The organism is Flagellimonas onchidii, assembly GCF_004804315.1.
GTDB classification, from domain to species: domain Bacteria; phylum Bacteroidota; class Bacteroidia; order Flavobacteriales; family Flavobacteriaceae; genus Flagellimonas; species Flagellimonas onchidii.
In genome coordinates this window covers 57,672-107,097 of record NZ_SRXX01000014.1, presented here as the reverse complement: position 1 = coordinate 107,097, position 49,426 = coordinate 57,672, and the positions used below count along the sequence as shown (strand labels likewise).

At 37.2% G+C, this 49,426-nt stretch carries 44 protein-coding genes; 11 read left to right on the top strand and 33 right to left on the bottom strand.

Going from position 1 to position 49,426, the window contains the following annotated elements; translation table 11 throughout:
- Positions 1–107: 107 nt before the first annotated feature.
- From E4661_RS14795 to E4661_RS14780, 4 genes are all read right to left on the bottom strand, one after another.
- Positions 108–1,010 (bottom strand): SIR2 family protein, encoded by a 903-nt coding sequence (locus E4661_RS14795; protein ID WP_136468234.1) that lies wholly within the window; start codon positions 1,008–1,010, stop codon positions 108–110.
- A 75-nt stretch (positions 1,011–1,085) separates the two neighbouring features.
- Complete coding sequence (locus tag E4661_RS14790; protein WP_205728965.1) at positions 1,086–1,988, bottom strand: HEPN domain-containing protein; 903 nt, start codon at positions 1,986–1,988, stop codon at positions 1,086–1,088.
- A gap of 90 nt (positions 1,989–2,078) precedes the next feature.
- The gene (locus tag E4661_RS14785; protein ID WP_136468233.1) at positions 2,079–2,468 is read right to left on the bottom strand and encodes a VOC family protein; all 390 of its coding nucleotides are present in this window, start codon (positions 2,466–2,468) and stop codon (positions 2,079–2,081) included.
- A 114-nt stretch (positions 2,469–2,582) separates the two neighbouring features.
- Positions 2,583–3,677 carry a glycoside hydrolase family protein gene (locus tag E4661_RS14780; protein ID WP_136468232.1) on the bottom strand — a complete coding sequence of 365 codons (1,095 nt, stop codon included), beginning with the start codon at positions 3,675–3,677 and terminating at the stop codon, positions 2,583–2,585.
- A 365-nt stretch (positions 3,678–4,042) separates the two neighbouring features.
- Between E4661_RS14780 and E4661_RS14775 the strand changes: the two genes are divergently transcribed.
- Positions 4,043–4,660, top strand: coding sequence for a TetR/AcrR family transcriptional regulator (locus tag E4661_RS14775; RefSeq protein WP_136468231.1), 618 nt, complete (start codon positions 4,043–4,045; stop codon positions 4,658–4,660).
- Between the two features lie 295 nt (positions 4,661–4,955).
- Here the strand turns inward: E4661_RS14775 and E4661_RS14770 are convergent, their stop codons facing one another.
- The 3 genes from E4661_RS14770 to E4661_RS14760 are packed head-to-tail and all read right to left on the bottom strand — an operon-like array spanning position 4,956 to position 7,563.
- Positions 4,956–6,005 (bottom strand): glycosyltransferase family 9 protein, encoded by a 1,050-nt coding sequence (locus E4661_RS14770; RefSeq protein ID WP_240751492.1) that lies wholly within the window; start codon positions 6,003–6,005, stop codon positions 4,956–4,958.
- Entirely contained in the window at positions 5,989–6,594 is a 606-nt protein-coding gene (locus E4661_RS14765; protein ID WP_136468230.1) for a DUF4254 domain-containing protein, read from the bottom strand. The genes E4661_RS14770 and E4661_RS14765 overlap by 17 nt, the downstream gene beginning before the upstream one ends.
- A 36-nt stretch (positions 6,595–6,630) precedes the next feature.
- Positions 6,631–7,563 (bottom strand): DUF6427 family protein, encoded by a 933-nt coding sequence (locus E4661_RS14760; RefSeq protein ID WP_136468229.1) that lies wholly within the window; start codon positions 7,561–7,563, stop codon positions 6,631–6,633.
- A gap of 38 nt (positions 7,564–7,601) precedes the next feature.
- On the opposite strand from E4661_RS14760, the gene E4661_RS14755 reads away from it, so the two are divergent.
- Positions 7,602–7,823, top strand: a complete 222-nt coding sequence (locus tag E4661_RS14755; RefSeq protein WP_136468228.1) for a DUF6341 family protein — start codon at positions 7,602–7,604, stop codon at positions 7,821–7,823.
- On the opposite strand, the gene purD is transcribed toward E4661_RS14755, so the two are convergent.
- From purD to E4661_RS14630, 25 genes are all read right to left on the bottom strand, one after another.
- A complete protein-coding gene (gene purD / locus E4661_RS14750; RefSeq protein WP_136468227.1) occupies positions 7,818–9,089 on the bottom strand; it encodes a phosphoribosylamine--glycine ligase in 1,272 nt (423 codons plus the stop codon). The genes E4661_RS14755 and purD overlap by 6 nt on opposite strands.
- 58 nt (positions 9,090–9,147) lie before the next feature.
- Positions 9,148–10,134: a UDP-glucuronic acid decarboxylase family protein gene (locus tag E4661_RS14745; protein ID WP_136468226.1), complete on the bottom strand. Its 987-nt coding sequence runs from the start codon at positions 10,132–10,134 to the stop codon at positions 9,148–9,150.
- Between the two features lies 1 nt (position 10,135).
- Positions 10,136–11,506, bottom strand: a complete 1,371-nt coding sequence (locus E4661_RS14740) for a sugar transferase (protein ID WP_136468225.1) — start codon at positions 11,504–11,506, stop codon at positions 10,136–10,138.
- Between the two features lie 104 nt (positions 11,507–11,610).
- Positions 11,611–12,840 (bottom strand): glycosyltransferase family 4 protein, encoded by a 1,230-nt coding sequence (locus E4661_RS14735; RefSeq protein ID WP_136468224.1) that lies wholly within the window; start codon positions 12,838–12,840, stop codon positions 11,611–11,613.
- 29 nt (positions 12,841–12,869) lie between these two features.
- Positions 12,870–14,471, bottom strand: coding sequence for an alginate lyase family protein (locus tag E4661_RS14730; RefSeq protein WP_136468223.1), 1,602 nt, complete (start codon positions 14,469–14,471; stop codon positions 12,870–12,872).
- A complete protein-coding gene (locus E4661_RS14725) occupies positions 14,453–16,573 on the bottom strand; it encodes a bi-domain-containing oxidoreductase (protein WP_136468222.1) in 2,121 nt (706 codons plus the stop codon). Before E4661_RS14725 ends, E4661_RS14730 begins: the two co-directional genes overlap by 19 nt.
- 19 nt (positions 16,574–16,592) lie before the next feature.
- Positions 16,593–17,201 carry an inorganic diphosphatase gene (locus E4661_RS14720; protein ID WP_136468221.1) on the bottom strand — a complete coding sequence of 203 codons (609 nt, stop codon included), beginning with the start codon at positions 17,199–17,201 and terminating at the stop codon, positions 16,593–16,595.
- A 157-nt stretch (positions 17,202–17,358) separates the two neighbouring features.
- A complete protein-coding gene (locus tag E4661_RS14715; RefSeq protein WP_136468220.1) occupies positions 17,359–18,222 on the bottom strand; it encodes a metallophosphoesterase family protein in 864 nt (287 codons plus the stop codon).
- Between the two features lie 12 nt (positions 18,223–18,234).
- On the bottom strand, positions 18,235–19,386 hold the full coding sequence (locus E4661_RS14710; protein WP_136468219.1) for a CotH family protein: 1,152 nt from the start codon (positions 19,384–19,386) through the stop codon (positions 18,235–18,237).
- Between the two features lie 153 nt (positions 19,387–19,539).
- Positions 19,540–20,205, bottom strand: coding sequence for a DUF4956 domain-containing protein (locus tag E4661_RS14705; protein WP_136468218.1), 666 nt, complete (start codon positions 20,203–20,205; stop codon positions 19,540–19,542).
- A 14-nt stretch (positions 20,206–20,219) separates the two neighbouring features.
- Positions 20,220–20,939 (bottom strand): VTC domain-containing protein, encoded by a 720-nt coding sequence (locus E4661_RS14700; RefSeq protein ID WP_136468217.1) that lies wholly within the window; start codon positions 20,937–20,939, stop codon positions 20,220–20,222.
- A gap of 7 nt (positions 20,940–20,946) precedes the next feature.
- A complete protein-coding gene (locus tag E4661_RS14695) occupies positions 20,947–23,547 on the bottom strand; it encodes a hypothetical protein (RefSeq protein WP_136468216.1) in 2,601 nt (866 codons plus the stop codon).
- Positions 23,548–23,693: 146 nt separating this feature from the next.
- Positions 23,694–24,377, bottom strand: a complete 684-nt coding sequence (locus tag E4661_RS14690; RefSeq protein WP_136468215.1) for a hypothetical protein — start codon at positions 24,375–24,377, stop codon at positions 23,694–23,696.
- Positions 24,378–25,052: 675 nt separating this feature from the next.
- Complete coding sequence (locus E4661_RS19100; protein WP_335341084.1) at positions 25,053–25,748, bottom strand: O-antigen ligase family protein; 696 nt, start codon at positions 25,746–25,748, stop codon at positions 25,053–25,055.
- A gap of 527 nt (positions 25,749–26,275) precedes the next feature.
- Positions 26,276–27,394: a glycosyltransferase gene (locus E4661_RS14680; RefSeq protein WP_136468213.1), complete on the bottom strand. Its 1,119-nt coding sequence runs from the start codon at positions 27,392–27,394 to the stop codon at positions 26,276–26,278.
- A gap of 16 nt (positions 27,395–27,410) precedes the next feature.
- Complete coding sequence (locus E4661_RS14675; protein WP_136468212.1) at positions 27,411–28,871, bottom strand: polysaccharide biosynthesis protein; 1,461 nt, start codon at positions 28,869–28,871, stop codon at positions 27,411–27,413.
- Positions 28,864–30,816 carry an alginate lyase family protein gene (locus E4661_RS14670; RefSeq protein ID WP_136468211.1) on the bottom strand — a complete coding sequence of 651 codons (1,953 nt, stop codon included), beginning with the start codon at positions 30,814–30,816 and terminating at the stop codon, positions 28,864–28,866. The genes E4661_RS14675 and E4661_RS14670 overlap by 8 nt, the downstream gene beginning before the upstream one ends.
- A gap of 15 nt (positions 30,817–30,831) precedes the next feature.
- A complete protein-coding gene (locus tag E4661_RS14665; protein WP_136468210.1) occupies positions 30,832–32,952 on the bottom strand; it encodes a bi-domain-containing oxidoreductase in 2,121 nt (706 codons plus the stop codon).
- Positions 32,953–32,996: 44 nt separating this feature from the next.
- Positions 32,997–33,512 carry a hypothetical protein gene (locus tag E4661_RS14660; protein ID WP_136468209.1) on the bottom strand — a complete coding sequence of 172 codons (516 nt, stop codon included), beginning with the start codon at positions 33,510–33,512 and terminating at the stop codon, positions 32,997–32,999.
- A 23-nt stretch (positions 33,513–33,535) separates the two neighbouring features.
- Positions 33,536–34,747, bottom strand: coding sequence for a UDP-N-acetyl-D-mannosamine dehydrogenase (wecC, locus tag E4661_RS14655; RefSeq protein WP_136468208.1), 1,212 nt, complete (start codon positions 34,745–34,747; stop codon positions 33,536–33,538).
- 2 nt (positions 34,748–34,749) lie between these two features.
- On the bottom strand, positions 34,750–35,880 hold the full coding sequence (gene wecB / locus E4661_RS14650) for a non-hydrolyzing UDP-N-acetylglucosamine 2-epimerase (RefSeq protein WP_136468207.1): 1,131 nt from the start codon (positions 35,878–35,880) through the stop codon (positions 34,750–34,752).
- A 38-nt stretch (positions 35,881–35,918) separates the two neighbouring features.
- Positions 35,919–36,965: a hypothetical protein gene (locus E4661_RS14645; protein ID WP_136468206.1), complete on the bottom strand. Its 1,047-nt coding sequence runs from the start codon at positions 36,963–36,965 to the stop codon at positions 35,919–35,921.
- Positions 36,958–38,652 carry a DUF6909 family protein gene (locus E4661_RS14640; protein WP_136468205.1) on the bottom strand — a complete coding sequence of 565 codons (1,695 nt, stop codon included), beginning with the start codon at positions 38,650–38,652 and terminating at the stop codon, positions 36,958–36,960. The genes E4661_RS14645 and E4661_RS14640 overlap by 8 nt, the downstream gene beginning before the upstream one ends.
- Before the next feature lie 57 nt (positions 38,653–38,709).
- Positions 38,710–40,206 (bottom strand): GH3 auxin-responsive promoter family protein, encoded by a 1,497-nt coding sequence (locus tag E4661_RS14635; protein WP_136468204.1) that lies wholly within the window; start codon positions 40,204–40,206, stop codon positions 38,710–38,712.
- Positions 40,207–41,079, bottom strand: coding sequence for a M23 family metallopeptidase (locus E4661_RS14630; RefSeq protein ID WP_136468237.1), 873 nt, complete (start codon positions 41,077–41,079; stop codon positions 40,207–40,209).
- Between the two features lie 166 nt (positions 41,080–41,245).
- Here E4661_RS14630 and E4661_RS14625 point away from each other — a divergent pair, with 166 nt between their 5' ends.
- From E4661_RS14625 to E4661_RS14600, 6 genes are all read left to right on the top strand, one after another.
- Positions 41,246–41,440, top strand: a complete 195-nt coding sequence (locus E4661_RS14625; RefSeq protein WP_136468203.1) for a Sec-independent protein translocase subunit TatA/TatB — start codon at positions 41,246–41,248, stop codon at positions 41,438–41,440.
- Between the two features lie 193 nt (positions 41,441–41,633).
- The gene (locus E4661_RS14620; RefSeq protein WP_240751491.1) at positions 41,634–43,739 is read left to right on the top strand and encodes an OmpA family protein; all 2,106 of its coding nucleotides are present in this window, start codon (positions 41,634–41,636) and stop codon (positions 43,737–43,739) included.
- 262 nt (positions 43,740–44,001) lie between these two features.
- Positions 44,002–44,310 carry a hypothetical protein gene (locus tag E4661_RS14615; protein ID WP_136468202.1) on the top strand — a complete coding sequence of 103 codons (309 nt, stop codon included), beginning with the start codon at positions 44,002–44,004 and terminating at the stop codon, positions 44,308–44,310.
- Positions 44,311–44,354: 44 nt separating this feature from the next.
- Entirely contained in the window at positions 44,355–44,729 is a 375-nt protein-coding gene (locus E4661_RS14610; RefSeq protein ID WP_136468201.1) for a cadherin repeat domain-containing protein, read from the top strand.
- On the top strand, positions 44,726–45,031 hold the full coding sequence (locus E4661_RS14605) for a cadherin repeat domain-containing protein (RefSeq protein WP_136468200.1): 306 nt from the start codon (positions 44,726–44,728) through the stop codon (positions 45,029–45,031). Before E4661_RS14610 ends, E4661_RS14605 begins: the two co-directional genes overlap by 4 nt.
- Positions 45,032–45,287: 256 nt before the next feature.
- Positions 45,288–46,277, top strand: a complete 990-nt coding sequence (locus tag E4661_RS14600; protein WP_136468199.1) for a BspA family leucine-rich repeat surface protein — start codon at positions 45,288–45,290, stop codon at positions 46,275–46,277.
- 221 nt (positions 46,278–46,498) lie between these two features.
- On the opposite strand, the gene E4661_RS14595 is transcribed toward E4661_RS14600, so the two are convergent.
- The gene (locus E4661_RS14595) at positions 46,499–47,548 is read right to left on the bottom strand and encodes a ferredoxin--NADP reductase (RefSeq protein WP_136468198.1); all 1,050 of its coding nucleotides are present in this window, start codon (positions 47,546–47,548) and stop codon (positions 46,499–46,501) included.
- A 92-nt stretch (positions 47,549–47,640) separates the two neighbouring features.
- Here E4661_RS14595 and E4661_RS14590 point away from each other — a divergent pair, with 92 nt between their 5' ends.
- The 3 genes from E4661_RS14590 to E4661_RS14580 are packed head-to-tail and all read left to right on the top strand — an operon-like array spanning position 47,641 to position 49,363.
- Positions 47,641–47,979 carry a PadR family transcriptional regulator gene (locus tag E4661_RS14590; RefSeq protein WP_136468197.1) on the top strand — a complete coding sequence of 113 codons (339 nt, stop codon included), beginning with the start codon at positions 47,641–47,643 and terminating at the stop codon, positions 47,977–47,979.
- A complete protein-coding gene (locus tag E4661_RS14585; protein WP_136468196.1) occupies positions 47,976–48,641 on the top strand; it encodes a hypothetical protein in 666 nt (221 codons plus the stop codon). The genes E4661_RS14590 and E4661_RS14585 overlap by 4 nt, the downstream gene beginning before the upstream one ends.
- On the top strand, positions 48,638–49,363 hold the full coding sequence (locus E4661_RS14580) for a hypothetical protein (protein WP_136468195.1): 726 nt from the start codon (positions 48,638–48,640) through the stop codon (positions 49,361–49,363). The genes E4661_RS14585 and E4661_RS14580 overlap by 4 nt, the downstream gene beginning before the upstream one ends.
- The last annotated feature ends 63 nt before the right edge of the window (positions 49,364–49,426 follow it).

Below are 49,426 nucleotides of genomic sequence, written 5' to 3'. Positions count from 1 at the left end.
TGTTTGGCAAGTTCTAATAATCCTAACTTTGGTTTGATGATCTTTTCTTCTGTACTCATCTGACAAATCTAATTTAAGGGTTAAACTAATTTATTAAGATTGTCAGATTAAGTCTTAACTATTACACTTAATTTAGTATGTGCGGTTCTTAGTACATGTTTTACTTTATAGATTCTATCAATTTGTTCTTCCTTCATTATGAGATTTTTATTTTCCAAATGCTCTCGAATCTTCTCAAAGAAATACGTTCCGCTTGTATTGATTAATGTAAAGCTAAATCCTTCTAATGATTTTGGGACTTCCGTATCAAGGGTTACAATATATAGATGAGGAAATACATCACCCATTTCCAATTTCAATAATTCGATTACCTTATTAAAATCAAAATCTCTAAATGAATACCCGACAAACAAAATTGTTTTTGTTGCCAACAAAGTTTTTAAACTAGCACCTATTAAACCTGTAGATAAACTCTTATAACATTCATTATAGTCCTCTTTTGTAGCAACAATACTCCCATAATTACTTATCGAACCGTGAATTTTAAATACTTTTCTCTGACGAATATTATGAAAAACAAAATCTTTAGGAGTTACAATTGGAATTGCTCCGGATTCTCTTTCAAAATAATCATCCCAGTTTGTAGTAATTATATTTTCAAGCATCCAAAACCTTGAAATTTCAGTATGAAATCTAGACGCCTCTGAATATAATTCGTTGTATTGATGGACATAGTCAAACCGCTTTTTTATTTTTTCAAGCAATTTTTGTCTTCCATTAACTGTGTTATTACAGTATTTAGACATTAAGGAAATATTCTCGTTACTTTCTTTTAAGTCGAGAAATACTTCTTCATAAAGAGTCTCTTTAAAAACTTGTTTTGTTTCTGTGCTTATTCCAGCTCCCGCAAACAAAACAAGGTTGTAATTTGTTAATGCTTCAATTATACCTTTTGGCATTGCAAAGGGCAACTTGTTTTTGCAAATTTCACACTCGCAAGTTTCACTCATTAATTCTCACTTATTTAGAACTGTTTCCAGCTTTTTGGATGTGGCAAAGTTTTATTGTACTAGAGAACAATGAAATTAAAGATTTTTCTGTCCTTTTTTTAATGTATTATACCTCTTTTTTCCAATCCCAGCTATCTTTTCCGTACAAATCTCCTCGGTAAGCTTCTTTAGCTCCCCAACCTTATCGGCCAGATATTCGAGTTCACCTTTGGTGATTTCATATTCATCCATTTTGTAGCGGGCATCGATATAGGCTCGTTTTAGTAGCTCAAAAAGATGCTTTTCCTCGTCCGTGATCTTGGGGAAAACGGCAAAGCGCTGGTCACACATTTCCACTTTTATACCGAGCGTTTCTAAATTATGATCCTTAGGGCGGTAATCGGTAAAGACCAGCAAAATGGTGGTGTAGTAGCGCTCCGTGGCTTGGTGGAGTTGGAAGGCTGCGGTGTGAAAGTTTCCTTTGTCAAACCCAGTTTTGAAATAATCCATGAATTCATTCGCACTTTCAAACCATTGGTCAAAATACTCTTGTGCCTTTTGTTGATACTGCTCAGGGGTCAGTTTTTTAGGGTGGGCCAGTTTACACTTTTCAGAATCGTACAGTACAACACCTTCTTCTTTAATGTCCTTAAAAAAGTAGTTGCCCATGGCCAAAGAGGCGTTCAGTTGTTTTATGCCATGAAAGATCAAACTTACCGGTGTGGTGACTTTTCCGGTAGCAATTAGTTCGGCCTTGATCTTGTCCTCTATGCGGAATTTTTGTTTGAAATCTTCATGGGTAATCACAACCAAAATGTCAAAATCGCTGCGGTACTCGTAGGTGATGCCTTTTTCCACATATTGGTCCTCTACCCAATTGCCCCGCGCGTAGCTGCCAAAAAGGATGACCATTTCCACCAATTTATGGGCAGAAAGCTCTTGGGCAAGCAGCTCAAGTTCTTCTTGTTTGGATTTGGGTAGGTGGTTCAATACTTTCACAAATGCAAGGTAAGGGATTATTGGGATTTGGCGCAGGCCAAAAAGCGCATTCGAATCATAGTTTTATGTGGTTTTTTATTTGTCGAATCACTAAAACTCAAAATCCTTTAAGGGAGAAGAAATATCTACTAGAGTTCCATCAGGGTCTTTTAGCAATACACGTCTTTGTCCGTAAAAAGTGTCTGCAGGTTTATTTACAATTTCAAATTTTTCCTGTTCTGCAATCTTAAATACTTCGTCTGCGCTTTCAACCACAAACGTAATATAAAAGCCTTTTGGATTATTTTGAAAATCTTTTGGAACAATTTCGTGTGTTCGGTCTATTATTCCAAGCTCAAGCTTTTTGTCTTTCGAAACCAGGTGGATAAACCAATCACTGTCAAAATCAACGTTAAAATCAAATAACCTTATATAAAAATCCCGACTTTCCGATAAATTATCCGAACAGATATTCGTCATCATTCTATTGATCGTCTTCATTTTTGTGTTTATCTAATTTTTAAATTTTTTGTTTAGCCCGATGAGTGAAGTTACAGGTTTTCGGATTAAAAATCCAACCCGAAATGATGGCCGACTCTTTTGGGTTGATGTTATTTATTCCAAATCGGCATACACTTTTTTCATCACTTCGGTTTTACCCTCATCTTCGGCCACAGCTGAAGTTGTGAACATCATAACGCCACTCGACTTCCCAGATAACCCTCCTTTTAGCACCAATTCAAACTCCTCCTTCGACACTGTACCGGGGCTATTATGGGCCTGAACAATGGGCCACACTTTTGGGTAGGCATCTTTTTTAATATTTAATCGATTGCTAAACCACTCTATATTTTCTTTTACCCAATTGGGGTCTCGTTCCATTCTTTCGTGGTACACCATGGGAGAAAACACGTCGATAGTCTCCTTTAACAGGTCATAATCAAGTCCAAGTATGCGATATCGTGCTCCATCAAACTCATTATCGTTCCATGGACAATGATAAAGTCCCAAAAGTGCCTCTGGTTTGATTTCTTTGATGATGTTTTTCATTTCATAGCTCCAATCATAGATCACTTTGCATCGCCATTTACGCCATTCCTCATCTTGATTGGTCAATATCCAATCTGCTTTTTGGGGTGTAGTACCATCAGGGATTTCAATTCCAGAATCTTTTGAGAATGAGTTCAAGCAATGGTCACAAAAGCAAGTTTCGGGCAAAATGGGTTCGGGGTCCTCAAACTGTGCGTGCCAATGCACATAATCCATCCAAATCCCATCAAGGTCATAGGTTGAAAGCAAATCCCGTAGCTGATCAAAACGGTATTGTCTAAATCCGGGTTCTGTTGGACAAACTCCCATAAACCAAGAGGCCGCTTCTACCCTTTCACCATTTTCATCTATTGCCCAAGCTTCGGGATGTGTTTCTACATAGTTTTTACCATTTAAGGTGGCGAACTCTGCATATACTGATAGTCCTTCGGCCCTGGCTCCCTTAATCATGTTATTGTTAATGGCACCACTATGAACAAAAATGGCATTTACCCCGAGGTCTTGAAGCTTGATCTCTTTATCCCAGAAAGGTTTGGGGTTTCCATAAACACCTTTGATTATGGCTGTTTTAGAAATTTGCCCACAGGAGATAAATACTGTTAAACATAAAATGATACACCCTAAAGTGTATGGAAAACGGGATTTTATACTTGAACTCATGCTACTAATTATTTTCCTATAACGAATCAGAGGTGGTCATATAGTGACCGAATAGGTTAAGTTCGTAAAATTTAGGACAACAGTAAAAATCATTTTGTTACGCCTGAGCGGAAATCTATGATAGGACAACTTTATTTCCTTTATAAGTACTTACCCGTAAAGGCTGTATGTGTTTTGTCCACAAAAAGAAACGCTTAAACCGACTCCTTGGTCGGTCACAATTTTTTAAACATTCATTTTTGGGCACATTTTTCACACTTCAACGATTTTTCCTACAAATACATCCTTGATTCTTGAGCTTGACTCCAATCCGTAGAAACTTTGTAACAGACTTAACGGTCTAATTGAACCCAAAACCAAATCTTATGGAACGAAACCTAAAACGACGCGAAACCATGCACCGGCTGCATACTATGGGCCTCGAAATTTTTCATGCAAAAGGCTATTACAATACTAGCTTGGATGATATCTTGACCGAGTTGGACCTCTCCAAAGGTGCTTTTTACCATCATTTTAAATCAAAGGAAGACTATTTCATCAGCATCATTCAAAACTTGATTGTGCAAAAAGTATATGCACTTTTGGTACAACCATTGAATGAACAGGAAAATCCCTTGCATGCCATTTTGGATAGTTTGGAAAAGGCCCTAGAGCCCGGAAAGACCAACGAAATGGCCTACGGTTTTATGCTGAACGATTTTATTACCGAATTCAACAAAAGAAATGCTGAAATCAGTTCTTACTTGAAAGATATTCTTAAAGTATGGGAGGTGAATCTGGTTTCTGTATTGAAAAACGGAAAAATTGACGGTCATATCGCTCGGCACATTGATTGCGAAGGAGTTGCCACCTATATTATTGCATCTTATTTGGGAATCCGCTCTTTACTTTCGGAAACCAATGGAAGACAATTGAAATACCAATACTTGCAGCAATTAAAACACTATTTCAATTCCATTTCGGAAAAACGGGCCGTGGCATAAATTGGTAAAGAATACGTCGCTTCGAGTTAAATTTCATAGAAATTTAGTATCGAGAAGTTTTCTTTAATACTGCTATTCAGAAGTTTATCTTTTTATTCATTTTGTCTTGATACAAAACGAACCAAAAAATCAATACGATTTTAAGGAAATTTTTGTGATTGTATCACAAAACCTCTGCTAAATCATACCGCTACATGCTCTTTTTTGCTTTGCAAAACGCAATTTCGCTTGATTTACAGTTATTTCTGTAAAATCGCCAAACCGTGCTCAAATTTTACATCGAACCTAGGCTATCTTAATCCTCTAATATATTGATAATCGTATCCACCACCTGTTGGGGCGTTATGGTTTCCATGACGTTTTCGTATCCTTTAGGCAACTTATTTCCATAAACAGAAGTCGGAATCAAAGGATAATGCTCTCTGTCAGCCATTAAGGCATTTTCTTGAGGTTGCCCAAAAGGATAAAACCCGGCATAAGGATGCGTAACTCCCCAAAGCGTCACCACCGGAATGTCATAATTTGCAGCCAAATGTGAATTGCCACTATCCATGGAAAGCATAACATCCAAGTTCGAGATTAAGGCCAGTTCTTCTTGTAAATTGAGTTTTCCGGCCATGTTCAAAACACTTTCTCCTTCTTTTGAAATCGCTTCCAATTGTTGGACTTCCTGCGTTCCGCCACCAAAAAGCAGTATTTTATACTTTTCGGTATTATTTAGTTCTTGGATTACTTCTCTCATTAGGGTCAACGGGTACATTTTGCCCTCATGGGCTGCAAAAGGAGCTATTCCGACCCACTTTTTAGTGTCCAGTTGTACCAATTCAAGTAATTTATCCGAAAGTGGAATACGTTGTAAAAGCTTTGCTTTTTCCAAATCGATTGGAAAACCTAACTCTCCAAATACATCTGCATAACGTTGGTGGGTGCTTTTAAGCTGTTTGAACACCTTGTTCTTGGGCCTGGTTAGGGCTTTTTTTTCAGCTCTTCCCTTATCCAATTGTACAAATGGGGTGTTCGTAAGTCCGAAATATTTTTGAAGGACTCTACTCCGAAGTACATTGTGCAAATCAGCCACGGCATCTAATTGAAGAGTTTTAAGCTCTTTGTACAATCGCCAAAGGCCCATTAATCCTTTGTGGCGTTTTTTGACATCGGCCTCAAACACCTCTACATTTTCCAAGCTTGAAAAAATTGGGAGAAATGGTTTTTTGGTAAGGACAGTAACTTTTAGGTTCGGATGTTGGTCAATCAATGCCCTCAAAACAGGAACCGTCATGGCCACATCGCCCATAGCCGATAGGCGAATGACTAAAATATGGGTCTGTTTACCCTTTTTGTCCACGGAGTACCGGGTTTAGCTCGTCATCGTTGTACATTTTCATCTGTTTGTAGACTTTCATGTACTTGTTTCCGGCTTCAATATCTGCCAGTAATTGGTCAATTGCAATCGAAAGATCTTCCCTTTGCTCTAAAAGAATTGCCAACTTTTTGCTACACTTTTCAACATGTGCCGCAGAAGCATCAGTACGATCTACTTCCTCTTGCATGTGATAAATCTTTAAGGCCAAGATGGAAAGTCGGTCAATGGCCCAAGCGGGACTTTCAGTGTTGATGGAAGCTTCAGGATTCACCTCTACTTCTTTATACTTATCAAGAAAATAGCTGTCAATATATTCTACCAAGTCCGTCCTATCCTGATTGCTGGCATCGATTTTTCTTTTTAGGTCCAACGCATCAACAGGATTGATTTCGGGATCTCGAATAATATCTTCATAGTGCCATTGTACGGTATCTATCCAGTTTTTTCTATAAAGCAAATGTTCAACTTTATCCTTTGGATAAGGATTTACAAATTCTTGGTAGACATCGTCCTTAATATGATAGGTGTCTATACTTTCCTGAAAAATCTTAAAGGCTAAAGAACTGAACATACATGTGAATTTGAAGCAAAGATATTGCTTTATCAGTTATAGGTTGAGGTCAAGAACAAAAAGCAGCAGGGAGACACAAATACAGCCTCCCACGACCAATTCGCGCAATCTGAAGTTTTTAATGGTTTCTAAATAATTGGTTAGAAAAACTGCTGCTGGAAAAAAAGTAACAACCACAAGAGACGCCTTTCCAAATTCAAGAAAACTTATGATGGCTCCCATAGCAAACGCCAAAAACACCATTCTCAACAACACCAATTTTCCACCACCTTTCTGTCTTACCTTTAAAAAAACAAGAAACATCAAAATCAACACTATTAAGACATAAATCAATAGTTTAATACTTCCAGTTTGCGAGAAAAAGCTGTTGTTCAAAAACCCTATTCTAAATTGATAATGTTTCTCAAAAAAATCTAGGGAGCCGTTCAATCTTAATATGGTAAACAACAGAATGAAGACGGTAATTATGGCCGTTAAGGGTACTATCCAATTTTTAACCGGCTTTCTGTCGTAAACATTGATAGCTATAAAGACAAGAATCAAAAAAATCAGTGCCCAATCATAAAAAAGGCTTGCCACACATATTAAAAAGGAAGCATCAAAGATTTTGTGCTTCACATCCCTAACGGATTTTATGGCCAAAAGCCTCCAAATGGCAAGAAGTAAAAAAAAGTTTGTAAAAATGGCATCATTATCACGCAAGAGGTCTGAAAACACCATTAACAACAAAGTGAAAAACAAAATGGCGAACGAGCTTAACTCGGTAACCTTCTCGACTTTGACTATTCTGCTGATTATGTAAACGGAAAGTAATAATACCCCGAGAATCAAACTTTTAATGGGGAGGACTTCCAAGGATATTTCCCCATTTGAGTCAAAAATCGAGAAAATACCATATATCAGAAAAATAAAAACGGATAGAACAATATAATTTATAGGTTTTGTTTTTCCGAAAAAACTTGAAATCATCTTGGGTTTTACTACTTTTGCAAAGTAAATATAGTAAGATGAGCACCTTTTTTTACGGCATAGAAGACTTATTTGTAAACTACTTGTTCTCCCCTTATGATTTCTTCAGGTTTATGGGAAACTGGTGGGGTTCCAATACGGTAAATTGGATTTTCACCATCATCGGTTTTATAGCCATGGTTTACTGGATGAAGCAACTGCAAATCTTCAACGATAACAACGAAGAAGATAAGAGCATCAGCTCGCACTCTTACCTATAGGTCAAACCCAAGGTCTTTTCGGTAATATATTCCTTCAAAATGTAGTTTTTCTATATTTTGATAGGACTTTTGCAATGCTTCCTTGAAGTTGTCTCCGAAGGAGGTGACCGTAATTACACGTCCTCCATTGGTTACCACTTTTCCATTATTTTCTTTGGTCCCTGCATGAAAAACAAGTGAATCTTCAATGGTGTCAACTCCCGTTATCTCCTTTCCTTTCTCATAGGCTTCTGGATAACCGCCCGATACCGCCATTACCGTGGTCGCAGCTCTTTCATCAATTTCTAAATCGATTTCATTCAACTTCCCTTTAGACATGGCCACAAGAACATTCACCAAATCGGATTGCAAACGAGGTATGACCACTTCTGTTTCAGGGTCACCCATTCGGACATTGTACTCAATGACCTTTGGATTGTCTCCTACTTTTATCAATCCAATGAAAATGAAGCCGACATAAGGCAAATTATCTTTTTTAAGCCCTTCCACCGTAGGTTTGACGATTCGCTCTTCTATCTTGCCCATAAAAGCGCTATCTGCGAAAGGAACTGGGGAAATCGCCCCCATTCCTCCCGTGTTGAGTCCTGTGTCTCCTTCTCCAATACGTTTATAGTCCTTTGCAGTTGGCAAGATCTTGTAGTTGGAACCATCTGTAAGCACAAAACAACTCAATTCAATTCCATCTAAAAACTCCTCTATAACAACGGTAGCACTTGCCTGTCCAAATTTAGAGTCCAAAAGCATAGCCTTGAGTTCTGCCTTGGCTACATCCAAATCTTGAAGAATCAACACCCCTTTGCCAGCCGCAAGGCCATCGGCTTTTAAAACGTAAGGAGGCTTTAGTGTTTCCAAAAAGGCATAGCCTTCTTCCAAATTGTCCGAGGTAAAACTTTGGTAAGCCGCTGTCGGGATATTGTGACGCATCATGAACTCCTTGGCAAACTCCTTACTCCCCTCTAATTCAGCAGCAGCTTTTTGTGGTCCGATAACGGGAACATTCTTAAGCTGACCATCGTTCAAGAAAAAATCATGAATCCCATTTACCAATGGATCTTCTGGACCAACAACGACCAAGTTGATTTGCTCCTTCAGCACCAACGCTTTTATACCATCAAAATCATTTACCCCAACCTCAACATTGGTAGCCACTTCTGCTGTACCTGCATTGCCAGGGGCCACCACTAATTTATTGACGTTTGGACTTTGCGAAACTTTATGGGCAATAGCATGTTCACGACCGCCAGAACCAACTACAAGAATGTTCATGAATCAAAATTTTGGCAAAAATAATTCAATTCGGATATCAAAAGCCAGATATCCGTACTTATTTGCCATTTAAATGTGAGAAATCACGATGTTCCTTTTGATGCAATTCCTCTGGAGATAATAATTTGAAGTATTCGTACACCTTTTTCAAACCTTCGAAGCGATGTACTTTCGGTTCCCAATCCAGAATCTCCTTTGCTCTTGAAATATCCGGTTGTCGCTGCAAGGGATCATCCACTGGAAGCGGTTTGAATACAATTTTCTGATTCGTTCCTGTAAGTTTGATGATTTCCTCTGCAAATTCCAGTATGGTGGTCTCGTCTGGATTCCCAATGTTGATGGGTTCTACGTAATCACTCATCAACAGGCGATAAATTCCCTCTACTTGATCATCTATATAGGTAAATGAACGTGTTTGGGAACCGTCTCCAAAAACCGTTAAATCCTCTCCGCGGAGTGCCTGTCCCATGAAAGCCGGAACCACTCGTCCATCATTTAAGCGCATTCGAGAACCATATGTGTTAAAAATCCGAACAATCCGAGTATCGAGTCCATGGTGCCTATGATAAGCCATGGTGATGGATTCCATAAAGCGTTTGGCTTCATCATACACTCCTCTAGGACCTATCGGACTCACGTTCCCATAATAGTCTTCGTTTTGGGGGTGAACCAGTGGATCTCCATATACTTCTGAAGTGGAAGCTACCAAAATGCGTGCATTTTTATCCTTGGCCAGCCCTAATAGATTAAGGGTCCCTAAAGAACCTACCTTTAAGGTCTCAATAGGAATCTTCAAATAGTCGATTGGACTTGCTGGGGAAGCAAAATGAAGGATATAGTCCAAATCCCCTCCCAAGTGAACAAAAGTAGACACATCGTGGTGATGAAATTCAAAACGTTCCAATGGGAATAGATGCTCAATGTTCTTAAGGTCGCCTGTTATGAGGTTGTCCATTCCGATAACATAATGGCCTTCTGCAATAAACCTATCACAAAGGTGCGATCCAAGAAAACCTGCTGCTCCTGTTATTAGTGTTTTTTTCAAATTACACTCCTCTAGAAAAAAGTACTGTTGTTATTGTTTTAAAAATAATCCGCAAATCCAATGTTATAGATTTGTTCTTTATATAGTAAAGGTCATATTCAAGTTTTTTAATTGAATCCTGCAAATCTTCACCATATTTATATTTGACCTGAGCCCATCCGGTAATCCCTGGTTTATACAAATGACGAATACTATAAAATGGTAGCATATCATCCAATTGCTCGACAAAAACCTTACGTTCCGGCCTAGGCCCAATAAATGTCATGTTTCCTTGAATTACGGATAGGATTTGAGGAAGTTCATCGATTCTAAAAGTTCTTAACACCTTCCCAAATGGTGTTACCCGGGTATCATTTTTAGAGGCCATTTTAGCTCCGGCTTTTTCAGCATCCACCACCATTGACCTAAACTTATAAATCTTAAATTCTTTTCCATATTGTCCGACTCTAAGTTGTGTATAAAAGAGCGGCCCCCTGTTTAAAAACAAGTTAAAAAACCAAACTATAGGACATACAAGAAAGAAGATAATTCCAATAAAAAAAGAAAGAACAAAGTTCACCATAAAGCTAAATACAACTTGCAGGTATCTTATTTTTTTGTTTTTGAGTTGTAGAAGCTCATAAAAGCTATGATAATGAGACCGAATAGGCATCGCTTCATAAATGTTTTCGTAAAAGGATGTATAAGATAACACTTCTTTACCTTTCAAAATTGACTCCAAAAGTAAATTTTCGAGTCTTCTGGGGATTTGATTATAGTCTTTAACATTCAATATCCATGTGTCTATTTTTTCTAACGCATCATAAACTGTTTTTTTTCCAACAGACATGCTTTCACTATCCATAGCGTGAGTAAGCTTCACTTTATAAAAAGTATTTGTGTTTTCTCCGTTTATGTATTCGACATTTTCCCGAAGACTATGTTCGCTATTTGAATCATACACATAAAACACTTTTCTAACGGTAGGAATTATTCTAAAAACATTGCTAAACAATAATCTCCATAATGCTATTTGTATTGGAGATAGTGCCAAAAAAATAAGCAATGGTATCCTCCAAAAACTTGCATCAAAAAAAATTACAGCAGAAATAAAAACAACAAAAACAAATAGTGACGATATGTATAAGGATTGCCCAATTGCATAACCCCTTTTCGCGATTTTCTCAAGGTTGTAAAAGTCCAAAATGTAAGCAAGCATAAGGTAAGTGCATACTCCAATTACAAACATCCATGTTTTCAAATCGAGAGATACAAATTCCTTGTCTATACCATGATTTACAAAAACATTAATGGCTGCTAAGACGACAACCAAATCGCCAACCACCAATATGAACTTTCTCTCGATTGAATTTAAAACAGACCGCTTCGCCACAATTTCAGGGTTTCAATTTCAAAAATAGGTTTTCAAATCGAAAATGTGCTTTTCTCAATGCATTCATTCCTAGAAAAGCGTAAATTAAATCAATTGAGGATTTCCTATTTGTCCGATAAGATTCTACTGAGATATGATATTATTTTAGCATTATTCTTTTCTCTAGTAAAGCCTTGGTTTAATATTTCTTTGTTTTCCTTACCAAATACAATTCTTTTGGGAAAATTTTCTTCCATTTTTACAAGGCCATGAAAAATTGCAGTACTCGTACACTCATCAACTACAATATTAGAGCGGTTCAAAGCCAAAATCTCCTTTCCTTCCCCTGACAACGCCGCTAATATAGGCTTACCAAAAGACAAATAATCGAAAAGCTTTGATGGAATAGTATTTTCGAGTGCTTCTGATTTAATCAATCCCAAAAATAAAACATCCATTTCTTCCAATTTTTCATTGAGCACTTGTTTTGGAAATGCCCCCCTGAATACAATATGTTCATCAATCTTATGCACGGTCACTTGATTTCTCAGTTTATTTTCAAGAACTCCTGTTCCAAAAAAATGCAGTTCCCATTTATACCGAGTATCAACCTGTATTAATTCTGCAAAAGCCTCTATTAAGCATTCCAATCCTTGAACTAAACCAAAATTTCCTGCATATGCCAATCTTATTTTCTTAGAAACTTGTTGATTTTCACGTTCGGCACCCCCCGCACTCTCTATTATTCTTTTTGTTGAAGGGATCTCTTTATAGCCATTATATGCTATACATATTTCCTTGTCAGTATATTTTGCAATATAGTTTTTCATATATTTTCCAACACATACAATGCCATTACTTTTTCTATAAAGGGTTTTCTCAAAAAATCTGGCTATTTTATATGGCCGGCCTTTAGGATTCAGCTGACCTGCCGCTACCGCACTTTCTGGCCAGATATCCCTAACTTCCAAAACTAGCTTGCATCGAAATATCCACTTTAACATAAGGCCTAGCAGACCAATAAAAATAGGCGGTGAAGATATAAACACAATTGACGGCCTCCATCCCCTCAACCTCCATTTTAAAGCTATTTGAAATGCTTTTGGAATAAAAGAAAGATAATGAAGCACATAGGAAAGAAACTTATTGTTATTCATCTCTTTCAATCTTATCCTTTTTAATGGATAAGTAGGCTTATCATCCGTTCCAATCGATTCATCTGATTTATGGGGAAAGGTCGTTATGACCCTATGTTCAATTTTTTGGTGCTCCAAAAACTCAACAAAGTCAGAGCTTCTAAAAGCCGCGGCGGTAATATCGGGATGAAAATAATAGCTTAGATAAAGTATTTTCATTTATTCCTTTGCATTTAACTATTAAAAAATCATTTTTCACTTAAGATGTTGATTTGAGTCCTCAACTCTTTACTGAAATTTACCATAATTTTCTCTGCTCTTAACGTCTTATTGAAGCCAATCGCATATTGATAATAAGTCTTTTCAATTGTCAGAATTGTTCCTGAAAACAAAAATTCAATTCTTTTGCTTGGTAAAACAACCTTATTTCCGGAAATAACTAATTCGTCTATGTCAGGGTGAAAATGAAAAAAAGCATGTTGCCTAGGCAAATCACTACGAGTACTGTTTATCCAGTCATGGACCACAATATTTTCATGTTGAGCTTCAAATTTTCTTAAATGTGTTAATCCTAATTTTTTGTACCCCGTATGACCTGCCGTTACCTGGCTTTCCGTTTCCTCTGTTATACGAACTTTTGCTCTTCTTGCCACTCTAAATCCTCCCCATATTTCTGATTGTTCATATTCATCAATCTTAACAGTATTGTGTGCAGCGGTTCCTCGTTCAGCTTGGCGAATAGCATTTTTTTCATAAGTAGACGTTCCCGTGTCTACAAGTACCGGTTTCCTGTTAACATACAACTCAAAACTTAAAGTGTCAGAATGTGCATGTCCCAGCTGGTAGTCCGGCCCAACATTTCCAACATCAACGAACAATTCGTAATCTTTTGTTATGTGCTTTCTGTATCCTGATGCCCTTAAATCTACCTTATTGAAAGAAATCTTCAAATAATCAGCATAGTCAAACAATTGTTTTGAACTGGGAGCAATATCATAGGCACAATCATTTACCATGGGGATATTTCCATTATCGTAGGTAACCGCTTCCAACCAGCCGAGCATTTTATTTGCTTTCCTATTCATAAACGAATTTAAGTCATCGTTTTTCCATGGGTTTTGATTAATTAAATTGATACAATCCAATAGTCGATGAAGCAATATTTGATGATACATGGGTGAAAGTTCATAATGGGCACCATCATCTAATACCTGCTCATGCAATTCTTCTTTCAATATTTTATAGGCAATATCATAAAATTCTTCATTTTTAAAATAATATGCTCCAAACAACATGGAATACCCATTTTCCAATAAATGATTCCCAAGTAGGTGATATTCCAAGTTATCCTTTAACCTAAGGTAATGATGATATAATTTTGTATTTACTTTTGTGTTTACAATTCCATTCTTAGACAAAAACTTAATCCAATTAATTCCTCTAAGTGAAATAGGATAAGGTTCGAGTCCGTCCTTTAAGGTGTCGTCCTGTGCAACATAATTTTTGATTAATGCCAACCCCTCTTCTACACTTATTTGGTATTGATGTAAGAAATCAAAATAGTTAAGGTTATAAGTCCAAAGCTTTCCATAATTGCCAAAATTCCAATCAACGGTCTCTTCGAAGTGTTTGGACAGGTTTAAAAACTGAAAATTATCTTTTCTATGATAAGATAAAGGGTTGATAATCCCACCTTCCCAAGCCAATATTGAAAGCTCTTTTGGGATAACGGCATCATATTTTCTTTTGAAAAATTTATTCCTAAAGAAATATATCAGCCGATAGTAAACCTGTTTAAACCGTAAAAACTTGAGCGTATGGAATAGCAATATTAATTTACTCCCACCCATTTGCCTTGTTTCAAAGATTCAATAGCAGCGAATGAGGCTCTAGTTGTATTAACTATTTCGTCAAAAGGAATAATTGCCTTTTCCCCTTTTTGCTGCTGCTTTATTAGCTCTTGAAACTGATTGAAGTGTCCTTTATCCTGCTTCGAGGAAGAATTTTTCCCATTTTTAAACCCGTAAGACTTAAGTTTTCTCCAATTGTCCATAATCAAGGTGCGTTCTTGCGAATAGACCTCAACGCGTTCTTTCGAATAGGCTTTGCTTCCGTTCGCAAAGTAATTGATTACTGCATTTGAGCCGTTTTCATATCGAAGTAATATACTAGCATTATCTGAATTCTCCTTTGGATACTTCCCCATAGCATTCATACAAACTGCTTTGACTCGACTGCCAGTTAAATAGGTACATAAATCAATATAGTGACATGCTTCACCGATAATTCGGCCTCCTCCTACCTCCATATCATGTACCCAGACGTCAGCAGGAATAAAACCTGCGTTCATGGTAGCCACAATATTTATCGGAGTATTATCATTCCCCAAAAACTTCTTCATGTTTTTTGCCAAAGGAGCGAACCGTCTGTTAAAACCTACACTTATGTTGACATTATGGTTTTTATATTCAGCAATAATAGCTTCCAGTTCGTCTTCGGACAAGGCCAATGGTTTTTCGACAAAAACGCTTTTTTGTGCCCGAATGGCTTCCAAGACCATGGATGCATGCGTGTTATGCTTTGTTGTAATAAAAATCAAATCAACCTCTTCATCTTTTAAAATATCCTTGTAGTTTGAGGTTGAGTTCGCAATAGAATGGCGTTTTGCCATAATAGTTGAGGATAACCCTCCAGAACTTGCGATATACTTTACTTGGGCATCTATTTTTTTAAGATTGGGCAATACTGTTGAACTTGTAAAGTTTCCAGCTCCAATAATACCAATAACGCCTTTTTTCCCTTCGAAAGATTTATTTGTAATCGCTACAGTACAGGTGGGTTCTTTGGTTTTGTCATATTCCAAAATTGAAGCTATGGATCTGGAGTTACTCATATCTCCATAAATCTTTTGAAATTCCTTAAGAGACACCCGCTCGGTAATCAAAGGTTTTACTTTCAAAGTGCCCTTGGAAATTGCATTTAAGATAGCTTCAAAATTTCGCTTTTCTGTCCAACGAACATATCCTATTGGATAGTCGTTTCCTTTTTGCTCGTATTCTTCATCATATCTTCCAGGGCCATATGAACAAGATACTTGAAACGAAATTTCTTTTTCATAAAAATCTGCTCTACTTATATCTAACCCAATTACTCCAACCAAAACCACTCTTCCTCGCTTTCGGCACATTCTCGCAGATTGCGAAATAATCTCATTGCTTTTGTTGGAAGCGGTAATAATCACGCCATCTGCGCCGACATCATTTGTATAGCTCTCAATAAATTTTACCTGATCCGTTCCTTCAGAAGGGTTTATAGCGATAACCCCTTTTTCATTAGCTATACGAACTTTTTCAGGATCAAAATCAAACCCTATTACGTTACATCCATTGGCCAACAATAGTTCTGCTGTGACCAAGCCAATCAGCCCAAGACCTACTACTACAATGGTCTCTCCAAAAGTAGGGTCCAAAAGACGTATACCCTGTAGTCCTATAGAACCAATTACAGTAAACGCCGCCTCTTCATCAGTTACATTATCTGGAATTTTGGCCACCAAATTTTTTGGGACATTTACGTATTCGGCGTGATTTCCATTTGAAGCCACACGATCTCCCACTTTGAACTCAGTAACTCCTTTACCAATTGCAGTCACTTCGCCTACATTGCAATAACCAAGGGGCAGAGGTTGATTGAGTTTGTTGAAAACAGCCTCCATTGTTGGCTTCAATCCATCAGTCTTGACCTTGTCCAGGACCATTTTCACCTTATCTGGTTGTTGGCGTGCCTTAGATATAAAATTGGCCTTTCCAAATTCGACCAACATTCTTTCAGTGCCAAGTGAAACCAATGATTTTGTGGTTTTTATTAGCACACTTCCCGATTTTGGAGTTGGCACAGGGACTTCTTCTAAAATGGTCTCACCGTTCTTAAGGTCTTGTATTATTTGTTTCATGTCAAGTTAATATGTCCAGCTATTCTTTTAGAGATTTCTTTATCTCTCTGATTGCATCATACTCATTTCCCCATCCTTCGATTCTTGCATTATCTTTTTTGTTATAATTCAAAAACCAAAGCTCTATTATTTGTATTGCCGATGGGTAGTCGTTTAATAATTCGATGTATGATGCGGCGTTTATTGTCCTATATTCTTTTTGGTATGGTATGGCAACAATTTTGTGGTCAATTTCACCTTCATCAATAAGTTTTAACATTGCTATAGGTATTACCTCAACAACGGTTCCTTTTTTAAGCTGTTTGGAAATAATGAGTATATCTAAAGCATCTCCATCTCCACCTATTTCCTTGCCTGAAACTGTTGATGGCACAAATCCGTAGTTGGCGGGGTACGGCAAAAATTCAATTATTCTATCAACACCGTTTTCTTGATCTATCACAAACTTTTTTGAGAAGTGGTCATATTCAAATTTGGTGCTTGTCCCTGAAGAAATCTCTACTATGGCGTTAACGGTTTTTTGGCTGCGAAATGCTGGTATTTTATAATAGTCTACTTTACCCTTGCAACTCCAAAAAAGACATACAAAAAAATTGAAAAGAAGCAGAGTTTTAGAGCTATTTCTCATATTATATTATCAAATATGGGCATTTGTATAATGTCGGACCAAATCATTTTTCAACCGCATTCATTACTTTGAAATCTTCTCGCCAAAACAGGTTATGGTATTATTGACGATTATGATTTGAATAAAAGATTGTGCGCGCGTTCCCAGAATTAGTAAGTTATGGCAAAACATAGTCTTCCAGCCTGCCTAGACCATTCAAATCACTTCCGTTCAATGCAATTAAATCAAAATCAACAGACTTGTCTTTATTAACATTTACAATTATAAAATTATCTTCTTTTCCACCCCCCATTCCACTTGCTATCAACACTATATTACCTTCCTTATGGTACATATAGCCTACATCACTGTCACCGGTATCTCCTGCAAACATAAAAGTGGGTTTGTTGGTGTTTTCAAAAAGACTGTAAATATCGTCCCAAAAATTAATTTCTTCATCTCTTCCTGACACGGAGTTTAATTCAAAGTTTTTAAATATATTGTCATTTTTCCACCATAAAACTTGATGAAAAAAAACAAAAATATTATCCACTTCCCCACTTTTTGAGGCCACTAATTCTCTTAGCCACTTTAATTGATTTCCCGAGATGTTCCACTTGTCCATGTTCGGGTCAAGTGTTATAAATAAATCGCTTTTATGTATAAAACTATAATATGTCTTCCCATATCTTCTTTGGTAGATTGCTTTTTTTGTGGAGTTCCCTACGTCATGATTTCCAGGGGCAAAATAGATTTTTTTACCAATATAAGAGATGTCCATATCTAACTCATCCCATTCGTTTTCATCTTTCCCATCTTCTACCAAATCTCCAGTAAAAACCCCAAACTGAATTGATTCATTGTCTCTAATCAAATCCAACTTGTCTTTGAAGGGAGGATGTACTCCTATATTATTTTTTCCTTCACCGTGAGCCCCATAAATATGGCCCGCAACAAAAAAAGAATATTGAGCGTCCTCAATTTGCGTTTCAAAACAACCATAAATAAAAAGGACGAAAAGCAAAAAATAATTCTGACTCATAGCTCTAAAGATTTAGTTTAAAAGCTCTTTTTCCATGTGCGTTCGCTCTTGTTTTAGAGCCAATAAAGTATTTTTCAGTATTTCCTGATTCTGCTTTAGTATATCTAAAGAAAGAATTGGCTTATTCTTGAATTCTTTTTTTAGTTCTATCGACATGCTATCCATTTCATTCTTATATTTTTTTGACAATTCTTCCAAGTAATCTTGTTGGCTAACTTTTTCCAAAACGGCAATCAATGCGTCTCTGTATTGAGTATCTCCTTTTGATTTCCAATAATTCCTAAAGTTTTTGAGTGGCTTCCCAGAATTGCCATCAAAAGAAACCGGTTCGATTAATGAAGTAATTGGGTTGTAGTAAAAGCGGAGGTTATGAGCTATAAGCCCATGGACACTACCAAACAAATTGGCCAGTGCGGTATATTTGGCAACCTTTTCCACATCAAACGCCATAGACGTTGACAATTGTCCTGTTTTGTATTTGTTTAATAGGTTTTTAGCCAAAGTAAACTGCTTTTTTAAGGCATCATCCTTGAATATCGTCTGCAATGAATATGCAGTGACGGTCATATCATCGCTTTTGCCGTATTTAGGGTTGTACTTTCCGACTGCCGTGGTCCCTGTAAGATTTGCCAATTCGTGTATTTTGGCATTTTCTCTCCACATATCCTCCTCAGTAAGCTTCAATATTATTCCTACTTTGTGCTTGTTACTTTCAATCAAACGTTTGTCAAAGGTTTCCTCAATTGCATAAATCCCGATTTCTTTGTTTAGGATGGTATCCAGGTCTTTCATGCTCACCTGAAGAACTCCTTCAACAAAACCATAACGTAGACCCATAATTCCTTCATCCTTCATGGCCTTATGGTACAACCATTCATTAAGATATCCTCTTGTTTCCGGGTGATGTATAGAAAATTTACGCATCCCCATGATGGTCTGGTCATCTTTTAATTTAATCCTAAAACTCCATTTGTCACCTTCTAAGTGATCCGTCCAATCTCCTTTCAATCGTGCTTCCGCTTTATAATCCTTATTGTTATAATTTAAGTTTATAGGAACAAAATCTGTGTCTTCCGTTTGCAACACTCCCACGGTTAAAGCTCTGTCGCGCTTTTCTTTTATTTTTTTAAAATGCTTTTCCTTTAGCATCAGCCGAAAAGACATTAGGGTTGTTTTGGGGACGAAAACGGGAGCTTTTACATCAATTTTTTTCGGACTTGATTTAATGGATAACAATAAACCAACAGCTATTATTCCTACAGCAGTAATCCGAAAAAATGAATTTTTATTGTTTTTGACCCTCACAACCTTAATACATTAATGTCTTTCAATGAAACTGAAATCTATATTGCCCAATTTTGACAATGCATCTTTCGATTTCACTAAATCTTCGATACTGTTATATTGAACATTTAATGCAAGCTCAGATATCTCACCAGATTCGTCTATCCTCTTAAGGTTAATTTCAGAACAATACTCCTTAAGTGTATTTAAGATAATCGTTTCGTCAATTTTAGCTTTGGCATTTGTCAAAGTAAGTATTAAGTTTTGTTGAGAGCTATTGTCCCTGTTCATTTTTCTTGTAAGTATTATAAAAAGAAAAACAAATACAATTCCGATTAGTGTGACCTCTTTTTGATCCGCTCCAAAACCAAGACCAATGGATATAGCTATAAAGAAATAAGCCAGTTCTTCAGGTTCTTTGACCGCCGTTCTAAAACGAACAATGGACAAAGCACCAACCAGCCCCAGAGAAAGCGCCAAGGAAGACTTTACAATTGTTATGATAATCATAGTCGTCAGACTCAATAAGATAATGGTTTGTGCAAGCTTATTTCTGTTAGACAACGATGCCCCAAATCTAGCATAGATGAGACTTAACAAATACGCTGAAAGTAGTGTCAGCATAAGATTTATTAGGAAGTCAAGAATTGATATATTATCTGTTCCAAACTGTGATAAAAGATTATTTAGTTCATTCATAAGTACTAGGATTATTATTCTGGGAATGATTTAAAATTGTTTACCCCATTAACATATTTAGAATTTTTACTTAAACGAAAAGGGAATTGTGAAGAAATAGAATATGCTTTTTTTTCATCTTTTAAGCTATATTTTAGCTCAACCACATTGTTGGTATCCTTTTGCAAAGATTTGGTAAAATTATTGATATTATTGGCTACATCACGATATTTAATAGAATAATCCAATGTTATCCTATAGTTCATATCTGCTGACAAAAAATATCTTCTGGAATAAGAATTAACCAATGTTGGCTTTAGACCTTTTGTAAGCTCCAAAATAGAACTCGGCAATTTGGAATCTGAAAGAATTTTCCTTAATGTCCGTAAATCAAAATTGTTGTCCAAACGGAATGGCGTAAGATTAAATGTCCATTTATCGCCTACCAAACCCGTTTTTAATTTTATTTCCAATTTAGGTTTTTCTATCTTGCCTAGCGAATCCCCGTACCACCTGATCCTGACCTTTTGACGATTTGCAACACCATCTACATTATCGAAATAAAACTTATAGTCCTCCGTATCCAAATAAATGTTGTTGACCTGTCTTTCATAAAAGACCTCTTTGAAAAAGGCAGAATTATTTTTGGTCACCACAACTAACTCTTTTAAAGGAACATTGGTGGGGACAATAAACTTTCTTTCATATCTCAGATTGTTCTTAACTTCCAATCTGCTATCTAGGTAATCTTGCATTATATTCTTACTGTTCTATAACTCTTGTATCCTTGCTATCTACTCCGAACTCCACTCCATACATTTTGTCTTTCACATGATTTATGGTGGAGCTTACTGTGCCATTGAGTACAAGGGAGGACTTATTTTCTATAAGGTGTTCGGTTTGAACACCTTCCAACAAAACTTGATTTGCTATAATATTTGAAGGTCCAAATTCAGGTTTCTTTTTAAACGCTGTAAATGCAAGTTTACAATTTTTTATGACTAAATCCTCAGCATGAATTATGGACAAATCCTTTCCTGCAATTGCAATTTCACTATCATAAATGCTTGTTTGCTTCACTTCCACCTTACTGTCCTCTCCCGCACTGATAGCTTTATCACCTGCATGCACTATTTTTAAATTTGCAAGATTCAAGGTAGAGCCCGAAACATCAACCGCATCGTTGCCTAAATTCCGAAAAGTACAGTTGGATAGTTTTCCGGTAACAAAGTCTCCATCAAAGGCATCAGATTGCGTATTCAGAAAGGTTGTGTTTGTCATATTAAACTTTGACCGTACAATATTGATCCCATCCTCACATCTATTGCCAGACATGGTTACATAATCCATGTTCACACGGCTTTCATAAAACGTCAAAGCTCCAGAAACCTGCCATAGGCCATGAGAAACATTTGTCAAATCTTGGAATAGCACATATTTTAGCTCAGATACTTTCTTGGCATTTAAAATAAGTAGCCCTTGTCCCTTTTTATCAGAAGAATAGATTTTGATTGGTGCTTTTTTTGATCCAATCAAGTTCAATGCCGATTTCGAAATTATTTTCCCCCCATCTACAATATCAATATGTAGCCCTTCATTTGCTTCGAGGACATATCCTTCCGGGATAAGCAACGGTTTATCGATTACAACCGAATCCTGGGCAAAAGATATAACTTTGGAATCTTTATTAAAAAACAAGTAAGGTATGTCACTATCCCATTCGTTGCGGAATAAATCCTGATTCTCGAAGGCTAAATCATCAAAATCCTTAAAGGGAACTATTTTACCGTATTGAGCATCTTCATCTCCCAACAATTTGTATCCCACTCTCAAGTCAAAAATATCCTTTTCAAAAATAAATCCTACACTCTTCTTTTTTTTGTGCACAAACAGATTATTAAAGCTATCAGGTAAATCAAAAACAACAATTTCCTTCGTATTTGGTTGAATTAGCTCTTTCTCTTGAGGTGCTGTTATATGCCTATTTTCTTTATGGGACAGCTCTATGATTTCTATGGGAAAATTAGAGAGATTTTTAATTTCCACCTCAATTTTAGTATCACTTTTTTGAATAAGCGAAATCTTTGCTGTTGTGGAGGGTTTTAAAGATTTTTCAATGATCAACTTGTTGTGGTAAAACAAATCCCTTTCAAAAATCTCACCTAGCGAAAAAGAATGGTTAATTACCAATATATTCCTAATCTCATCTTTATAGGTTTCTATAAGCTCCTCTAAAGAATCTAGCGTTGACAGTTTGGTGGATGTCTTGAAATATTCCTCTAAAAAACTTCTTTCAGTGAGTTTTAAATCTTTCACATAACGATTAAGGGTTCCCAGTTTTTTGTTAATAAAAAAGGGTTCTATAAGTTTAGAATCCCTATTATATGATAAAAAGAGTTCATTATCTTCGCCATCAGAGTATAAATTAATTAAGGAGTAGTAAAAAGCGAGTTTTTCAACATCAAACAAGTCAGAAAACTTCAAATCCCCGGCAAAATAAGATGCCATTTTCTTATTCACCTCAGCCGAGTCCAAGTTAAAAAGAGTAGTCTTTCCCAATTCTTTTTTGTTGGCAATCTTTTCCCAAAACGAAACTTCGTCGGACACCTTGATCAATTGCAATTTCTGATCTTGCAGTGTTTGATTCAATTTAGATTGAGGATTTAAGAAGTCCTGTCTTCGAATTTCTTTACTTTGAGATAAAAACCCTATCCCATTAGCTTCTAATTGTTTGCTCAACAAAAAACCGTAAACTGAGGTTTCAACGTTCAATCCCAACAATAAAGAATCTTGTTGAAACATTTTGAATCCAGTGTTGGGCTGGATAGGACTAAAGGTACTGTTGTCAATCGAATCTACCGTTGTTTTCCAATATCTTGAATATGGCTCGATTTTAGATATAACAATATTCGGTAACACTTGTTTCGCAATACGATAGCTGACACCTTCATGACTATAATTAACAGGTCTTTTTGCTAGCCTAAAAAAGTCTTTTCCATCCTTAATAAGCCCCTTGTTCTCGGGATATACATTAAAACTTATGGTTCTTAATTGGGTAGTGTCATTTTTTGATATTTCCTTGATCGCCACCAATTCACGCGCATATTCCTTGTCTAAAAGGTAGATATCATATTTCAGCACCCTATTTTTTTGGGCCCTGATTTCATTCTCATCCAAAACGCTGTCTATGGGAGCTTGGGAAATCAATTCTAAGTACTCCTCTGGCATTTCTTTGAAAAAAGTGTTATAACTCCCATTGTACAGGAGCAGAGATTCTTCTTTATTGTCCAAGGAGAGCTTAAATGAAAAAAAAAGAATGATTACTACCGCAAAAAAAAGAAGCTTCCACAGGAGCTCCTTCATTTTATTTTTTCTCTCAATATTCATTCTTTTTATGGAGCTGTATTATTTAGCAAATTTATCAAATTTATCGTACCGTTAACCATGCAGTTTCTATTTTATCAAGAATAAATTTTCGACACAAAACCGAAAGCTTTACAGGCTAAGAGTCAAGCAAACCTCCTTAATTTAATTTTAAATCCCCTTTGCAGGATAAGCCACATAAAAATGAAGAAAACAAAACCATATCCCATTAAGGCCCTAGGAAGGCTTGCCTGAGATAAGTAGTAGGCAAACACAAAGCAAAATACCGTGAAAACTATATTAATGTTGTTCTTTTCCAATTTGTTAAGGATTCTATCCAATACCGCCAGAAGAAAACCTAACATGACATTTCCAACAAACAGACCTGCATAACCAAAACCGCCATAAAAATCTACTATACTATTAATTGCAAGCGAACCGTCTTTGTCGCTCTTGGAAAAGTATGTGTAAAGCGTTTTGGTATCCTCAAAGTGTTCAAATCCAAAAACATTACTCAACATACCAATATTTGTGAGGCCGTAATGCTCTCCAACTTCTGGAAAATAATGAACATACATGAAAGCGGGTATGGAAAGTCTTCCGAAAACCCGTGTCAAAACAATTTCAGACAATTTCAATATGGCTTCAAAAAGGTTTTGAAATTGATAAGTGGTTGCAGAATAATAAAGAATCAAAAGAAGTGAGAAAAGAAACCCGAAGTAAATAATGTATTTTCTCTTTTTTTGCCTTTTTGAAAGAACTTTTCTTTTTCTTTTTTTTGCAACCAATTTTCCCCTAAAAACATGCCCCGCTAGAAGTAATGATAACATAAAAATTATCAAAGGTCTTTTTTGAAACAACATTAAAATCAAAAAGAACGATATTGAAAATAGGATTAAAAACGATACTCGTGAATACAAAGTATTTTTTCTTATAGATTTATATAAAGAAACTATTGTCACAAAAGGCAGCATATTATATACGATAATTGTATATAGATAATTGGAAGTAATCCCCCTTCGGGATGCTAACAGGGCTTCAGGTTCTCTTCCTAGCATTCCTTGGGCAATTCCAGTTATCACCACATCCCGATTAATAAATAAGTATGTAAAAACAAATAGAACAATGAGTATGCTAATAAAGTAATAATTGATATTACTAAGGTTGTCAGAAATATTTTCCTTAAAATTAAGATGATTGATGCATTTCACTTTTCCATATAGCAGATTCAAGCTAAACATATATGCGTATAGCACCAATAATAATCCGCAAACAAGAATAATTTGCGTTTGAATTATATCTGAATCGGATATCAGCTCTAGCTTGAACGAAATAAATGCCCTAAAAAAATAAGGTTTAAAAAAAGGAAATGCCAGTACCCCAATTACAGCGAAAATAATCGTTGCAATAAAAAAAACGCCAAAGATGTTCCACTTGAAAATTATTTTTTTAAATAGAGCTATATGGGTAAGCAGAACAACCAATAGAATGTATGTTGCTATCATCTAATGTTCCTTTGCAAATACAAATAAAAGATAATTAAAAAAGGCATAAAAAATAATTCCCCATTGCCTGCTAAAAATATTCTCAGTCAAAGCACAGCCCATTATTATGATGGTAAAACAAAAATATAAATAACTACCTGTTTTAACAGCATGGACCAAAGCGCCCCCCAAAATAGACAGAAAAAATAGGAGACCTACCACCCCAAATCTTAAGGAATAATCCAAATATTGATTATGTATGTTGCTTGTTGAAGAAATATTACTTCGTTGGTAGGCATCATGTAATAGGTCTTCAACATCACCTGTCCCTACACCAAGAATGTAGTTGTCCTTCACAATTGGCATAGCAGAGTTCCATAGCTTTATCCTAGTTTCCCTTTTCGCCATTTCTCCCTCGCTTAATTCAACAAACCTATCGCTAATTCTTCTTATCGGATAGTCCAAATAGGCATAGGTGAACGAAAGCATTATGATTGCCGAAAAACTTGTGATCAGCAACATCTTATGTCCTTTATGCTTAGTTAAAACATATATGATGGAAATGGCAACGATCAATGCGTTCAAGACAATTGCAGTTTTGGCTACCATCTGAAGAATAAAAAATGACTGCAGCCAAATCAACAAAAACAACCCTATTGCTGTAAAAGAGTTTTTTGTTTTAGTTATAAAATGAAAAATTATTACGTTCGAAAACATAATATACATTGCAAAATAACTATTGTGGATAGGCAATAATTCTGTGAGTTTTACCCCGGTAAATCTATATGACAAAAATAAATCCAAGGTCAATGGGAAGGTATTACTGTTAAAGAAAAAGCGATAGATTATATCAACTTCAAACAGGATGATCAACGCAAAGATTGCAGCACAATAGATTTTTAACAATAAGGAAATGTTCCTTACTTTGTATGTTATGTAAAAAAGGGGGAAAAGTAAAAAACTAATCTGCCTTCCTATTATATCGAACCCTCTCGACAGGTTTTCAGTATAAATCAACCCGAAAACGTTAAGTGAAAAAAACAAGATTAGACCCCAAAAATATGGGGTTGTCTCAAACTTTATCTTCTCTCCTTTAAGCACCAAAAAAAAATGCAAAAAGAAAAGAAAAAACACCAGGATTGCGTTTAGTCTATCAAAAATAAAACTTGAAGCAATTCCCAAAAGAAGCAAAAAAACTACATCAATACCCCATGTTTTGAGCTTAATCCAATCCTTAAAACTACTCATGCCTTTAAAAAAGATTCAAGTGCAATATAATCTTCATCTCCTAGATAAAGGTTTTTGTCCAAAGTTTTAAAATGTGCTTTTATTGAATCTAGATTATTCATTAAAAAAGCAATTCCCGCTTCTATTTCACCCTCAACTTTATAATCTATGGCTGTTCCCACTCCATATTCTTTTACTTTTTCTTCTAAATAGGTATCCTTGCTACATAGCAAAGGAACCTTATAGTACATACATTCATAAAGTTTGTTTGGCAGTGCCAAACGATTGTTCAAAGAAACCTGATGAGTGTCGTAAATAAGATATATAATATCAATTGACGCATAAATTCTTTGGGTATCTGTAAATGCATTATACGGCCCAAAATACTTGATGTTTTCATATTTGTCGGCATAATCCTCAACTACTTTTTGATATTGACCTTTGCCGTATATGTGAATTTCAATGTCCGTGTGGGCTTTATAAGTCTCAAAAAGCTTAATATATTCGTCTTTACGAAGTAAAAGCCCTACAATTCCAATTATAGTTTTAGAAGACTTTTCTTTTCTCCAAGAATCAGTTTTTTTTATCTCTTTGGAAAGCAACTTGTTCTCTAGAACGAAAACATCTTTTTTAAAAAAATTCTCGAAATGAAAGGTATAATATCTTTCAGAGGTTACTATCAATTTATCAATATACCTACCATAAAGCCATCTTTCCACAGCACGCAATCGCTTCGCCATAAAACCATTTCCAAAAACATACTCCCTCAAATCGGAAATCTCGATTGCGACTTTTGAGGCGTTTTTCTTTCCAAAAAGTTTAAAACTTGAAAAAAAATATAAAAGCAGTACATCAAGGTTGTTCAACAAAACCACCTCATACTGATTGGAGCTCACACTTTTTTTGATTTTTTTAATTGTCCTCAAATAGGTTAAAACACGTTTCACCGGACTAGATGCATTGGGAATGTCACCAAAATTAGTCCGTATCACACCAGAGTTAATCGAGCTGTCTAAATCAGCCAAAGTTCTTCGTTGAAAGTAAGCCAATGAAACCTGATTGTTTTTGGCCAAAAAATTAATTTGTTTTACAAACCTTGGGTTGGGTTGATGGGAAATAAAAAATAAAATTTTCATAGCTCTACTGTTAGGCTCAATTTTTCTTTTTAGAAAAAATTTGCATTGTATCTTTTATGAAATCTATATTGAACCAATACAGCGCCACTATATAGATTGCTACCGTCATGACACAACTCAAAATACCAACAAATATACCGCTGTAGGCTAACTCCATATAATAATTTGCCATGAACAATGATCCTCCCATGAGCAATAGCACATCAAATCTAAAATATTTGGGTCTTACAAAGTATTTTCTGCACCAAACCATCGTCAACCCACCCATTATGATAAAAGAAAACACTAGGGAGAAGGACAATGAATGTAATATTGATAGGTTAAATTCTTTAAAAATGTAGAAAAAGAGAACATGAATAAGAATAGCTATCACAAGAGTATACAGATTATAAGGCTTGAAAAACTTAACCTCAACAATACCTTTTAGCCCCTGGAAGACCGAATAGGGAATTAATCCAACGGCTAAAACCTTGAACACACTTTTCACATCCCTTATTATTTCCTTATTGGAAAGCCAATACTCCAATACAATGTCTATCCAATTATACAGTATGATGACTAATAAGGTAGTGGAATAAAGTATGGCACCTGTCATTATATTAATGGCTCTTTTTTCTTTTTCTTTAGTGTTATTATTACCTATGACCACCGAAGATAACTTAGAAACTGGCTGTAGAACAATCATAACTACTCTAGCTAAAGTCAAAGCAATTAGAAATGAGGCTATTTTATCCTGGCCACTTACAACCATTAATGACCCAATTGTCAATAATAGCATGTCAGAGAATGTTATTATTGACCTTGGAATACCGTAGTGGTAAAATTCTTTTCCATAACCCTTTACCATCTTGAAAGAAGGTACTCGGTATATTCTAAGTTTTACTATAATAAATAGCATCAAGCCAATTTGCAATAAGCTCATCGAAAACAATGAATAATGAAAAAAGGCCATCAAATCTGGGGATACTCCCAGAAAAAAGAACACAATAATCATTATTAAGCTGGCATTGAGCATATTGATTAAGTTGTATACGATTACTTTACGCTGGGTAAGAAAATAAGGTTGTACAAGGTAACTCAAGTGCAAAATGGATATGTACCAAAGAGTATAAAAGATATAATCCTCTTTGTCTCCTTGGCTGTCATATATCATTAACTCCAACTCCCTTCCAAATAACACATAAATGAACGTCAACAACAAGGTACTTGAAAACCACCCAACAAAGGAAACAAAGAAATATGTTTTGATTCTTGCTTTATCATTTAAGTAGATACTGGCATACCGAATAAGTGCTTGCGAGGTGCCCAGTTGACTCAAGTTGGTAAATGTAGGACCAACTCTCCTGAAGAGCATGAAAACGCTCAATGATGCAGCTGTTAGAAGATACTCCGCTTCTTTTATGAGCCAGAAATTAAGCAGAACATTCAAAACGGAAAAGCCTGTGCTGAAAAATAGATCCCGGCTAAGTTTATTCATCTAGGCTTTGTTTTTGAATGGTAAAATGAAGTTTACTGGTCTCTATAATTTCCGTTTGGAAAACAATTTTTTTTGAAGCCACTTTGTGCCCATAATTATGGCTTAACCAATAGTGTTCCTCTTCTGCTGTTGAATATCCGTCAAAAGTAATCGAGAAACTACTTTTCCCAATGCTTGCTACGACACAGTTTTCTTGTACTTTCAATTCTACATTTTCTGCAAAATGAAGATGTCTCGTAACCTTATGTCCTGATTTACATTTAACAATATCGGAACAAGAAAGTCGGAAACTGTCTTCATCCAAGGAAAAAATCCTTTGATATTCTATTGAATCTTCAAGTCTTTTATATCCATCGTGTTTACCAGAGATATGGATTTCCCCTTGATTTTGATTGATCACAACATCATATGGCTTTGCCATATCTGCTATACCCCAATCTCCTAGCAAGGGGGCAATCTCTTCGTTATCGATAGTTAATATATTATGATAGTTGGAGGACTTCATTTCATTTTTAAGTCGCAAATCTCCTGTATAGGTATAACATCCTGGATCTACAATGAGGTCTTGTCCGTCGATCATTAATTCAAAACTATACAAATCATTATGGCCATGCCCACCTCTTCCATTCATGCCAACTTCACCAACATCAACCATAAAAAAATTGTTTTGGTCTTTTGCAATGGTATATCCTCCTTTATCATAACAGGAAAATTGTAGCCCTTTTAATGGATTATCTGAAATGTTTTTAACTTTCCCCAAACCAAATATTTCAATCGCGGAGGGACAAATCTTTGAAGTACTATTTATTTTTTTCTCGTTGAAAAAAAGGCTGGCCAATTGTAGAAGGTTCTCATGATTATTTAAAGCTAAACCATCATTTTGAAATATTGAAGCACTATCATTATCCCCAATAATAGGGGATAAGGAATTTGGTTTCATATAATCTTTTGTAAAAAGACACGCATGCCTTAATAGTTCATTGGTGGCGGATTGAATCGTAATTCCTAAACGCTGCATGCTCAAAAAACAAATTAAGTAGAGTTCCAATACCAGTCGGTGGTAAGGAGTCGATTTTTCAAAATTAACACCGTCTTCTACAAACTGAAGGTGAAATTCACTTTCTACCTTATTCAAAGCATAGTTTTGCCATTTTTTAGCTTCCTTGTAAAACCCTTTGAATATTGTGCCCAAAAGAAGCAAAGCTGTAAGGTTGGCAGTGTAATGGTTGCCTCGAACATCGGTGTACTCAATATTTCTCCACAAGAAAACACCGTGTAATATTAAAATTTCATTTAACAGATTAATTATGTTATCGGCTTCTTCCTTGAGAAGCAACAACTCCCGTAATTGTATCAGGTTAATAATGCGTATTGATACCTCCATCGGGTACCAATTCACTGAGTATGCTAAAGGATTATTTTGTTTCCAATCTATAAGGGTTTGATAAAGGTACTCAAGATTCTTAGTTTTATGGTCTATAAGATAGTGCCTGGCAACAGGAATCAAAAAACTCAATCGAGAAAGTTCCCAAGGGAATTTCACATCATACTCCAGGGATTTCTCTTTTTCGTAAAAGCTGTACTCTTTAAAGTATCTGTTTTCCCATTTATAATTTACTCGCCAATCGGAGTGCCAGTCAAATGGTTTGCCCAATTTATGGGTACTATCAAAAATTGGGATATTCCCTTTTAAGATAGTTTCAGAACTATTTCTAATGTGTTCTTTTATCGTTTCTAAATCAATTTTTTCATAGCCGGAGAAATCAGGAGTAAATAAGAGACTCCTTTGTTTCCAGACAGGGTCAGAGGTATTTAACTTATTGGAAATACTAATTGCTATTTTATCCCAAAAGTTGGTTTTATGATAAGCCTTTAAACGGAGGAGCTGTACGAGCCTGAACCAAATAACCGGAATTGGTTTGGACAAAATGGTTTTAATAGTCACGTAACTTAAATTTTATTAGCCGTTCTGTATTAAAAAGGTAGCCTGAGTTGTCTGAATCATGTCTTTCAGCTCAATGGACCATTTGCCATTGGTAATTGCTTCGTACATATACAGCAATTCTTCGTACTGTCCTTTTTCAGATGTTTTCGCAATAAGCTCTTTTGTTTTCACTCCGAAGCTCGTCAATTTCATAAAATCATCCATAATGATGGTTTTGCCATCAAAATGTACCTCTAGGCTTTCTTTTTGATAGCTTTTATTGCCAACTGCAAAATACTGAAGATTCCCAACAGACCCATCTTTATACTTCAATATGATGGACACATTATCGTCTTTGCGAATTTGATTATTTGAAGGACTTAATTTCTCTACATTTACTGAAACGATTGAAGATCCCGTCAAATAGGAAATTAAATCTATAAAATGGCATACTTCGCCCACAACCCTTCCACCGTGATCATGTATGGCATCTGTAGCGTCTTTAAAGCCAGCATTGATACGGTAGCTTATAAACAATGGGTTGATACGATTTTTGGTATGTTCATTTATTTCTTTGGCATATTTGCTGAACCTTCGATTGAACCCTGTCAACAAAAAAGGTTTTTTAGTTACGGACGCATCATCATAAAAAGCAATGATTTTGTCAAGGTCCTCCTGATTTGTTGCCAACGGTTTCTCAACAAATACGTGTTTTCCCGCCTTTAATGATTTTAGAACCAGGTCTGCATGATCTTTATGCTGGGTTGTAATGAATACCAAATCTACTTCATCATCTGTCAAAACATCATTAATATTTGATGTGGTATATTTCGCATTAAAATGGGTGGCTACGGACTTCCCCTTATGTCCCGTTCTATTCACTACAGCATAAAGGGCATACTTGTCCTTCATCTTTTCCATATTTGGTAAATGCATGGCAGTGGCAAAACTTCCAGCACCGACCAAAGCTACATTCAAAACGTCTTTGTTGCGAGCATATTGACTGTTTACCATTACCTTAGAAGGCTGTACTTCCTCCTTATTTACCTCATAGCTCAACAGCACCATAATGGGTTTCTCAGGGCCTTGAAGAGAGGCATATGCTTCCTCAACTTTATCTATTGGGAAAACTTTATTGATCAACAAATCGAGCTTTACTTTGCCCTCACCAAGCTGTTTGAGATACTCTGTCATGTTTCTATTCTCGGTCCATCTCACATACGCATAGGGATAGTCATGCCCTAAATCTTCATACTGACGATCATACCTTCCCGGACCGTAGGAGGTCGATATTTTGAAATCCAATTCTTTTTGATAAATATCCGCTCTTTTGATTTCCATTCCCGAAACACCAACCAGGATTACGCGACCTTTCTTCTTGCACGCTTTAAATGCGTCTGACAGTGGTTCACTACTTGCTGTAGCTGCAGTGAAGATCACGCCATCAGCGCCATATCCTCCTGTGAAATCGGTTATTTTCTTCACCAAATCTTCCTTTGCCGGATTGACTACCAGATCGGCACCTAGTTCTTTCGCTATTTTTAATCGATCTTCATTGATATCACTTACAATTGATCGAACACCTGAGTTTTTCAAAAATTGAACGGTAAGTAGGCCTAAAATTCCAGCTCCTACCACCACTCCATATTCTCCCATTCTTAAATCAGCGCGGCGTACCCCTTGCATCGCTATACCTCCCAAAGTAACGGTCGATGCGAGACTTAAATCGAGGTTTTCAGGCACCCTCATAGCCAAATTTTGTGGCACCACAACATACTCCGCATGGTTGGCTATGCCTGCACCAGCGGCTGCAACCTTATCTCCAACCTGAAAATTAGTAACCCCTTCGCCTACCGCAATTACAATACCTGCGTTGGAATATCCCGTAGGAGTGCCATATTTAACCTTTTGCTGAACCTTCGAAAACGCCCTGGAAATGCCTTGGGCTTTTGCCAAGTCGATTACCTTTCTAAGGTTTTCAGGTTGTTTCATGGCTCTTACCAATAGGTTTTCACCGCTATTTCCAACGCTTTTTAACTCCGTGCCTGCAGAAATACAGCTGTAAGACACAGCAATTAAAATTTCACCGTTAGATAATATTGGGGAAGGCACCTCTTCCGCAATTACTTTTCCTTTTTTAATAATCGCCTGTAACATTGGTTTTAATCTTGTTTTATATTCATTATCAATCTGCTAGTTGGTTAGAACTCAAAATTCAAATCAAGAATTGTCATTGTTCTGCCAACTACCCCAACTTCAGGATTGTACAGATAGATCTTTGTTTCTTTTAGAGCTTTTGGACTTAGCGAAAACACATCGCTAATCACCACTACATTCTCTGCCATTCTACTCAATGAACAATTTGACGCGATTGTTCTTGCCTTGCTTTCTTGATCAATTCTTTTTTCAAATTCCATAGGTTTTTCAGGATATACCCGAAATGCTATGTTCAAAGACTCTACCTCTTCTAAATATTGAGTTTCGCAAAAAAAGTAAAAGATTCTAAACTGGTTCTGGCCTATTTTTTCAACACCAATTTTTTCAACCCTAAAGTTATCCGTAAAAGAAAATCCGTAAGTGAATATATAATTGAGTTTTTCCGAAACATTCTCTTGCACAGGAAGTGCTTTTATAAATGCTGAATTTTCATTGGTCCCGCACTTACATCCAGATAAAAGCACCAAAAAAATTATTCCAATGAACCCTTTTACTTTCACTATTTTTTGTCAGTCTGGGTAATTCATTTCATTACTCCACAGAAGTCCAGAACAACTTTTTTGTCACTCTTTATGGTTTTAAACTCATCATGTGCCACAAGATAGACAAGTATATCCGCTTTCTCTGCAGCTTCTTTATAGTTGGTAAGCTTAAAAACTTTATGGTCTTCAATGTTAGGTTCTACGATATAGTACTCTTCATCGTTTGCATTTTGAAGCACCTTTTGTACAATATATTTTGCAGGAGATTCCCGTAAATCATCTATGTTTGGTTTAAATGCGAGTCCCATTAGGGCTATGCTGGGTTTTCTTCCGTGTTTTAGTTCAAACTCCATTTTAGAAGACCTTACCTTTTCCGCACACCAAAATGATTTATAATTATTGATTTCCCTTGCCGTTCCAATAATTTTGGACTCCATAGGATAATCTGCCACTATAAAATAAGGGTCCACTGCAATACAATGTCCGCCGACACCGCAACCTGGTTGCAAAATATTAACACGAGGATGTTTGTTGGCCAATGATATCAATTCCCAGACATTTATATCTGCTTTATCACAGATTAAAGATAATTCATTGGCAAATGCTATTTGTACGTCTCTAGAAGAGTTTTCAACTAGTTTGCACATCTCTGCAGTTCTGGCATTGGTCTTGTGCAATTCGCCCTGGATAAACCTAGAGTAAAACTCTACGGCCTTATTGGTTGAAACTTCATCAACCCCACCAATAACGCGATCGTTGTATACCAACTCATACATGACATTACCGGGCAATACTCTTTCGGGACAATAGGCTATGTAGAGTTTATCTTTTAATTCTGGTCGCTTCTCAAAGATAAGCCCCATCATTTTTTCTGTAGTTCCAATTGGAGAGGTAGATTCTATAATATAGAGATCTCCTTCTTTCAATAAAGGAATTATAGATTCTGTAGCCGCTTTGACGAAAGAAATATCCGGCTCATTTTTGTCTTTAAACGGTGTTGGCACAACGATGAGGTATGTGTCCGCCTCTTTTGGAGTAGTATCTGCTTTTAAAAAACCTTCTTTTACAGCACCTTCCACTGCTCTATCCAAATCCGGCTCAACTATATGTATTTTTCCAGCGTTTATTGTATTTACAACATCAGGGTTAATATCCACACCATGTACAGGAACTTTGTTTTGTGCAATCAACGCAGCTGTAGGCAGGCCAATATAGCCAAGGCCCATCATGACAACTTCTGGGTTATTGTTCATTATTAAATTTTTGAGATATAGTCTACAATTCTTTCACAAGCTTTTCCATCACCATAGGGGTTATGAAGCTTGCTCATTTTTAAATATGAGTTGCTTTCGTTAAGCAACTTTGTGGCTTGGGTTATAATTCTTTCCTTATCCGTACCTACCAGCAATACTGTTCCCGCATCAACTGCTTCAGGGCGCTCGGTAGTATTCCTCATTACCAAAACGGGTTTTCCTAAACTAGGTGCTTCTTCTTGAACTCCTCCGCTGTCGGTAATTATCATATAGGATTTGTTCATAAGCCAAACAAATGCCGGATACGATAAAGGGGCGATTAATTTAATGCTTTCTACACCATTTAAAATGTCGTATACAGGTTTTTGAACGTTGGGATTCAAGTGTACAGGGTATATTATTTGAATGTCAGAATGTTCTTCTGCCAAATGTTTTAGTGCTTCACATATATTGATAAAACCTTGCCCATGATTTTCCCTCCTATGTCCTGTAACCAGAACTAGTTTCTTATCAACCTCCAATAATGTTTCCAGCTGCTCGATTTCTTCGTCTGTGAAAGAAGGGGAGTTCACCTTATCGACGCTAAATCTCAAAGCATCGATTACCGTATTTCCTGTAACTGTTATCGATGCTTCCTTTTTATTTTCAAGAAGTAAATTGTTCATTGATGTCTTGGTCGGAGAAAAATGAATGTCGGAAATGACACCTGTTACACTCCTGTTCATTTCTTCAGGAAATGGTGATTGCATGTTAAATGTTCTCAACCCTGCCTCAACATGACAAACTTTGGCTCTAGCATAAAAAGCGGCAAGACTAGTCGCCATTGTCGTTGTTGTGTCTCCATGAACATAAACGTAATCTGGTTTAAAATCCTCAAGAACAGGCTTAAGCCCTTTTATAATTTCTGCGGTAAGTGAATATAAATTTTGATTGGGTTTCATAAGGTCCAAATCATAATCAGGCATTATTTCAAAAAATGATAGTACCTGATCTAGCATTTCTCGATGTTGAGCTGTAATGCAAACCTTCGTTTCAAATTTTTCAGGAAATTTTTGGAACTCCTTAACCAAAGGAGCCATTTTAATAGCTTCAGGACGAGTGCCAAAAACTATTAGATTGCGTTTTTTTTTCATTGAGGCCGCACTTTATTTTTCAATTAGTTTATCAAAAATTATTTTCTATAGCTTTTTAAATATTTGCCAAGGCCAAATAAGCCCAATATTCCTATCGTCAGTCCTAAAAACACAAGAGGCAATAAAAACTTATAACTTTTCCAAACTCCTTTTTGCTCAACTCCTCTATTTGGAAAGTCGCTAATTACATTTAAAATTTTAGATGTGTTCGCGCGTTCCTCATTAAGCTCTACCAACTTTTCTTTGATAACCTCTCTTTCTTGGACCAATGCTAGTTCTTTATTTTGGGATTCTCCATTCTCAGCCAAATTGATTTTGGTCCCCTGCATAGGCTTTTCTGCTTCTTTTTCCAGAACTCGTTTGTAAAGGCTTTGAAGGGAATCGATCTCCACTAATTGTTGCATATAAATAGAATCTTGAAGCGCAATATTCTCCTCATTTATTTCCTTTTGACGCTTAAAATAGTCATTAATCGAGATTGAACTGATAATTGCTGGCTGTGCTTTTTTGGCCACACGGTTATCGGTGCTTATTATTGATATTTGATGAAATCTTGCATCCAGTGAATTGAAGTTTTTAAGATAGTTCTCAAAATCGATGGTTTTAATCGTTGTGGTGTCAAGCTCCTTTATAAAATTGTCGAACAGTTTTATTTTCTGGTTTTCATCGGAATATGAATCTACAAATATTTTTTTGATACTCGCAGCTTCCTTGCTGGTAATATCCAAGGCAGTTGCCAGGGTAACAGAGTCTTGTGCCCTTGCTAAATCATTATAAAAATCAATGTTATTGTATAACTGTTGAACACTATTAAAATTAGGCTCAACCACCATTTTAGAAATGTATCTTTCGGGTAGATAGTTGTCCAGAAAGTAGCCACTTACACCTCCCACAACAACAGCAATGGTGAGAATTACAAAATGTTTCTGGATAAAAAGTAATAACAATATCAAAAGGTGGAACAACCCTTTGAAAATACTTCCAATAAAATTGAAAAATTTTTGAAAGCCTCTTCCTATGATTTGAAATAATTGTCCCAAATCAATTTCGTCCGATGTGTTTTGGTTTGATGGTAGCTCAGCCATGTTGCTCGTTGAATATTTGTTTTAAAATTCTATCTGTGATTAAGTATGTGGGTTTTACACCGGTTGTTCCTAAACCTCCCGAGGCCAATGTACTCCCAGTTTCCAGTGGATTGTCCGAGGCGTAATATGCATATCTAACCTTTACATCTTTTTTGATACTCTTTCTTACCTTGGATGCGGATTGAATAGCTTTTTGATAATGTACTCCTTCCATCTCCAACCCTATGACATTCCATGTGGATTCATGGAAAAATCGAAGAATGTCCTTGTTTTGCAGAGATGTGCCTAAAACTGTTACCATTGTCCCTTCCAATACTTTTAGCCCATGTCCTTCAAAATCTGTGGCACAGAGTTCGTTATTAAATGGGTAATTGTCTGCTGTTCCTTCAAAAATATGAGCTGACGGAATCATTAAGTCTCCCTTGCCCCCTTCTAAAATACCAGCTTTCCCCATTATGGATATTGAATCAACATTCAAATATTTTTTTTGACCTTTTTCTTCTATTGGCTTCAACAACTCATCAATAGTTTCGTATGCTTGCTCTCCAAAAGCATAATCCATTACGAAGATAACAGGTTTTTCTTCCTCGGGAATGTCCTTTGAAAGAGAATAGCAGCAGGTATCCTTTCCAAATCTCGCCGAATCAAAGATTTGTACATCTATGTTCGCACCAGAAGCATCGTCAATGAAAATCATGCCATTTTTTTCCCCAATGTCCATCACTTTCTTTCTCAAATCCTTGTTTCCGGAAGAGCTTAGGGCTTCATAAATATCCAGAGATTTGGTGTCAGGAAACTCTTTGAACAGCGCTTTTTTGGCAAATAGGGAATTCATTACACTGTGCATGTTGGCACTTATGATATGAATGGGCCTATGGAGCAGTTTATTCTTAATCAGTGTTTGTTTGATCATTGCAGCCCACCGTTCACCGTGGATGTGGTGGCCTAATCGCTCACGTAGCAATGGACTAAAGGTAATTGTTCGTTTGTTACCGGTGGTTTCTTCCTCGATGGCCAATTTTCCCAACCAATAGATAACGTTTAAGAAGCGATCCGGTTCAGGAGAGGTCTTTAATGCATTGTGAAGTTCTACCACCTCATCAAAGGTTCTGCCCAAAATGTTGGCTGCATGAATCATAGCGATTTCCCTCTCAGCATCGTTCTTTTCTTCTGCATTGACAAAATCCGTCAATTTATCCCAATCGCGGATAGTGGCCGTACCGTCCTCAACCAAAACACGCTTGCTGATTTTTCCCGATTCTATGAACAAAAAGGTAAGATGGGTCAGAATATCATAAATATCACTCCTGCCACGAGTAATTTCGATGTTCATTTGTTCCTCGTCAATACGATAGCAATTTCTTCTTCTCTTTGGCGGGATGATAGCTTTTAAGTGGGACTTGGAAAAACCTTCATCCGAGGTAAGGTTTATAAATCTGCATTCTTCAATGCCTTTTGGCAATCTTTCAAGAACATATATTAGCCCGTTTAATTCTACCTTTTCCTCGGCAATGGACCCATAAATCTCAGGCCTGAGCAATAACAGGGCACTCCGTAAAGCATTCCCCGAGACACCGGAAGGTTTATAGAACCCTCTATTAAGGAGGTGACGCATAGTAATGTATATGCGCTCGATTGCATTTGTGGATTCTTGGGCTCTAGTAGTTTGTTTTACCTTGGTTGCCATAAATTGTTCTGGCAAAAATACATGAATTCCTACGAAATTAGAACAGTAGTTTATCAACTAAAGTTGAAATGGTGTAAGAGCATCCGCTACTCTTCGATCATTGGATAGGCGCTGAACTTTGTTTTGGCCTCCTAATTTGCCAATGGTCTTCATGTAATCCTGAAATCCCCCAACACAAATTTTGGTAACCTTGAGGGGTTGTAATATGTTCCCATCAATTAGATCAAGATAGTAGCTGTTCTGTTTTTGCATGCTTTTATCCATAAGATTGGAAAACTTTGCGATGTCAGATGGAGGCTTTTCAAATTCGATGAACCATTCATGGTAAGGTAGCTCTCCGTTATTAGGTGAAGTTTGGGGCGCAACGGTAAACTCATTAACTAACGCATCGGTTTGCTCAATAGCTATTTTTATGGCTTCTTCTACCTCTTTTGCAATGACGTGCTCACCAAAAGCGGAAATGAAGTGCTTAATTCTTCCTGAAACAACCACACGATAAGGATTCAATGAAACAAACCGAACGGTATCACCAATATTATAGGCCCAAAGTCCTGCATTTGTTGAGATAATCAATGCGTAATCCACTCCCTTTTCCACTTCTGAAATGGTAAGTCTTTCGGGGTTTTCATCAAAAAACGCATCTGCCCTGATGAATTCGTAAAAAATTCCTGAATTCAAAAGCAAAAGCATCCCTTCTTGCGTTTGGGAATCTTGATAGGCAAAAAACCCTTCGCTGGCAGGAAAAAGTTCAATACTATCTACCTTTCTGCCGATTAATCCTTCAAATTTGGCGCGATAAGGTTCATAATTTACGCCTCCATAAATGAAAAGCTGAAAGTTCTTAAAAAGCTCTCCGACCTTTTTGCCCGACTTGGCAGTTAGTTTTTCAAAATACATCTGAACCCAAGAAGGTATTCCGGCTATTACCGTCATATTCTGGTCTTCCGTTTCCTCAATGACCTTATCTACTTTGGTTTCCCAGTCTTCGATGCAGTTCGTCTCCCAACTCGGAAGCCTGTTTTTTTGAAGGTAATTTGGAACATAATGTGCCGAAATACCGGATAGTCTTCCTAATTTGATGCCTCCCTTTTCCTCTAAAATGGGGCTTCCCTGTAAAAATATCATCTTTCCATCCACAAAATTAGCATTGCCTGTTTCATAGATGTAGGATAAAATGGCATTACGTGAGGCCTCTACTTGGTACTTGATAGATTCCTTGGTAATAGGAATATACTTGGCTCCAGAAGTAGTGCCCGAGGTTTTTGCAAAATAAACGGGCTTTTCTGGCCAAAGAACATTGTTTTTTCCATTAATAATCTCTTCCACATAGTGTTTGAGCTCCTCGTAGTCACGAACGGGTACTTTTTTAGTGAACTCCTTATGATTGTCTATGGATTCGAAATTGTAATCTTTTCCAAACTGGGTCTGTTTGGCCGTTGAAATAAGTTGTTGAAATACCTTTTTTTGGGTATTGACTGGGTCGTTTGCCCATTTAGCTGTCTTTTTAATAATGTGTTTGGCAAACAGCTTTGCCGCAAACGCTTTTAAGGACATTTATTTGAAATCAATATAATTCAAAGGGTTTACCGGTTTTCCCTTTCTCCAAAGTTCAAAATGTAAATGTGGCCCGGTAGTAAGTTCACCTGTGTTTCCAATGGAAGCAATAATTTCTCCTGCCTTTACCAAATCACCCTGGGATTTACTCAAGGAGCCATTATGCTTATATACCGATGTAAGATTGTTGTCTTGATGCTCAACAATGATGACATATCCCGTCTCGGCTGTCCATTCTGAAAAAAGTACAGTTCCATCTGCAATAGATTTAACAGGAGTATCCTTTGGAGCCACGACATCAACCGCGTAATGTTTGTTTTCTGGGTCATATCCTTGCGATAGTGTACCGCTCACTGGCGAAAATAATAATGTGCCCACATTTTCTATATCGCGTTCGAACAAATTGTACTTGTCTTCCAGTTCAACTTCTTCCCGCAACAACAAATCTTCTCGAATTGGGGTCAAATCAACGGTTGAAGGGTCTAGCTTATATTTTTCAAAAAGGGAATCGCGATTTACCTCGTTATTTTCTATATCACCACGTAAAACCAGTCGAACATTATCTAAATACCTATTGGTATAATTAAGAACGGTGACTAAAGAATCTGTTTTGTAGGTCAATTCGGTTGCCTGCCTTTTAAGTCTGGTCGAGGAATAACCAGGTATATACTCCCTTAAGGGAGTAAAGGCAATTATGAGCGTGGTTAACCCAATGAGCACAATGATAAAAAGAGTTCCGGTAACAAAAACATTGAGTCTACTGAGTTTAAAGGATATTTTTTCCTCGAAGGTACTCTCATTCAGTATCACCAATCGATACTTATGAAGTAGCTTCCGTTTTATCTCTTTTCTTTTCTTTTTATCCCGGGCCATAATGGACAAAGATACTCCTTGATTTTAATTTTTTTTGTTAAGCTTTTTAAAATGCTTGGGCATTAAAGGTCGTAACTTCCTTCAAAAACTCGAATTTTAATAGATGGTTTGGGGAGTTTCCCGTTCTTTTTAGTAATTTTACGTTTCATTTTAAGGTGTAGATGTTATGATTGCTCAAACTTTTTTTCTTGGTATAGTAGGACCTTGGCAGATTGCGCTTATCGTTGTGATAGTGCTTTTGTTGTTCGGAGGTAAAAAAATCCCTGAGCTTATGAGAGGCTTGGGCAGCGGTATCAAAGAATTTAAAGATGCCTCTAAAGAGGATGAAAAATTGGAGAGCGGAAAGGAGTCTGATTCCTAATCCCATTATACATTATTAGGTTTTTTCTTACGTAACTAATACCCCATACACAAAGGGTTTGTCGACGAAAAACCACATTTTTGACGGTTAACACGCCGTAATCCCCCCAATTCACAACAAAAAGTTATAAACGCTATTGGCATATTCTATTTTAGCGTTTGATACTGGCGTTATTATATAATGTTCGGTGTATTTGTCTATCACTAGGCCGTTGGCCAGTGCTGATGGAAACATTATGAGAAACCTCATTTTAACACTGACTCTTCTTTGTACGTTTGGGCTTAAGGCCCAAGAACTGTCCCTGCTACAGTTTGAGGACAATGACTTGTACGGCAATGAGGTTACTTCCAATAACAGTGCTTTGCCTTCCGCAACTCCATTCATTCGACAGCTAAATGGAATGAGCAACAAAGACCTTATCAGGTTTGTCAAGAAAAAAGGCGTTTCCGCAAAACTTATCCGGATGGCAGACGAATATTACGACAAAATGTGGTTTGCCGAAGCCGCCCGTGTCTACGATATTGTTCTGGAAAAAAGTAATGAGGAACATACTTTTAAACTTCTATCCAAGGCTGGGGACTCGCATTATTTTAGCGGCAACCTTGAAAAATCATACAAATGGTACCATGAACTGTATGAAAGGTTCACCGATGAAATCTCCGAGGATAGGTTTTTCAAATACACACACGCTTTAAAGGGAACGGGACGTTACCGACGAGCTGCCAAACTCACTAAGATGTTTCGTCAAAAAAGCGATGCTGGAATGGAGGACTCGGACATGACCCCAATGACCTTTAAAAACCCCGCACAAATCAAAATCAAAAATCTGGCGATCAATTCAAAATACTCTGATTTTTCGCCCATGTTCCATAACGATTCGGAGATTGTATATGCCTCTGCCCTCGACTCCTCATTCTTGACCACAAGACGTTATCGTTGGAATAATCAACCTTTCCTTGATCTATATGTCGCCCAAGGCGATGATAAGGGAGAAGATTTGACCAGTACCAAAAAATTCTCTAAAAAAATCAACACCAAATATCACGAAGCGTCCGTTGCTTTTTCTCCAGATCAAAAGACCATCTATTTTACCCGTAACAATTATGGCAAAAAATTGAAGCGAGGTAAAAACGGTGTCAATCACCTTAAAATTTACCGTTCAAAATTTGTTGATGGCGAATGGACAGAGGCTGTAGAGCTTCCTTTTAATAGTGAAAACCATTCCAATGGGCACCCATCCATCAGTCCAGATGGCACAAAAATGTACTTTGTGTCGGATAGACCAGGCGGCTATGGGGGTACCGATATTTATGTGGTGGACATTCTTGAAAATGGAAAGTTCTCTACACCCAAAAATTTAGGTAGAACCGTGAACACCCGTAAAAAGGAAATGTTTCCATACATCACCGAAAATTCCCTTTACTTTTCTTCGGATAGGAATATGGGTATTGGCGGGCTGGATATCTATCAAGCTGACTACGCTGGAGATGTTTTCGGAGTTGCGGTGAATATGGGAGAACCCATAAACAGTAACAGGGACGATTTTTCATACATCATAGATAAAAAAGGGGAGAAGGGATACTTTGCATCCAACAGAAAAGGCGGAAAAGGAGATGATGACATATACTCCTTTAAATTTTTGGAGAATTTGAATGTCATTTCAGGAATGGTTGAGGATGATTCAACGGGTGTCGCCCTAGCCGATGCCACTGTAGCGCTGTTCAACAAGGACAAGGTTATTGTTGCAGAAGCCAAAACTGGCCCCGAAGGCACTTATATTTTCAAAAACCTTAATCCTTTGACCAACTATACGGTGAAAACGGTGAAGAAAGGATATTTTGAAAATGAAGCCGAAGTAGCCACCAAAAACAATGTTACCGTTAGCATTTCGCAATCTTTAAAGAAGCTAAAGGAAATTATTATTGAAGAAAAAGAGGTCAAAAAGATAGATACCGAAAACATTTATTTTGGTTTTGACCGCTTCAATATTACATCGCAGGCCGCTGGCGAATTGGATAAACTTGTTGCCATTATGAAAGAATACCCCGAAATGGTCATAAAAATTGAATCCCATACCGATGCCATAGGTAAAAGGGCATACAACAAATACTTGTCCGATAGAAGGGCAAAATCTACCGAAGAGTATATTATCTCCAGAGGCATTGATCCTTCTCGCATTGAAAGTGCCATTGGGTATGGAGAAGAACGCCTACTGAACGATTGTGGTAACGGCGTGCGATGTTCCAGAACAAAACATCAAGAAAACCGGCGATCTGAGTTCATTATCGTCAGTATGTGATAAAAACATTAAAATAAAAGTCCCCGATTCGGGGCTTTTTTGTTTTATGACTCGATTCACTTTATGCGCCTTAGACCGAACTTACGTTCAACTTGTATATAAATTGGTTCATTTTTTACATTCCGACCCCTTGGTCGGTTTATTAAATGGCTTTGCTGAGCCATTCTAAGCACTATTCTCCCTTAATGATGCTAAGTGTGCCATTAAGTGAAGCCCAAATGAAGTCATAATATGTTTTACGATCAATCCAGTATGTCATCCCTTGCTTGACACGGAATCCACTTGGTCGGTCATTCCTCAACCACGTGTCGCTGAAGCTTTAGCGGTGGCACAACGCAGGAATCTTAACAGTATGGGCATGCTTCGACTACGCTCAGCATCCGTGTGGAATGACAATTACAGATGCAGAACCAAACTTCCAACTTCTACGTTTTATCCATGGCTCGAAGCTTCGGCCGTCATGTCCAAGCAATTCTGTCGAAGAAGACCAACACAATACTTTAGACCCTTCACCAATAGCCCGAAGCCTTGGCGAAGGGCCATCCGTCAATTGGCAGGCCAAAACCATTGATCATTACCCTACTTTGGTGGATTATAAACAATTACCATTTCGACATGAAAAAGATCACACATTTGGGATTACTTCTTGCTATAATCGCTATTCTCTTTTGGGCCTGCAGCAAGGACGACTCCGCCAAACCGACACCAGAAGAGGAAAACACCGCCCCCGTAATCGAGGTTGAGTCCATCAGCATGGCCGAGGACATTGTCTCAGGAGATGAAATTACGAAGATAACCGCCACTGATGATGATGGCGACAACCTTAAGTTCACTCTAACTGGTGAAAACCCTTTCGCCATATCCGAGCAAGGTATTTTGACCTTGGCCGAAGACCAGCAATTGGATTACGAGAGCACAAAAGAATACTCCCTTAATGTGAGCGTGAGCGACACTAAAACATCTGCCAGGCCACCTTTACCCTTAGCGTGACCGATGTCAATGAGCCTCCTGTATTCGAATTGGAGTCCTTCCAGTTCGGTGCTGATGAGGGCATTGCTCCGGCCCAGCCCATAGGTGCCGTGATCGCCACCGACCCTGAGGACGATGAACTTACCTACACCATGTCGGAGAATACCAACGACCTGTTCGTCATAGACCCTGTAAATGGGCAGATCAGTCTGGCCGAGGGCAAGAGCCTTGATTTTGAAGCTTTTGGTGAGGAAGAGCCCGTGTACCATATTATACCGTACAGGTATCCGATGCAGACGAGCTTACCACGAATATTCAGGTAAGTATCACCCTTGCCGATGGGGACGAGTTCCCGGTATTCGAAGATGAGGCCTATGCCTTTACTGTAAGCGAGGACCTGACCGCTGGCGAAAACATAGGAGAACCGGTCTCCGCCACCGACCCCGAGGGAGATACCATTGAATACAGCATTGGGGCGAACGCCAACGACCTCTTTGCCATAGATCCCGCCACCGGGCAGATATTACCCTGGCCCAGGGCAAAGCACTCGACTTTGAGGCCTTTAACGGCGAGGAGCCCGTGCACCACATCACAGTACAGGCCACCGACGGCGACAACAACATGGCTCAGGTGGTCGTGGCCATAACCGTTAATAACATTGTTGATTCCCTGGCAGAAGACCCAAACTCATTTGTGACCACTTGGGAGACCACTATGGACAATGAGCAAATTACAATTGGCATGAATCCTAATTACACTTATGATTTTACGGTGGATTGGGGCGATGGTAACATAGAGCAAATAAGCGGCTTTGGAGAAATTGGTGTTTCCCATTTTTACGAAACTTCTGGTGTTCACACAGTAGCCATTTATGGTGATTTCCCGGCTGTGCTTATGTTTCTTTCCTCAACAAAAGAAAAACTTTTGAGCCTTGAGCAGTGGGGCTCCATTGAATGGCAGAGTATGAACAGTGCGTTCTATGAATGCAAAAACATGATGTACAATGCCAAGGATGTTCCAGATCTTTCACAGGTGCAAAATATGAACGCCATGTTCGAAAATGCCGATGCCGTTACCAATCCAGACCTCAGTAATTGGGATACTACGAGTATCACACAGATGCCCAATGTGTTTGCCCTTACAGATGCCTTTAATGGGAATATAGAAAACTGGAACACAGAAAATGTAACTGCTATGGAAAGTATGTTTCAATCAGCGGCCAATTTCAATAGGGATTTAAGTGTTTGGAAAACAGGAAATGTCACTGATATGCGAACAATGTTCAGCAATTCATCCTTCAATGGTGATATTGGCGGTTGGAACATACAGAACGTAACAAACATGCTTGAAATGTTTACCAATTCTAAAATGTCTGCTGAAAACTATACTGCTACTTTAATAGGTTGGGCGGAGCAGACACCTGACATACAGCAGGGCGTTACATTGTCGGCACAAAACATCAATTTCTGTAGTGATGATGTTGATATAATGGATGCCATAGACACATTGACCAATGATCATGGCTGGATTATCACCGACGCTGGTGGCGTGGATTGCCCACAACCCTAATTAGAATCATAATATTTTAGAAAAGGCACCGTAGGCTTAGGTTTACGGTGTTTTTATTTTGTACAGGCTGTCATCCTGTGCTTGACACGGGATCCATTAAAGTGTAAGATTCCTTTTTTCAAAGGAATGACCTGACCTGAATGTTCGTGGTATTTCTTTTTTTTAAATGTCAATGGTCAGACTGCAGAATCAGAAGTATGAAGCCTCATGCCTAAAACCCACTACACATCATCATAGTCTACTTTCAAGGTGGGGGTGAGCGGATGGGCCTGGCAAGTCAAGATCAATCCTTCTGCCACTTCGCCATCAGTCAAAATTTGATTTTTTACCATTTCGGCTTTGCCTTCAGTAATTCGTGCAATACAGCTGCTGCACACACCACCTTGACATGAATAAGGCGCATCAATTTTTTCTTTCAAAACTGCATCTAAAACCAGGGCTTTTTTATCCATGGTAAAAGAAAAGCTTTCATCATCGACGGTCACCTCTATGTTGGTTTTTCCATCCAAATTTTCCGCAACGGTATCTTCAGTATCGGATGAGGTGAATAGCTCGAATAATATTTTGTCTTCGGCAACCCCATTGTTTTTTAGCGTATCCGAAACAGTATTGATCATAGCTTCAGGCCCACAGAGGTAAAAAGCATCAAATGTGGTTTCCTTGAACTTGTTTTTCACTATAAAATTGACCGTAGAAGTTTCAATTCGACCAAACAGGGAATTTTCCTCTTGAGAACGACTATAGACATATTTAACAAAAAACCTATTGGTATATTTATCTTGAAGCTCTTGAATAGCCTTTAGGTACATGGTTTCTTGAGGAGATTGATTACCAAAAACCAAAACGAAAGTATTGTCTGGATGACCTTCCAAAACGGTTTGGGCAATACTCATTATCGGTGTGATTCCACTTCCCGCAGCAAAGGCAACTATGTTTTTAACTGCAGTATTTTGTTCAAAAACAAAACGTCCTTCAGGATGCATGACCTCAATTTCATCACCCGATTTCAAACTTTCATTGGCATAAACCGAAAAGGTGCCGTTTGGTACTTTTTTAATTCCCACAGTAATCTTTCCTGAAGATGGCGCTGACGAAATGGAATAAGCTCTGCGAACTTCTTCTCCGTTTACCATATGTTTTAGGGTAATATATTGGCCAGCGGTAAAGGTAAAAGTGTCTTTAAGGCCATCTGGGATTTCGAAAGTCAAGGCAACTGCGTTTGGCGTTAGTGCATCTACGGCAGCGATTTTTAGTGAATGAAAGTCACTCATGGAAATTCAATTTTTTTGCAAAGCTACGGATTGCATTTGCCAAAATTAATACCTAAGATTTTTATGCATAAGAAATTTATGTATATTTGACCATGGCAAATTCCAAATTGTATAAAGGAAGTTTAAGCACCATTATTTTAAAACTGTTGGATGAACAGGGTAAAATGTATGGTTATGAGATTACCCAAAAGGTAAAGGAATTGACCAAAGGGGAACTGAAGATCACCGAGGGCGCCCTGTACCCTGCTCTGCACAAATTAGAAGCTGAAGGTCTATTGGACGTTGAAGTGGCCAAAGTGGACAATCGCCTTCGCAAATACTATAAACTAACGGAACAGGGTGAAAAAGAAACGGTAAACCGCTTGGCTGAACTGGAAGAGTTTATCCGCAATATGCAACAATTGGTAAACCCTAAATGGAACATTCAATGAAACTTTCGCACGAACAGGTTGATCTTATTGCCCGTTATCTAGAATCAAAGGGCTTGTTTCAGTTTGACATAAAGTATGAGGTCTTGGACCACATGACGCTTTCCATAGAAAATGCCATGAGTACCAAAAACATGAAGTTTGTCGATGCCTTTGATGAGGAACAAATCAAGTGGAAAGAGGAACTAGGCCCTTTTCAAAGTTGGTGGCTCGGAGACCGGATTAAAGGCCCAAAAATAGTGTTGGTTTCATACATCCGAAGCATTAAAAGAATATATTTGAAAACATTGTTTACAAGCTTAGCTGTTTTTACAGTTGCATACCTTTTTTTGAAAGCCCTAAGTTTTGATCAAGCGTCGTTCTTACCCCTAGTTGGAGTGATATACCTTTTTATTTTGGTAAGTATGCTGGTAGCATATTTTGGCATGAACCGTCAAGGTGTAAAAACAATTTCGGCTAGCCTATTTAGGTATACCATGGGTTATTATGGAATCTGGCTACTTGTTTTTAACCCTGTTTTTACAAAGCTGTATTGGATTTATCAAAATGACCAATTTATTGCGACCTTTTTGTTCATCCATATTTTTCTCTTGTGTTTTTCTTTCAATTTTATTGGGCTATTCATGGGTCATGCCAAGGTTTTAAAAATTAATAGAAAACTATGAAACTCTCCAGACAACAAATCAATTTTATTGAAGATTACTTGATTAAGAACAAAGTAAAGTTTTGGGATGTTCGAATTGAACTATTGGACCATGTGGCTACCGAAATTGAAGACCGAATACAACAAGGTCAAACATTTGACGATGCTCTTAAAGAGATACACCAAGCTTTTGGCAATAAGATGCGTTCCAAAAAATTGAATAAGAATCGTACGGAATGGATTTTTAATGAATCTATTTACGCAGATAATTCTGGGTACAAAAAATTGATTATGGAAAAGCAAAAGGAACTGAACCGAGGTTTCAGAAAATCATTGTTTACAAATTTACTGATGGTATTTAAGAACCCTTTGTTTTGGTTGATTTATGGGATTGTTGGGTTTTCTTTATTTCAATCGATTCAACACGCTACCAATGTTGATTTTATTAAAAAGATAATTTTTTTGTCCTTGTTTATAATTCCTGCAATTCAGATGGCAATACCTTTTCTTTTTTGTTTTAAAGGTAGCCGGCACAGTCTTTATTTGAACTTATTGACAACTTCATCCTTAATGTTGATGAATATACCCAATATTATGTTGTATTGGTGGGAAAGACCATCTCCTTGGGTTTATGTTTTTCTGTACACGACTTTGGCACCTATTCTTATTGCACAAACCTTAATGATTATCCAGCATTCAAAAAAATACAAACAATTCTACTTAAAATGGAAGAGGGCAAGTTGATAAGAAGTCTTTCAATAAGAAAAATATCAATCAACTTATTAAAACAGTCTTGACTAGAGTTAA

Bases quoted from the DNA above. Each gene is read 5' to 3' on its own strand.
- E4661_RS14795 (WP_136468234.1), bottom strand. From the start codon at position 1,010: ATGAGTGAAACTTGCGAGTGTGAAATTTGCAAAAACAAGTTGCCCTTT.
- E4661_RS14785 (WP_136468233.1), bottom strand. From the start codon at position 2,468: ATGAAGACGATCAATAGAATGATGACGAATATCTGTTCGGATAATTTA.
- E4661_RS14780 (WP_136468232.1), bottom strand. From the start codon at position 3,677: ATGAGTTCAAGTATAAAATCCCGTTTTCCATACACTTTAGGGTGTATC.
- E4661_RS14775 (WP_136468231.1), top strand. From the start codon at position 4,043: ATGGAACGAAACCTAAAACGACGCGAAACCATGCACCGGCTGCATACT.
- E4661_RS14765 (WP_136468230.1), bottom strand. From the start codon at position 6,594: ATGTTCAGTTCTTTAGCCTTTAAGATTTTTCAGGAAAGTATAGACACC.
- E4661_RS14760 (WP_136468229.1), bottom strand. From the start codon at position 7,563: ATGATTTCAAGTTTTTTCGGAAAAACAAAACCTATAAATTATATTGTT.
- E4661_RS14755 (WP_136468228.1), top strand. From the start codon at position 7,602: ATGAGCACCTTTTTTTACGGCATAGAAGACTTATTTGTAAACTACTTG.
- purD (WP_136468227.1), bottom strand. From the start codon at position 9,089: ATGAACATTCTTGTAGTTGGTTCTGGCGGTCGTGAACATGCTATTGCC.
- E4661_RS14735 (WP_136468224.1), bottom strand. From the start codon at position 12,840: ATGAAAATACTTTATCTAAGCTATTATTTTCATCCCGATATTACCGCC.
- E4661_RS14730 (WP_136468223.1), bottom strand. From the start codon at position 14,471: ATGGGTGGGAGTAAATTAATATTGCTATTCCATACGCTCAAGTTTTTA.
- E4661_RS14725 (WP_136468222.1), bottom strand. From the start codon at position 16,573: ATGAAACAAATAATACAAGACCTTAAGAACGGTGAGACCATTTTAGAA.
- E4661_RS14720 (WP_136468221.1), bottom strand. From the start codon at position 17,201: ATGAGAAATAGCTCTAAAACTCTGCTTCTTTTCAATTTTTTTGTATGT.
- E4661_RS14715 (WP_136468220.1), bottom strand. From the start codon at position 18,222: ATGAGTCAGAATTATTTTTTGCTTTTCGTCCTTTTTATTTATGGTTGT.
- E4661_RS14710 (WP_136468219.1), bottom strand. From the start codon at position 19,386: ATGTCTTTTCGGCTGATGCTAAAGGAAAAGCATTTTAAAAAAATAAAA.
- E4661_RS14705 (WP_136468218.1), bottom strand. From the start codon at position 20,205: ATGAATGAACTAAATAATCTTTTATCACAGTTTGGAACAGATAATATA.
- E4661_RS14700 (WP_136468217.1), bottom strand. From the start codon at position 20,939: ATGCAAGATTACCTAGATAGCAGATTGGAAGTTAAGAACAATCTGAGA.
- E4661_RS14695 (WP_136468216.1), bottom strand. From the start codon at position 23,547: ATGAAGGAGCTCCTGTGGAAGCTTCTTTTTTTTGCGGTAGTAATCATT.
- E4661_RS14690 (WP_136468215.1), bottom strand. From the start codon at position 24,377: ATGTTATCATTACTTCTAGCGGGGCATGTTTTTAGGGGAAAATTGGTT.
- E4661_RS19100 (WP_335341084.1), bottom strand. From the start codon at position 25,748: ATGTTTTCGAACGTAATAATTTTTCATTTTATAACTAAAACAAAAAAC.
- E4661_RS14680 (WP_136468213.1), bottom strand. From the start codon at position 27,394: ATGAAAATTTTATTTTTTATTTCCCATCAACCCAACCCAAGGTTTGTA.
- E4661_RS14675 (WP_136468212.1), bottom strand. From the start codon at position 28,871: ATGAATAAACTTAGCCGGGATCTATTTTTCAGCACAGGCTTTTCCGTT.
- E4661_RS14665 (WP_136468210.1), bottom strand. From the start codon at position 32,952: ATGTTACAGGCGATTATTAAAAAAGGAAAAGTAATTGCGGAAGAGGTG.
- wecC (WP_136468208.1), bottom strand. From the start codon at position 34,747: ATGAACAATAACCCAGAAGTTGTCATGATGGGCCTTGGCTATATTGGC.
- wecB (WP_136468207.1), bottom strand. From the start codon at position 35,880: ATGAAAAAAAAACGCAATCTAATAGTTTTTGGCACTCGTCCTGAAGCT.
- E4661_RS14645 (WP_136468206.1), bottom strand. From the start codon at position 36,965: ATGGCTGAGCTACCATCAAACCAAAACACATCGGACGAAATTGATTTG.
- E4661_RS14640 (WP_136468205.1), bottom strand. From the start codon at position 38,652: ATGGCAACCAAGGTAAAACAAACTACTAGAGCCCAAGAATCCACAAAT.
- E4661_RS14635 (WP_136468204.1), bottom strand. From the start codon at position 40,206: ATGTCCTTAAAAGCGTTTGCGGCAAAGCTGTTTGCCAAACACATTATT.
- E4661_RS14630 (WP_136468237.1), bottom strand. From the start codon at position 41,079: ATGGCCCGGGATAAAAAGAAAAGAAAAGAGATAAAACGGAAGCTACTT.
- E4661_RS14625 (WP_136468203.1), top strand. From the start codon at position 41,246: ATGATTGCTCAAACTTTTTTTCTTGGTATAGTAGGACCTTGGCAGATT.
- E4661_RS14610 (WP_136468201.1), top strand. From the start codon at position 44,355: ATGAAAAAGATCACACATTTGGGATTACTTCTTGCTATAATCGCTATT.
- E4661_RS14595 (WP_136468198.1), bottom strand. From the start codon at position 47,548: ATGAGTGACTTTCATTCACTAAAAATCGCTGCCGTAGATGCACTAACG.
- E4661_RS14590 (WP_136468197.1), top strand. From the start codon at position 47,641: ATGGCAAATTCCAAATTGTATAAAGGAAGTTTAAGCACCATTATTTTA.
- E4661_RS14585 (WP_136468196.1), top strand. From the start codon at position 47,976: ATGAAACTTTCGCACGAACAGGTTGATCTTATTGCCCGTTATCTAGAA.
- E4661_RS14580 (WP_136468195.1), top strand. From the start codon at position 48,638: ATGAAACTCTCCAGACAACAAATCAATTTTATTGAAGATTACTTGATT.